The organism is Acidithiobacillus ferridurans, from assembly GCF_003966655.1.
GTDB lineage: Bacteria > Pseudomonadota > Gammaproteobacteria > Acidithiobacillales > Acidithiobacillaceae > Acidithiobacillus > Acidithiobacillus ferridurans.
The window spans coordinates 2,637,948-2,694,876 of record NZ_AP018795.1; the positions used below are offsets into that span (position 1 = coordinate 2,637,948).

General features: G+C 58.1%; 53 protein-coding genes (2 of these 53 only partly in view). 18 read left to right on the forward strand and 35 right to left on the reverse strand.

Features of this window, described 5'->3' with window-relative positions:
• The 9 genes from AFERRID_RS13630 to AFERRID_RS13665 all read right to left on the reverse strand — a co-directional run.
• Positions 1–47: the start of a DDE-type integrase/transposase/recombinase gene (locus tag AFERRID_RS13630; RefSeq protein ID WP_126605493.1), read on the reverse strand. It extends 1,276 nt beyond the left edge of the window; only the first 47 of its 1,323 coding nucleotides appear in the window; its start codon is at positions 45–47; its stop codon lies off the left edge, out of view.
• Positions 48–180: 133 nt separating this feature from the next.
• Positions 181–732, reverse strand: coding sequence for a DUF6431 domain-containing protein (locus AFERRID_RS13635; RefSeq protein ID WP_126605494.1), 552 nt, complete (start codon positions 730–732; stop codon positions 181–183).
• Between the two features lie 1,221 nt (positions 733–1,953).
• Positions 1,954–2,802, reverse strand: coding sequence for an S-formylglutathione hydrolase (fghA, locus tag AFERRID_RS13640; protein ID WP_126605495.1), 849 nt, complete (start codon positions 2,800–2,802; stop codon positions 1,954–1,956).
• An 8-nt stretch (positions 2,803–2,810) separates the two neighbouring features.
• Positions 2,811–3,920 carry an S-(hydroxymethyl)glutathione dehydrogenase/class III alcohol dehydrogenase gene (locus AFERRID_RS13645; protein WP_126605496.1) on the reverse strand — a complete coding sequence of 370 codons (1,110 nt, stop codon included), beginning with the start codon at positions 3,918–3,920 and terminating at the stop codon, positions 2,811–2,813.
• A 33-nt stretch (positions 3,921–3,953) separates the two neighbouring features.
• On the reverse strand, positions 3,954–4,790 hold the full coding sequence (gene fdhD / locus AFERRID_RS13650) for a formate dehydrogenase accessory sulfurtransferase FdhD (RefSeq protein ID WP_126605497.1): 837 nt from the start codon (positions 4,788–4,790) through the stop codon (positions 3,954–3,956).
• Positions 4,760–5,038 (reverse strand): hypothetical protein, encoded by a 279-nt coding sequence (locus AFERRID_RS13655; protein ID WP_232027599.1) that lies wholly within the window; start codon positions 5,036–5,038, stop codon positions 4,760–4,762. Before AFERRID_RS13655 ends, fdhD begins: the two co-directional genes overlap by 31 nt.
• Positions 5,031–7,295 carry an FdhF/YdeP family oxidoreductase gene (locus AFERRID_RS13660; protein ID WP_126605498.1) on the reverse strand — a complete coding sequence of 755 codons (2,265 nt, stop codon included), beginning with the start codon at positions 7,293–7,295 and terminating at the stop codon, positions 5,031–5,033. Before AFERRID_RS13660 ends, AFERRID_RS13655 begins: the two co-directional genes overlap by 8 nt.
• Positions 7,296–7,380: 85 nt before the next feature.
• A complete protein-coding gene (locus AFERRID_RS15790; protein WP_331251194.1) occupies positions 7,381–7,758 on the reverse strand; it encodes an NAD-binding protein in 378 nt (125 codons plus the stop codon).
• The gene (locus tag AFERRID_RS13665; RefSeq protein ID WP_232027601.1) at positions 7,680–8,267 is read right to left on the reverse strand and encodes an NAD(P)-dependent oxidoreductase; all 588 of its coding nucleotides are present in this window, start codon (positions 8,265–8,267) and stop codon (positions 7,680–7,682) included. Before AFERRID_RS13665 ends, AFERRID_RS15790 begins: the two co-directional genes overlap by 79 nt.
• Positions 8,268–8,432: 165 nt before the next feature.
• Here AFERRID_RS13665 and nfsA point away from each other — a divergent pair, with 165 nt between their 5' ends.
• Complete coding sequence (gene nfsA / locus AFERRID_RS13670; protein WP_126605499.1) at positions 8,433–9,170, forward strand: oxygen-insensitive NADPH nitroreductase; 738 nt, start codon at positions 8,433–8,435, stop codon at positions 9,168–9,170.
• 613 nt (positions 9,171–9,783) lie between these two features.
• Here nfsA and AFERRID_RS13675 read toward each other — a convergent pair.
• The 4 genes from AFERRID_RS13675 to AFERRID_RS13690 all read right to left on the reverse strand — a co-directional run bounded on the left by AFERRID_RS13675 (position 9,784) and on the right by AFERRID_RS13690 (position 13,252).
• Complete coding sequence (locus AFERRID_RS13675; RefSeq protein ID WP_126605500.1) at positions 9,784–10,209, reverse strand: universal stress protein; 426 nt, start codon at positions 10,207–10,209, stop codon at positions 9,784–9,786.
• Between the two features lie 14 nt (positions 10,210–10,223).
• Positions 10,224–11,777 (reverse strand): DHA2 family efflux MFS transporter permease subunit, encoded by a 1,554-nt coding sequence (locus AFERRID_RS13680; RefSeq protein WP_126605501.1) that lies wholly within the window; start codon positions 11,775–11,777, stop codon positions 10,224–10,226.
• A complete protein-coding gene (locus AFERRID_RS13685) occupies positions 11,774–12,217 on the reverse strand; it encodes a MarR family winged helix-turn-helix transcriptional regulator (protein WP_126605502.1) in 444 nt (147 codons plus the stop codon). Before AFERRID_RS13685 ends, AFERRID_RS13680 begins: the two co-directional genes overlap by 4 nt.
• Before the next feature lie 219 nt (positions 12,218–12,436).
• Complete coding sequence (locus tag AFERRID_RS13690; protein WP_197722449.1) at positions 12,437–13,252, reverse strand: IS701 family transposase; 816 nt, start codon at positions 13,250–13,252, stop codon at positions 12,437–12,439.
• A gap of 1,029 nt (positions 13,253–14,281) precedes the next feature.
• On the opposite strand from AFERRID_RS13690, the gene AFERRID_RS15210 reads away from it, so the two are divergent.
• The 6 genes from AFERRID_RS15210 (at position 14,282) to proB (ending at position 20,934) form a co-directional block, all read left to right on the forward strand.
• A complete protein-coding gene (locus AFERRID_RS15210; RefSeq protein WP_172959381.1) occupies positions 14,282–14,452 on the forward strand; it encodes a hypothetical protein in 171 nt (56 codons plus the stop codon).
• On the forward strand, positions 14,445–14,969 hold the full coding sequence (locus AFERRID_RS13700; protein ID WP_126605504.1) for a hypothetical protein: 525 nt from the start codon (positions 14,445–14,447) through the stop codon (positions 14,967–14,969). The genes AFERRID_RS15210 and AFERRID_RS13700 overlap by 8 nt, the downstream gene beginning before the upstream one ends.
• A gap of 458 nt (positions 14,970–15,427) precedes the next feature.
• Positions 15,428–16,744 (forward strand): DUF5623 domain-containing protein, encoded by a 1,317-nt coding sequence (locus AFERRID_RS13705; RefSeq protein ID WP_126605505.1) that lies wholly within the window; start codon positions 15,428–15,430, stop codon positions 16,742–16,744.
• 494 nt (positions 16,745–17,238) lie between these two features.
• Positions 17,239–17,562 (forward strand): helix-turn-helix domain-containing protein, encoded by a 324-nt coding sequence (locus tag AFERRID_RS13715; RefSeq protein WP_126605506.1) that lies wholly within the window; start codon positions 17,239–17,241, stop codon positions 17,560–17,562.
• Between the two features lie 469 nt (positions 17,563–18,031).
• Complete coding sequence (locus AFERRID_RS13720; RefSeq protein ID WP_126605507.1) at positions 18,032–19,651, forward strand: APC family permease; 1,620 nt, start codon at positions 18,032–18,034, stop codon at positions 19,649–19,651.
• An 83-nt stretch (positions 19,652–19,734) separates the two neighbouring features.
• Complete coding sequence (proB, locus tag AFERRID_RS13725; RefSeq protein ID WP_113525699.1) at positions 19,735–20,934, forward strand: glutamate 5-kinase; 1,200 nt, start codon at positions 19,735–19,737, stop codon at positions 20,932–20,934.
• Positions 20,935–21,009: 75 nt separating this feature from the next.
• On the opposite strand, the gene AFERRID_RS13730 is transcribed toward proB, so the two are convergent.
• A complete protein-coding gene (locus AFERRID_RS13730) occupies positions 21,010–23,367 on the reverse strand; it encodes a mechanosensitive ion channel family protein (protein ID WP_126605508.1) in 2,358 nt (785 codons plus the stop codon).
• Positions 23,368–23,733: 366 nt separating this feature from the next.
• Between AFERRID_RS13730 and AFERRID_RS13735 the strand changes: the two genes are divergently transcribed.
• Positions 23,734–24,012, forward strand: a complete 279-nt coding sequence (locus tag AFERRID_RS13735; RefSeq protein ID WP_113525696.1) for a hypothetical protein — start codon at positions 23,734–23,736, stop codon at positions 24,010–24,012.
• 27 nt (positions 24,013–24,039) lie between these two features.
• Here the strand turns inward: AFERRID_RS13735 and AFERRID_RS13740 are convergent, their stop codons facing one another.
• A complete protein-coding gene (locus AFERRID_RS13740; protein WP_126605509.1) occupies positions 24,040–24,864 on the reverse strand; it encodes a ferritin-like domain-containing protein in 825 nt (274 codons plus the stop codon).
• Between the two features lie 138 nt (positions 24,865–25,002).
• Between AFERRID_RS13740 and AFERRID_RS13745 the strand changes: the two genes are divergently transcribed.
• The 9 genes from AFERRID_RS13745 (at position 25,003) to AFERRID_RS13785 (ending at position 33,602) form a co-directional block, all read left to right on the forward strand.
• Positions 25,003–25,638, forward strand: a complete 636-nt coding sequence (locus AFERRID_RS13745; protein WP_113525694.1) for an L-threonylcarbamoyladenylate synthase — start codon at positions 25,003–25,005, stop codon at positions 25,636–25,638.
• Between the two features lie 49 nt (positions 25,639–25,687).
• A complete protein-coding gene (locus tag AFERRID_RS13750; protein WP_126605510.1) occupies positions 25,688–26,347 on the forward strand; it encodes a site-2 protease family protein in 660 nt (219 codons plus the stop codon).
• Positions 26,347–27,558 (forward strand): tryptophan--tRNA ligase, encoded by a 1,212-nt coding sequence (locus AFERRID_RS13755; RefSeq protein ID WP_113525692.1) that lies wholly within the window; start codon positions 26,347–26,349, stop codon positions 27,556–27,558. The genes AFERRID_RS13750 and AFERRID_RS13755 overlap by 1 nt, the downstream gene beginning before the upstream one ends.
• The gene (locus AFERRID_RS13760; protein ID WP_126605511.1) at positions 27,539–28,360 is read left to right on the forward strand and encodes a segregation and condensation protein A; all 822 of its coding nucleotides are present in this window, start codon (positions 27,539–27,541) and stop codon (positions 28,358–28,360) included. The genes AFERRID_RS13755 and AFERRID_RS13760 overlap by 20 nt, the downstream gene beginning before the upstream one ends.
• The gene (gene scpB / locus AFERRID_RS13765; protein ID WP_113525690.1) at positions 28,360–28,881 is read left to right on the forward strand and encodes an SMC-Scp complex subunit ScpB; all 522 of its coding nucleotides are present in this window, start codon (positions 28,360–28,362) and stop codon (positions 28,879–28,881) included. The genes AFERRID_RS13760 and scpB overlap by 1 nt, the downstream gene beginning before the upstream one ends.
• 168 nt (positions 28,882–29,049) lie before the next feature.
• Positions 29,050–30,372, forward strand: coding sequence for an IS701 family transposase (locus tag AFERRID_RS13770; RefSeq protein ID WP_070807692.1), 1,323 nt, complete (start codon positions 29,050–29,052; stop codon positions 30,370–30,372).
• Positions 30,373–30,613: 241 nt separating this feature from the next.
• A complete protein-coding gene (locus tag AFERRID_RS13775; protein WP_113525689.1) occupies positions 30,614–31,918 on the forward strand; it encodes a sulfide:quinone oxidoreductase in 1,305 nt (434 codons plus the stop codon).
• Between the two features lie 124 nt (positions 31,919–32,042).
• Complete coding sequence (gene rluB, locus AFERRID_RS13780) at positions 32,043–32,921, forward strand: 23S rRNA pseudouridine(2605) synthase RluB (protein ID WP_113525887.1); 879 nt, start codon at positions 32,043–32,045, stop codon at positions 32,919–32,921.
• A 9-nt stretch (positions 32,922–32,930) separates the two neighbouring features.
• Entirely contained in the window at positions 32,931–33,602 is a 672-nt protein-coding gene (locus AFERRID_RS13785; RefSeq protein ID WP_126605512.1) for an endonuclease III domain-containing protein, read from the forward strand.
• A 36-nt stretch (positions 33,603–33,638) separates the two neighbouring features.
• Here AFERRID_RS13785 and AFERRID_RS13790 read toward each other — a convergent pair whose 3' ends face one another.
• Genes AFERRID_RS13790 through AFERRID_RS13830 form a run of 9 tightly spaced genes read right to left on the reverse strand, consistent with a single transcriptional unit; the run spans position 33,639 to position 42,729 of the window.
• Positions 33,639–33,899: a GlsB/YeaQ/YmgE family stress response membrane protein gene (locus tag AFERRID_RS13790; protein ID WP_126605513.1), complete on the reverse strand. Its 261-nt coding sequence runs from the start codon at positions 33,897–33,899 to the stop codon at positions 33,639–33,641.
• 6 nt (positions 33,900–33,905) lie between these two features.
• Positions 33,906–34,178, reverse strand: coding sequence for a hypothetical protein (locus AFERRID_RS13795; RefSeq protein ID WP_113525686.1), 273 nt, complete (start codon positions 34,176–34,178; stop codon positions 33,906–33,908).
• Between the two features lie 7 nt (positions 34,179–34,185).
• Positions 34,186–35,718: a DHA2 family efflux MFS transporter permease subunit gene (locus AFERRID_RS13800; RefSeq protein WP_126605514.1), complete on the reverse strand. Its 1,533-nt coding sequence runs from the start codon at positions 35,716–35,718 to the stop codon at positions 34,186–34,188.
• A 2-nt stretch (positions 35,719–35,720) separates the two neighbouring features.
• Positions 35,721–36,278: an HdeD family acid-resistance protein gene (locus AFERRID_RS13805; RefSeq protein ID WP_113525684.1), complete on the reverse strand. Its 558-nt coding sequence runs from the start codon at positions 36,276–36,278 to the stop codon at positions 35,721–35,723.
• 12 nt (positions 36,279–36,290) lie between these two features.
• Positions 36,291–38,816, reverse strand: a complete 2,526-nt coding sequence (glgP, locus tag AFERRID_RS13810; RefSeq protein WP_126605515.1) for an alpha-glucan family phosphorylase — start codon at positions 38,814–38,816, stop codon at positions 36,291–36,293.
• A complete protein-coding gene (locus tag AFERRID_RS13815; RefSeq protein WP_192796486.1) occupies positions 38,813–38,983 on the reverse strand; it encodes a hypothetical protein in 171 nt (56 codons plus the stop codon). The genes glgP and AFERRID_RS13815 overlap by 4 nt, the downstream gene beginning before the upstream one ends.
• 11 nt (positions 38,984–38,994) lie before the next feature.
• Positions 38,995–40,422 (reverse strand): pyruvate kinase, encoded by a 1,428-nt coding sequence (gene pyk, locus AFERRID_RS13820; RefSeq protein WP_126605516.1) that lies wholly within the window; start codon positions 40,420–40,422, stop codon positions 38,995–38,997.
• Entirely contained in the window at positions 40,419–41,339 is a 921-nt protein-coding gene (locus AFERRID_RS13825) for a beta/alpha barrel domain-containing protein (RefSeq protein ID WP_126605517.1), read from the reverse strand. The genes pyk and AFERRID_RS13825 overlap by 4 nt, the downstream gene beginning before the upstream one ends.
• Entirely contained in the window at positions 41,332–42,729 is a 1,398-nt protein-coding gene (locus AFERRID_RS13830; RefSeq protein ID WP_126605518.1) for an NAD(P)/FAD-dependent oxidoreductase, read from the reverse strand. Before AFERRID_RS13830 ends, AFERRID_RS13825 begins: the two co-directional genes overlap by 8 nt.
• A gap of 557 nt (positions 42,730–43,286) precedes the next feature.
• Between AFERRID_RS13830 and AFERRID_RS13835 the strand changes: the two genes are divergently transcribed.
• Positions 43,287–43,688 carry an SEL1-like repeat protein gene (locus AFERRID_RS13835; RefSeq protein ID WP_225982000.1) on the forward strand — a complete coding sequence of 134 codons (402 nt, stop codon included), beginning with the start codon at positions 43,287–43,289 and terminating at the stop codon, positions 43,686–43,688.
• 126 nt (positions 43,689–43,814) lie between these two features.
• Here AFERRID_RS13835 and AFERRID_RS13840 read toward each other — a convergent pair whose 3' ends face one another.
• From AFERRID_RS13840 to AFERRID_RS13890, 11 genes are all read right to left on the reverse strand, one after another.
• Positions 43,815–44,774 (reverse strand): 1-phosphofructokinase family hexose kinase, encoded by a 960-nt coding sequence (locus AFERRID_RS13840; RefSeq protein WP_113525677.1) that lies wholly within the window; start codon positions 44,772–44,774, stop codon positions 43,815–43,817.
• Positions 44,771–45,694, reverse strand: coding sequence for a bifunctional enoyl-CoA hydratase/phosphate acetyltransferase (locus AFERRID_RS13845; RefSeq protein WP_126605520.1), 924 nt, complete (start codon positions 45,692–45,694; stop codon positions 44,771–44,773). The genes AFERRID_RS13840 and AFERRID_RS13845 overlap by 4 nt, the downstream gene beginning before the upstream one ends.
• A gap of 24 nt (positions 45,695–45,718) precedes the next feature.
• Entirely contained in the window at positions 45,719–47,218 is a 1,500-nt protein-coding gene (locus AFERRID_RS13850) for an MFS transporter (RefSeq protein WP_126605521.1), read from the reverse strand.
• Positions 47,215–48,405 (reverse strand): acetate/propionate family kinase, encoded by a 1,191-nt coding sequence (locus tag AFERRID_RS13855; protein WP_225982001.1) that lies wholly within the window; start codon positions 48,403–48,405, stop codon positions 47,215–47,217. The genes AFERRID_RS13850 and AFERRID_RS13855 overlap by 4 nt, the downstream gene beginning before the upstream one ends.
• Positions 48,402–49,667: a 2-oxo acid dehydrogenase subunit E2 gene (locus AFERRID_RS13860; RefSeq protein WP_126605522.1), complete on the reverse strand. Its 1,266-nt coding sequence runs from the start codon at positions 49,665–49,667 to the stop codon at positions 48,402–48,404. Before AFERRID_RS13860 ends, AFERRID_RS13855 begins: the two co-directional genes overlap by 4 nt.
• Positions 49,664–50,656, reverse strand: a complete 993-nt coding sequence (locus AFERRID_RS13865; protein ID WP_126605523.1) for an alpha-ketoacid dehydrogenase subunit beta — start codon at positions 50,654–50,656, stop codon at positions 49,664–49,666. The genes AFERRID_RS13860 and AFERRID_RS13865 overlap by 4 nt, the downstream gene beginning before the upstream one ends.
• Positions 50,653–51,717 carry a thiamine pyrophosphate-dependent enzyme gene (locus tag AFERRID_RS13870; protein ID WP_113525672.1) on the reverse strand — a complete coding sequence of 355 codons (1,065 nt, stop codon included), beginning with the start codon at positions 51,715–51,717 and terminating at the stop codon, positions 50,653–50,655. The genes AFERRID_RS13865 and AFERRID_RS13870 overlap by 4 nt, the downstream gene beginning before the upstream one ends.
• Positions 51,710–52,060 carry a carboxymuconolactone decarboxylase family protein gene (locus AFERRID_RS13875; RefSeq protein ID WP_113525671.1) on the reverse strand — a complete coding sequence of 117 codons (351 nt, stop codon included), beginning with the start codon at positions 52,058–52,060 and terminating at the stop codon, positions 51,710–51,712. Before AFERRID_RS13875 ends, AFERRID_RS13870 begins: the two co-directional genes overlap by 8 nt.
• A gap of 37 nt (positions 52,061–52,097) precedes the next feature.
• Complete coding sequence (gene gpmI, locus AFERRID_RS13880; protein ID WP_113525670.1) at positions 52,098–53,621, reverse strand: 2,3-bisphosphoglycerate-independent phosphoglycerate mutase; 1,524 nt, start codon at positions 53,619–53,621, stop codon at positions 52,098–52,100.
• Complete coding sequence (ppsA, locus tag AFERRID_RS13885; protein WP_113525669.1) at positions 53,618–56,029, reverse strand: phosphoenolpyruvate synthase; 2,412 nt, start codon at positions 56,027–56,029, stop codon at positions 53,618–53,620. Before ppsA ends, gpmI begins: the two co-directional genes overlap by 4 nt.
• 95 nt (positions 56,030–56,124) lie before the next feature.
• Positions 56,125–56,929, reverse strand: partial view of a sulfotransferase family protein gene (locus tag AFERRID_RS13890; RefSeq protein WP_126605524.1) — the 3' portion only. Its footprint extends 158 nt past the window's final position; 805 of the gene's 963 nt are visible here — the last part of the coding sequence; its start codon lies beyond the right edge, outside the window — the gene reads right to left on this strand; it ends in the stop codon at positions 56,125–56,127.

Here is a 56,929-nt window from a genome sequence, read left to right on the forward strand (position 1 = left end):
CCCAGTACGGACAGGCGGAACAGGGCGATGGGGTCGATCTGGGTCATGATGGGCATTCCTTGCAAAAAAAAGGGACCCCCATGCCACCAGAATGGGCTCTGTAATGGCAGTGACTAAAGTGTGTGGGGTCGGTTTTTTATGGGGAAGGCGCTCGTTTCGCGGAGATCCGCTGCATCCATATCATGGGACGCTGACGGCATGATGGTCGAGCCAGGTCATGATGGCGGAAAGGGACCGTTGCCGGAGCGCTGACACCCAGAAATCGGGCCAGCCCACCGCCCGGCCCCAATCGGGAAAAGCACTGCGCAGGCGAAATTCAAATTCTGCACCGCCACCCTGCAACCATCGCCACCAGCGGCGGCAGGTGCTGCGGCATGGCGGCGAGGTATCCAACAGGGCCGGGAGACTGCTGATCGCATAGAGGGAAAGGCCCGTCCACAACAGCATCAAGACCGTCTGCTGCAATGCCCAACCGTACCAGCGCCGCGGCGCGATGCAGGAAGGCAAGCGGGAACAGGTGTGCCCACAGTTGCGGCAAAAGAAACGGGAGATCGGAACGGGATTCTCCTGCCCGGAAGTCGTCCGATCGGCCTTGCGGGTGTAATGGCCATGCAGCCAGGGATGGCCAAGGCCACAGTGCGGGCATTGGGTGGGGCGATAGCGTTCAGAATCTCGGGCCAGGGTGTCGCAGTGATGCTTAAGGGTGGGGATACCTGCTACGATACGATGCAAGGGCGGACCTCCTATGGGTTTGGTTGTCGTGAAAGTCTGGTTCACTTCCCACGATAACAAAGGAGATTCCGCCCTTTCTACATCCTCTGCATCCCACCCTCTACAAGAAGCCGTTCTCCAAATCCCTCCGAATGACCGTGGGATAAAGCGGCACACTCCTACTCAAATAACGAAAGACGTAACAACATGGCGCACTCCTTCTGTTGAAATCTCCATACTATGCCTGAAATGCAAATGGGATAAGATAGGATAATCGATATATGGTGATGAGATAAATTCAACGATGACCAGTCTGAACGATCTCTTGGCTTTCGTCGTTGTTGGGTAAGGGCCAATTTGTAGGATCCGGCATCGATCATGGTCGACCTCGTCATTGATCTGAGGGTCAAGATGCAGGACACCCAGAGAGGGGTAGGCGCCACCTAATCATGAGTGCCAGCGCTGACAAGCCAGGGTGTGAGCAAGACCCTCCGGCGTCGATATCGTACACGCAATTCGGCACGTAGCGCATCGCGTTCCTGCTACAGAACTGAAGGATCGAGCCGTTCACCAGGGTGCGTCCTTTCGCTTGTTGGGGATCTCTGGGAGCGGTTTGATCCATGTCCAAGCGGTGAACCGTGGAGCACGCCAGATGTGCTTACTGGACGAAATGCTCGATCTGGGGTGAAAATATACCAAAGGAATCGGTAGTCATGCAGCGTTTACCGCCATCTGATCCACCATTACTTCCAGAATCTCCACCATGGCTTGCTGATATTTTTAGTGCCTTCAGAAAACGGGTTTTTAACCACATAACTGCGCATAGGTGTCCTAAAGAGGCGCGTTATGGCTTTTGAACCGCACTCAGGACAGGCTAAAAACGTATCCGTATCATCACCATCGAGTAGAAGAGTTTTCTTCCACGTGCATGCAAGACCTAACTCAACATAGCTTTGAAGGATGGGATTTTTGATATGGGTTCCTTATGATTAAATGCGACAATTTGTATCATTTTGTCTGGTAAGTTTCTACTCGCCCAATAGAAATGGAATTATGCGCGGGATCGTTCTGCAGATAACGAATCGTCTCTACCGCGTCCATCTGCGCAAATGTGTGCTTGATCTGATTTAGAACTTCCGTGTTCCAAACATAGAACGCGCGGAATAAAAAGTCCAGCTGCTTATAACGGCAAAGGGCAGGCCTAGCTTATGCCTTAGTGCCCCGCCGCATCAAGCACAGGCGCTAACTCCGCAATATTTGCGCATGAAAAGCCAGATGGTCGCTGATAAAACTGGCAATGAAAAAATAGCTGTGGTCATAGCCTTCGTGCCAGCGTAGCCTCAGGCGATCATCTCTGAGCGCACCTAACCATTCGGTTTTGAGTTCCTTTTCGAGAAAAGGATCGTCCCGCCCCTGATCAATCAGGATAGGGGTATGGTTGGTCCCGGCACTGTCCTGAAGAAGTTCCAGTCCATCATACCAGCGCCACTGATTTTGGTTTGGCCCGAGGTAATGGCTGAAGGCTTTTTGACCCCATGGTGTCTGGCTGGGGGCAGAAACTGGAGCAAAAGCCGAGATGGATTGATACTGTTCGGGATGGTGCAAACCGCAGACCAGGGCCCCATGCCCGCCCATGGAATGCCCGCAGATGCCCTGACGCTGGCTGCTCATGGGAAAGTGTTGGGAGATGAGAGCCGACAACTCTGACGTCACATAATGGTGCATTTGATAATGCTTGGCCCAGGGCGCCTCGGTGGCGTCCAGGTAAAAACCGGCGCCGCTTCCAAAATCCCAGTCTTTATCCTCTCCAGGAATACGGGTGTTGCGAGGGCTGGTGTCCGGTGCAACCAAGATCAACCCAAGTTCTGCTGCGTAGCGCTGGGCGCCAGCCTTGGTCATGAAGGTTTCGTCGGTACAGGTCAGGCCTGCCAGAAAGGTGACAACCGGTAGTTTATCGCCGCTCTGGTGCGGTGGGATAAACACTGAAAAACGCATGGGAGCCTGACAACTGGCCGAGACATGCTGATAACGTTGCGCAACACCGCCGAAGCAGGCGTGCGACTCCAGAAGTTCTAATTCAGTATCGATCATGGGCGCGCTCAGAATGTCAGCACACTACGAATGGATTTGCCTTCGTGCATCAAATCAAAGGCGGTATTGATTTCCTCCAGGGGCAGCGTGTGGGTAATCATTTCATCAATATGGATTTTACCTTCCATATACCAGTCGACAATTTTTGGGACATCGGTGCGGCCCCGCGCGCCGCCAAAGGCCGAACCACGCCAGTTGCGGCCGGTGACGAGCTGGAAGGGCCGGGTGCTGATTTCTTGGCCAGCGCCCGCCACGCCGATGATGATGCTGGTGCCCCAGCCTTTATGACAGCATTCCAGAGCCTGACGCATCAGCGTGGTATTGCCGATGCATTCGAAACTATAATCGGCCCCGCCCTTGGTCAGACTTACCAGATAGGGCACCAGGTCGCCCTCCAGTTCTTTGGGATTCACAAAATGGGTCATCCCGAATTGTTCGGCGAGTGCCCGCTTGCCGGGGTTGATATCAACACCAATGATCATATCCGCGCCCGCCATTCGGGCGCCCTGGACCACATTCAGCCCGATACCGCCAAGACCAAAAACGACGACCTTGTCGCCGGGCCGGACTTTGGCCGTGTAAATAACGGCACCGATGCCGGTGGTCACACCACAGCCGATATAGCAGACTTTGTCGAAGGGCGCGTCTTCACGGATTTTGGCGAGGGCGATTTCCGGGAGTACGGTATACTGAGCGAAGGTGCTGGTGCCCATGTAGTGGTAGAGAGGCTTGCCCTGGGCCGAGAACCGGCTGGTCCCATCGGGCATGAGGCCACGCCCTTGAGTTTCGCGGATAGCCTGGCAGAGATTGGTTTTGCCGTTGAGACAATATTCACATTCCCGGCATTCCGGCGTGTAGAGTGGAATGACGTGGTCACCGGGCTTGAGTGAGCGGACGCCCGGTCCGACTTCTACCACCACACCGGCACCTTCGTGACCCAGCACCGTGGGAAACAGGCCCTCGGGATCCATGCCGGAGAGTGTATAGGCATCAGTGTGGCAAACGCCGGTAGCCTTGATTTCAACCAGCACCTCGCCCGCGCGGGGTCCGTCGAGCTGAACGGTTTCGATAACGAGGGGCTGGTTGGCACCATAAGCAACAGCAGCACGAACATCCATGGACACTTCTCCGGTCGTAGTGAAAAAGGGAAATCAGAAATGAACAGGCACCGGCTCGACGCAGTCGCGGACCCGCTCAGCATGTGCATACACGGTCATGCGCCCGTCCCGGGCGTAACCGATCAACGTGAGGCCGTGACTTTCTGCGAGCTGAATGGCGAAGCTGCTCACTCCCGAAATAGCAGCTACCACCGGGATGCCAAAGCCTAAAGCCTTGAGCGCGATTTCGAAGCTGAGCCGCGAGGAAACCCCGAGTACAGTTGCGTCACCCAGGGTTAATCCCTGTTGGATGGCCGCGCCGATACTTTTATCGACAGCATTATGGCGTCCGATGTCCTCGCGGACCAAAACACCCCGATGTGTCTCAAGAATGGCAGCATGGGCGGTGCCCGTACTGCGGTTCAAAGCTTGTTGTTGCTGCATCCGAGCTAGCAGGTCATGGATGGACTCTGCATCGGTCAACGCTGCGCGTTGCAGTGGTGCGAAGGGCACCAGCCCCGCAAAGCAGGGGGTTCCGCAAAGTCCGCAGGCACTACCGCCTATCACACAGCGGCGTTTCGATTCGACGCGCTGTGCCGCGGGCGGACTGAGTTGCAGGTAAATCGCCCAGCCTTCGCTGACACGTACCGATTCCCAAGCGATGATCTCGTCGAGTGACTGTAAAAGCCCTTCACTCCACAAAAAGCCTCGAAAGAAATCGTCGAGATGATCGGGAGTGACCATCATCACGGCATAAGGCTGGCCGTTGATTACGATGGAGACAGCAGCCTCTTCGAGCACAGCTTCCTCATGCGCAACCGGCGCACAGTGATGGGTGAGTACAGTCGCCGGGGACCAGCCTAAACCATCGCGTCCAGCATCTGTGCGCATAATGCTTGTCCTTTTTCGGTAAGAGTAATGACCGGACGACCGCGTTGTTCCTCTTGTGCGACGTAACCCATACCGCCCCAGCATTCGTCATGACCCAGCAAAAGGAGTAAACGCTCCAGCTGGCTTCGTCGCAGATCGAGTTGTTTGCCGATCCTGGCGAGGGAGAGTGCTTTCTCGGAACAGAGCGCCTGCATCAGGGCGATGACCAGATCCTCGGTACCGCGCTCCGTGGATATTTCTTCAGCCACTCTGAGCTACCGCCGCAAAAGTGACCCGGATGGACTTGGAAGTTGGGGTGTTGGCGCGGTCTGCATGGCTGGACAGGGGTACCAGCACGTTCAGTTCTGGGTAGTAACCTGCCACACAACCTTTGGGGATGTCATAGGGTATTAGCACAAAATTTCTGGCGATTCGCTCACCATCAATCCAGTGAGAGGTGATATCCACAAGACTATCTGCCTGCAGGCCCAGTTCAGCAATGTCATCGGAGTGCATAAAGCAGACATTACGCGCTCCAGACACTCCGCGATAACGATCCTCGAAACCATAAATGGTCGTATTGTACTGATCATGGCTGCGGATCGTCATCAAGTTGAAAATCCGGGCGGAGGTCTCGGGTTTAAAACGATCCTGGGTGATGGCACTGAGTTTCTGGGCGATAAAGTTGGCTTTGCCCGATGCGGTGATCCAGCGCCGTGAACGGGGCGGCAAATCTAGGTGGAACCCACGCGGTTTATGGACTCGGACATTGAAATCCTCGAAACCGGCTACCACACGGGAAATACGGTCGCGAATACGGTCATAGTCTTCTACCAATTCCCGCCAGGGCGTTTTGCTCTCAGGCAGGGTTGCCTCGGCGAGTTCGGCGATGATCGCACATTCGGATTTTAGCGCCGACGAGGCCGGGGCGCGCATCCCTTGAGAAATATGCACCATGCTCATGGAATCCTCGACGGTAACGCCCTGAGGATGACCATTCTGGACATCTAATTCGGTGCGACCCAGGCAGGGCAGGATCAGCGCATCTTTACCGTGCACAATATGGGAGCGATTGAGCTTGGTGGTAACGTGGACGGTCAGCGCGCATTGACTCAGTGCCGCGTGGACCCGGGTCGTATCGGGTGTGGCATTGGCAAAATTGCCCCCCATGCCGAAAAACACCTTAGCTTGTCCTGCTTCCAGAGCCGCGATACTTCCGATTACATCATAACCATGGGCACGAGGTGGCTCAAAATCGAACTCCTGCGCCAGTCGATCCAGAAAATCTGTTGCCGGTTGCTCCCAGATGCCCATAGTGCGGTCACCCTGTACGTTACTATGGCCCCGAATCGGACAGGCGCCTGCGCCATCCTTGCCAATGTTGCCTTTGAGTAACAGCACGTTGACCAGCATCTGAATGGTCGCTACGGCATGTTTGTGCTGGGTAATACCCATTCCCCAGGTGATGATGCTGGCCTTGCCGGTATCGTAGATTTTGCCGATTTCCATAAACTGCGCATGACTGAGACCACTTTCTGTCTCGATTTCTGCCCAGGGCGTTGCTAGCGCGATAGTCTTGAGTGTTTCAAAGCCCTGCGTATGGGTGTCGATAAAGTCCTGATCCAGCGTCCCCTGCTCTAGTACATAGCGGGCGATACCCAACGCAATGGCGTAATCACCCCCGATACGCGGCTGGTAGTACTGGGTCGCAATTTCTGTGCCGTGATTGGTCAGCATCTCTCCGGCATCCTGTGGATTCACAAAGCGTTGCAGGCCCCGTTCGCGCAGGGGGTTGAACACCAAAATCCGACAGCCGCGTTTTGCTGCATCGCGGAGGGTACCGAGCATGCGTGGATGATTCGTGCCGGGATTATGCCCAAAGAGCAGGAGCGTATCGGTGTAATCAAAGTCCTCCAGGGTTACCGTACCTTTACCGATGCCGATGGATTCCGGCATGCCTAAGCTAGTTGGCTCGTGGCACATGTTGGAGCAATCCGGCATGTTGTTGGTGCCGAACTCGCGGGCGAAAAGCTGGTATAGAAAGGCGGCTTCGTTGGAAGTGCGTCCGGAAGTATAAAATATGGCCTCATCTGGAGATTTCAGGGCCTGCAGATGGGCAGCGATCTTTGTGAAGGCTGAAGCCCAGGAAATAGGGACGTAATGATCGCCGGTCGCATCATAAATCATGGGTTCGGTGAGGCGGCCAAGCTCCTCCAGATAATAATCACTCTGACCAGCCAGCCAGCTTACCGTGTGTTGGGCAAAAAACTCAGCCGTGACGCGCTTTCTGGTCGCCTCGGCGGCGACGGCTTTTACCCCGTTTTCGCAAAACTCAAAGGTCGAGTGGGCATCCGGATCGGGCCAGGCACAGCCTGGGCAGTCGAAACCTTCTGCCTGGTTGGATTTGAGTAATAATGCCGTACCTTCGGTCAAGATGCCTTGATGTTGCAGGCTTTGCATGGAGGCGCGAAGCGCTCCCCAACCTCCTGCTGGTTGTTTGTAAGGATGGAATTTCAGTTCGGACATGCGCCGCACCTCATTGTACATACCAGACAGTCGGTTCTTCGTAGGATAGCAGTGGCTCGGTAATGGCTCAAGACAAGGTTGCCCGTTACGACTTGGGCAACAGGCCCGCATCCTCGGCAGCAAGTCCGCCGACTGCAGACCAGTCCCGGATTTCGCCTCCCCGAGCTGCCAACCTAATGAAGCGATCGCGCAAGATACTTGCGAAAGGTAGGGACACCTCCAACGCCTCGGCAGCAGCCAATACCAGGCGGATATCTTTCTGACCCAAGGGTGCTGCAAACCCCGGCGGCGTGAATTTGCGGTCAGCGATTAGGGCACCATAATTCTTGTAGAGCGGGATGTTAAAGAGGCTGGAAGTTAATAATTCCAGATAGGCGTGGCGATTTATGCCCCCTTTTCCACCAGTGCCATGGCTTCGCCGAGTGATTCGATTACCGAAGCGATGAGAAAATTGCCGCTCAATTTCACAAGATTAGCCTTTTCCGGCTCGGCTGCCACAATAAACGTTCGCTGTCCTACCGCGTCCAGCAATATTTGGAGGCGATCAATGAGTTCCTTTCTCCCAGCCACGGCCAGAAATAGTTTGCCTGCGGCGGCGGCGTCCGGTCGCCCGAAGACCGGTGCAGAGATATATTCCTGTCCGGCTGCCGCATGCGCCTCCGCCAATTGCGCAGACAAAGCCACGCTGATCGTGCTGCTGGATATATGCACCGCACCCGGCCGTAAACATTGGAGTAACCTGCCCTCACCCCAAACTACCGATTCTACCGCTTGATCTTCTGCCAGCATGGTGAATACCACATCGCTATCGGCAAAATCCGCAAGAGACCGCGCGGCCTGTGCACCTTGAGCGACCAGGGGCTGCATTCTTTCGGGGGAACGATTGAAGACGGTGAGTTCCTGTCCGGTGGCTAACAGCCTCGCTGCCATACCTGAACCCATTTGTCCCAATCCTACAAATCCGACTTTCATTTTGATCTCCAGGCGGCTAGAATTACATACCGATCAGTTGGTATTAAGCTTAGTCAGGATCCGAGGCTCCGTCAAGAAAGAGGGCCTACATGGCCGACTCTATGCTTGGGGTGCCGGCCGATCAAGATCAAGGTGCTGTATGCATCCCTTTTTCTGGAGTTCATAATGAACGAAACCTTTGCACTATTAAAAAACCATCGATCGATCCGACAGTTCACCGATCAACCCATCGAAGTAGCACTGGTACAAGACATCGTGCGTTGCGGCCAACACGCGGCCAGTTCCAGCAATGTCCAGGCTTGTACCGTACTTCAGATCACGGATGCTGATTTGCGCAGCCAAATTGCCCATTGGGCTGGAGATCAGGACTATGTACGTAGCGCAGGAGCTTTTCTGGTTTTTTGTGCGGACCTACATCGCTCCTCCGGCATTTGTCATCGAGCCGGAACAGAATTTGTCGCTGGCATGACAGAGCACTTCATTATAGCCACTGTCGATGTCGCACTGTTTGCACAAAACTGTGTCATTGCGGCAGAGTCCCTGGGACTCGGGACCTGTTACATCGGTGCGGTACGCAACCATCCTCAGGAAATTAGCACGTTGCTGGAACTGCCTGATCAAGTTTATCCGGTATTCGGGTTGTGCTTGGGTTATCCAAAGCAACACCCCAACTTAAAACCACGCCTTCCTCTCTCGGTCGTTCTCAAGGAAAATCGATATAATGAAACTGCCGACCCAGGGGATATTGCACACTACGATGCGCGGATGAATGAGTACTATCTACACCGGAGTTTTACGCGCAAAGACAGTCATTGGACGCAGGAAGTGGCAGGGTTGTTGGGTCGAGAAGCTCGACCCCATATGCGGGCTTTCCTACAACAGCGCGGCATGAATAGTCGCTGATTCAGATCCAGATATTACCTTAGCTCAAAGCTTCTAGCCATACAAATGCAGTATCTGGGTTATTTTCACTAGCATCTCCAGTTATCTGCCAATTTTCTGGCACTGCTGCGTTACATTCTATCAGAAGATGGCCATTGCCGTTTTTGTAATGGTTTTAGTGAGTCCTTGTTACTCAACGCAGGAATGAGCCGAGAGAACCTTTAGGCCCCATTGCAAGACCCGCGCAATGGGCCGCTCGAAAGTCGCGAAAACATTTTCCTGAACTATGTAATTCGTGCCGTTCGTCATCCCCATGCCGTTGCTGACCCCGAAATAAGTACACTCCGGCAACCTGGATGGACAGAACAGGACATCTTTGATGCGGTGGCCCCCACGGAGCTTTGCACACAGATGTGGATATACTCTTCGAAATATTCCGGATTACACTGTTGGTCGCGGTAAAGACAGTAGTTACCCACCGGCCCCGCACAGATCCGTACGTGCGGAATTAGCTCATACGGCTCATCCCTCAAACAAACGGCCCCACGGACTTTTACCTTGGAAAGGAAAAATCTGCATTAGCCTGAACAGCACCAACCCGCAAGGGTGGGTTGCTTAGAGGCTGACATTCCAACTATTTCGCCACGAGAATACTACAAGGTAACTCCCGCAAAAGCGCTTTAGCGACGGATCCCTGCAGCCAGTGCCCCAGCGAAAACTGTGGAATATGTCCGATCACCAGCAGGTCCGTTTTTATCTGTCGCGCGTAATAGGCGATCGCTTCGGCAGGTTGGCCCTCTACGGCTTCGGTCATGACCTTCAGCCCCTCTGCCCGAAGAGACTCTGAGACTGCCGCCAGCTGCGCACGGATCGCTTCACCCTCCCTGCTCAGCATGTCTTCCGCGCCCGCAGCCTGACCAATAGCCATCCCCCCAGAGTTGACAATCACGCCGAACAGGTGCAGTTCTGACTGCATCAGGCGGGCAAGATCTGTTGCTTGTTGTAATGCGATATTGCTGGAAGCGCTACCATCAAAAGCCACCATAATTTTCTGGAACATGGGTATCTCCTTTGCTATTCCATTGTCAGTTCTGGCATTGATCTTGTCACATCCCGCTTGGGTGAACGAATAATCAGCAAAAGCGGAAAAATGGCGAGGGTCATCACCAGCATTAACCAAAAATCGTCAATATAGGCGATCATGCTAGCTTGACGGGTGATTTCAGTATTCAGCAAAAGTTGTCCCAGAGCGGAATGCGGATCATAGGTGCTCGCCACGGCCGGATTTTGATAAGCGGGATTTCTGCCATCAATGTGGGCGGTCAGAGCTACATGGGCGATTTGGGTATTCCGCGTCAACAGCGTTTCTACCAGAGAAATGCCGAGACTACTCCCGACATTGCGCACCAGGCTGTAAATGGCGGTACCATTGGCTCGCATTTCCGGACTAAGGGTAGCGAAGGTCGCTGTACTCAAGGGCACAAATACCAGCCCGAGGCCCAAACCCTGCCAGACACCCGGCCAGATCACGTTACTTTCACTAATCACCAGACTGTAATTCTGCATCTGCCATAATGAAATGGCCGTGATTCCAAAACCGATAGCTAGCAACGCGCGTAAATCCACTTTTCCGACCAATCTGCCGACAATAAGCATGGCCAACATGGTGCCGAGCCCGCTCGGGGCGGTTACCCAGCCGGCTGCTTCGGCGGTATAGCCCATCAAATCCTGTAACATAGTTGGAATCAAGGCGCGGGATGCAAAGAGGACCAGCCCAACAATAAAGATAAACAGCAATCCTGTGACATAATTCCGATTGAGAATCAGTCGGTAGTCGAAAAAGGACTGCTCCGATGGCGTCCGCCAGGTATGCCAAATAAAATACAGGGCGGCAAAGCCGGCGAGATAAGCCTCTACCCAAATCTCTACCGAACTAAACCAGTTCAGATGCTGGCCACGGTCAAGCATCAACTGCAGCGCGCCGATGGCCAAGCTCAAACTGACAAAACCCGCCATATCAAAGCGCATGCGCCGCCCTGGTTTATCAGCTGGGAAAGATTTCCAGATACCCCAAAGGGCTAGCATGCCCACCGGCACATTAATAAAAAACACCCAGCGCCAGCCTATGCTGTCGGTCAGCCAGCCACCCAGAGTGGGGCCGACGATGGGGCCGACCATCACTCCCATGCCCCAGAGCGCCATGGCAGAGCCTTGCTTTTCGCGGGGATTGATGTCAAGCAGTGTGGTTTGCGACAAGGGCACCAGTGCCGCACCAAATGCCCCTTGAAACACCCGGGCAATGACAGTCTCCGCCAGGGAGGTCGAAATGCCGCACCACATGGAGGCCAGCGTAAAACCGGCTACCGAGGCCAGGAAAATATTGCGCCGTCCGAAGCGGTCCACCAGCCAGCCGGTCAAGGGCGTCGCAATGGCGGTGGCCACAATGTAAGAAGTCAGCACCCAACCAATCTGATTGAGCGAAACCGACAGGCTGCCCTGCATGTGCGGCAGAGCCACGTTAGCAATGGTGCTGTCCAGCGTTTGCATGATGGTCGCCAGCATAATGGCGAGAGTGATGAGCGGGCGGTTCAGACCCGGAGAATCAACTCCGGCTGTTGCAATACTCATCGTGGTGATTCTTCCAGAACCTGCTGCAGATGCTGAAGGAGCGTGGTTGCTTGGCGTAATGCTTCCTCATCCAGGTTTTGGAGTTTTTCGTGACGAAAATCAATGGCGATGCGTCGCACTTCGGCGTAAACACCATGACCCTGCTCCGTAAGAACCACCCGGCGGATTCGGCGATCTGCCGAGTCCATCTCACGGCGCACTAATCCTGCACGCTGCAGACGATCGAGCATCGCGACAACGGTGGGTTGTTCGACAGAGAGGCAATGGGCGAGCTCGGTCTGTGTCAGAGGCTCTTTAGCACGGGCCAGAAAAGCGATGCTCATCCAACTCGCCTGACTCAAGCCGAGACTTTTGAGCCGTCGGTCCAGGGCGTGTCGCCAGGACCGAGCAGTATCGTGCAGCGCCAGAGCAAATTTTTCCTGCAATGCATCGTTCCGCATCAGCGTTCCTTGCCAAATAGAATTTAGTTAGCCTTATTATACTTAGCCGTCTATGTACATGCAAGAAAAAACGCACTCAGCCAATTGTCGCGATCTTTTAGCGAGTTAGGCAGCTGATTTTTCCCGGCATGGGGTAAAAACTGAAGTTTCACCGCATTTCATATTTCCCTGAGCGCCGACCCTCAAGCCACCATACGCATGAGCGCTTGTGTGAATGATTTATGGAGGGGTTGGCAATAATCTGGCCAAAACCCCAGAATAAGGATCGGAGAGTGCTTCGTCCGCGATGAGCCTGCGGACATCGGAGAAGGCGAAACTGGTGCGGCCTTTGACTTTATGGCGGCGCTCTGGGTCTGGGGTCATACGGTCCGCATAAATCCAGGTCAGGGTGGTGGCCATCAGGCAGAACTGGAGATGATTGGTGACCGCATCGGCGGTACGGGTCTGGCTGCGAGCGCTGCCGATATCTTGTTTGATTTCCTTGAAACCGGCTTCGATTTTCCAGCGGGCACCATAGTATTCGATGATCTCAGTCACCGAGAGGGTCAGGTCCGTAGTGAAGAAGGCCACCCACTGGGTTTTGCGAAAAACCCAGACGACTCGTACGGGGCACCGCAGATTTTTAAGCATGAAAATCTGATCGTAGGCGCGTACCTCACGCTGCTTGCCATAGAGTAGCACAGTATAGGTCCGCGCCTGATCGCAGAACGGTGCGGCCAGATCACCTACCGAATCGCAGCGGTGTCCGTATTTGCGGGGCCGCCCCTGGGTCGTTTGGCTCGGAGCCTCCGGCCGCGCGTACAGGGCTGTATTGCTGCGCAAACGGGAGAGCAGATGCACGGGTTGTCCGCTGTGCTGCAGTGGCCCCCACAGGCCATTATTGCCGAACCAGGAATCACAGGAACTCATGGATGAGGTAAAGGGCACGATGACCGCCAGCAAGGTAAAGATGAACCAGTGCGCCCTCTCCCGACCGAGCCTGGCTTTTGAAAAAGCGGATTGAAAAGGGATAAGCAAATCGCGTAGCATGGACATTGAACAGGGCCTCTTCCGTTTTATAATCAGCGAGTTGATAGGCCTGATTATATCACAAAAAGCGCTTCTGTTCACTTCTAACAGATTGTTTGTTATCGAATAATTATAAAAAATCTGGTTTTCAAATGGCGCGTTAATTGACTTAGTTAATCTATATATAACACAATTATATGTCGGCAATTTTGGTTAAAAAGAAAAATAATGCGCTGAAAAAGCGTGAAACTTCAGGTAAAAAAACTTGATGCTGATTTGTAGCTAATGGATTCGGCAGGATTGCGAATGACCGCTTCCAGTCTTGAACTGCCGTTCAAGCTGGCCCCGACTCCCCGCGATTTTACCACCGATCATGCGGCATGGAGTAGTCCGATTCAACGATGGCACCAAGTCTTCGGTGTGTGCATCCTTCTTCAAGGCATTGCGGTCGTCAGGCATCCTCCTTCCCTCTGGGCTCCACATAAATCAGATTCTGGATCAACGACCCTTCATAGCCAAAATACCACAACTTTCCTTGGCTTCTCACCTCTTCTGCGGATGCGTTGCTCGATGTGCCCCGAGATCTCTCCCCCAGCGTCAAGCTTTTGCAGCACGGCATCACGGTTGCCGTCTTTGCGATAGAGCCAACCGATGGGCGTTTTCGGGTGCCCCCCAAGCCAGATCCCCACCGCATCCCGATCATAGGGATTGCCGGTATCCCGAGCAATCCGAACCTGGTTATCCGAAGGGATACCGGACAGACCAGAGGCTTCAGGGAACTCCTGATTAAACGCAAGATTTGATAGTCGTCGCATGGTTACAAGCTGTAGTGGTTTGCTGTACTGGTCACCGTAGTGTTCGCCCTGGTCCCGTTGCAGTCCAATATTGCTTGTCGGCGTACTGCCATTTGTAGAGCGGTGATGAAAGTACCTTGGAACATTGAGTAGTCCTCTATATCAGAAACCGTTTGGGTATAGATCGAAGGATTGGGAGATAAATACGGGGGATCACCCGCGCCTGATCTATACCGGACAAGAACCCAGAAAGGGAGTGGTGATGAACTACAAAGAAATCGAAGCGCCCGACGAACTGCTTTGCGGGGCGGCGTTTATCGAGGACGGGGCACCGGACCTGCTTATCGCTGCAGCCTGGGCTATAAATGGCTATCGCCACCCGGTTGACCATTTGCAGAATGCAGAGCCAGAGGAAGATATTGAAGATGAGTGATGCAACTCTCAACACAATCCCGCAAGACTTGGGGAAAGAGCTTGAAATGTTGGCCGACCTGCTTCCAGTGCAAGCTCCATTGCCCTACGAAAAGGCGAGGCTCTTGGTGTTATCTTGGACGCGCCTCGGCGAGGACGCTCTAGGCTGGGCTGGGGCGAATCTGGTTATCAAGATAGATCCCGACCCATACGAATCCCGAGGCCGGGCATACGATTCCACGCCTGCGCAACCGGTGAACAGATCGGTTGCGCTTTGGCAGCCATTCACACCGAAGCGCTGGCGTGCGCATGGAACAGAGGTGAGCCTGTTCGACCTGGCTGTCTATTTGAAGCTGAAGCTGGGGACGTGGGGCACCACTCCAATAGCCCGTCGGCGGCATGTTACTAAAGATCGGCTGAATGGCCTTGGACTTGGATGTCAGATTCATCCCGCGCACTCAACTGCCTCGATATTCCTGTGCGGTGATCGATCGCTGCTGGAGATCGTCGAAACGGATCTGGCGGACCAGATCAAATAAGACTTCTGGCAGGGCATAGAGCGAAGCCTGGCCGAAAGGCTGGGATTAGGCTTGCCGTCCGACGCATTGCCCCTCACCAAGGTTTCGGTGCGGCTGACGCGCGGCCAATACTTGGCACGGCTGTCTGTGGACGTCCGCAATGCTGAGGACCTGAACAACTTGGATGACAATCGGTTGCGCCAATGTGTCGGTCCCACTCCGCAGCCTGTTGCGGCCCACCGGCGACATGATTGAAATACCAAAGTAATGGGGGTATGCCATTCCGATCGTTCGATCTTGCCAATCGTGCTGGGCTTGTGAAATACTATCAGAAAGGCTTCGGGCAGGAGCCTGCCACCCGTCATAGCAAAGCTGTTGACAGCACTGTCGGAAAACTCCCTCTCTTCCTATGCATGCCATGTTCAGGTTCGAGAAGCGGCAGACGGGTGACGTTTCGCCATGAACCGGGAGAACTTGTCATGTCGAGTGAATCCATTCGGCCGTCCACAATGGACGGCATCAAACGCCTCGCGAAATCGCTCAAGATCGAGCGAGGAATCCAGCATACGCAGGCCTTGGACGCCGCCGCGCAGGCAGCGGGATTCCAGAACTTCCGTCATGCCGGCAATGTGCTGCGTGCTGCCCCCCAAACGCAGCGTTCCCGCCCCGGCCACAGTGTCTTCCTAACTTCCTACTGGAAGGATCGCGATGGTGGCGAGACCGGACGCGAGACGCTGACCACTTGGCTGTCCGTGCCGTGGGGTGATCTCATCACTCCGCTCCAGTTGCAGAACCATCGCGCACTGGCGGACTTCCATACCGAGGGGCCCGACCATCTGGCGCGAGAGCACCTGCAGAGTTCGCAGTCGGCAGCTCGGCGCGCGGTCTGCGCGGCCGCACGCGCCCTGCATTTCATGGATGCAACGAAGCTGCGTCCGTCCAAGAGTTACAGCCGCGCTTTCCCCAGCGGTCGGTCAAGCAACGCAGTTCCTGGCCGAGACCACTACAGCATCTGGTATGACCGCCAGACGAAGCGTTACCTCTTCGCGGACGAGCCCTATGAGAGCGCTGTTGAGGGCAAGGAGAAGGAGCGCGACACCTGGGCGAAGGAACATGGCTTCACTATCGTCAAGCCTGAGTGGGCGGGCATGTACGCTCCCGATGTCGGTTCCCGCCTCTACCTAATCGCGGATGAGTCGAAAGGCATTTCGCTGCAACCCATCGCGGCTGCTCTGGACAAGCTGCCTTCACCCATTGTCGAAGCCGCATGGGACGGGGAGTCCGCGCCAATGATGCCGTTCTTCGTGAGTCCTGGTGCCATCGTCAAGGCAGCCGCCACGAAGGACAAGCCAGAAATGCCACGTAAGTCAGGCGGACAACGCAATTCAGTTGGCTATGTGCAAACCTTCGTTGGTCCGCAGCGCCGTCCGAAGGGCCGGATGCCGATTGAAACGCATGCGCAAGTCGGTCGGCTGCTGAAGTCGGTGCTGGAGGACACTTACTACCGCAAGGGTGTCTACAACCGCGTCGATGCGATTCGCAGCGAACTCGATGAATGGACGCAACGTGAGTACAACCACGCCGAACTTCCAAACGAGCAGTTCTTCGATTTGTACTACAACGAGTCCGGCTCGATGTTTTCGCGGGCGCTGGCTGAAGCCGAACGCGAGCGCCATGTGCAGAGTCTGGCGCAAGCGAAGATACTCTTGGGCGAGCACTATCCCGACTGCCCGCCGCTGCGGTCACTGCTGAAGAAGGTGGATGCCGCGATCAAGTCGTTGCAGGACTGGAACTGAGGACCATGGTCGTTGCTCTTGTATACCAGCCCGCCGCGCGCGTGCTGCGGCAGGTGACTATAACGTAAGCGGGTAAGGTCCGAGCGAGCGCTAGGCTTCGATCTGCTGCCGAATCGCGCAATTCTGGGACGGCGGCGGTCCGGCTGACCGTCTGTCCTTAAATAATTTGTGACAAGACTTGATAGGGTGCGGAAATCGCGCACTGTGATCGAAACCCCGACATTCCAGAAGCAGGCGGAAAAGCTGTGGTCGGAAGACGAGCGGCTGGTCTTCATCGACTGGATTGCGGCGAATCTGCTAGTCGGGGACGTGATCCCCGGTGCGGATGGAGCACGCAGGGTTCGCTGGAGCCGTGCCGGGTCTGGCAAATCTAGCGGTGCGCGGGTGATCTACTTCAACCTGACAGAGCAGGAAGTGGTGCTGCTGGTAGCGGCGTATGCCAAAGCCGAACGCGCCAATATGCTTCCCGCTGAAATCAAGAAGGTGGTGTTGACATGGGCATCAGGAAATTCGACGTTGAGAAGGTGGCAACGGCTATCGAGGCAGATGCCGGTGACGTTCTGCCCGACCTGCGTCAGGCGCTCCCAGAGGCGAAGGCAGGGATTGGGCGCGTCACCACGCCCGAGCGACTGCTTGTGCGTCAAGCGAGGGAGAAGCCTGGCCTGACGCAAGCCGCATTCGCCGATTGCATCGAAACCCCCGTGGCGACGCTGCGCGACTGGGAGCAGGGGAGATTTGCGCCGCCGGGTGGAGTGCTGTGCCTGCTTCGGCTTATCATCAAACATCCCGAATTGTCTCAGGAGTTGAACGTGGCATAAAATCGCTGGGCATGGTATTTTTCATGGCATCGTCAGTAAATATTCTTACAGCTCATTGTATTGCAAAGAATAGTCACACTAGATGATAATCGAGTGGGAATGACCAGACGGTAAGTAAGTATATATGGCGGCAATTGGGTGTTTCTCTGCGGCCTGAGTTGCCGTTATGTTTTATGAAAAATCCGCCGTTGCCGACTTTCGACCATGTGCGTCTTCCCTAGCGCTTTTCCGCATCATTTATCGCTTTACGCCATACCGTCTTATGGTTTTCTCGCATTAATTGTTATGCTGACATACGCTAATTATTTTGTACATTAAATAGACAGCGTTGACATTTTTTGTAAGAAATGTAATAATAAAAAATATAAATATTCATCAGTAATACATATTAAAAATATTCGGTGTGGCTGTAACGCGCAATTCCTTGGTCATTCTGCACCGTGATATTCACCACATGTCGGGAGAAATCATGGCATCCATAACGCTCCAGAATATAAAAAACAGGCTGCGGCGAGAGGGTTCTCTGCAAGGCCTTATACTCGCCTGTGTGGGCGCTTCAATTGGCTCTGGATGGTTGTTTGGACCACTGTATACGGCTCAGCAAGCAGGCCCATACGCGGTCGGTTCATGGATGATCGGCGCCTTCGCCATTCTTTTGCTGGCATTGGTTTTTGCGGAACTTGGTCCGCTGGTTCCCCGGGCTGGAGCAGTGGTTCATCTGGCCCACGTGGGCAACGGCCCGATCATTGGCCATATGTGGAGCTGGATTCTCTTTCTCTCTTACGCCACCATCGCGCCTATTGAAGTTACGGCCATACTGACCTACGCCAATAATTACCTGCCGGGATTGCTGCAGCAGCATTCTGACCTGCTCAGCGTCACAGGTTTCGCCGTCGCGCTGGTGTTGCTGGCCTTCTTTGTTGCCATCAATTTTCTGGTGGTGCACTGGGTGTTGAAGATCAACAATGGCGCCACCTGGTGGAAAATTTCGATTCCTGTGCTGACGGTTGGCGTGTTGCTCGCCACATCGTGGCACCCCGGTAATTTCGTGGTGCATACCCAGAATGCCACGGCCGATTTTCACGGGATGTTCGTTGCCGTAGCCACCAGCGGTGTGATTTTCAGCCTGCTGGGCTTTCGTCATGCTGTCGACCTGGCTGGGGAAAGTAAAAACCCGAAACGGGATATACCGATCGCCGTTATCGCATCTGTCTTGATTGCATCGGGAATTTATGTCGCCTTACAGATAGCTTTTATCGGTGGGATACATCCTGCCGATTTGGCGGCAGGAGGCTGGCGACATCTACGTTTTTCTGGAATCAACGGTCCTTTTGCCGCCCTTGCTGCCGCGGTGGGAGCTGGCTGGCTGGCCGTGCTGCTGTACGTCGATGCGTTTGTATCACCGGGCGGGACCGCATTGATTTATACCACCACCGCAGCCCGGGTTACCCTCGCGACCGCCGATACCGGAGCAGCACCCAAGTGGGTGGCACACATCAATCGGCATGGGGTTCCCTGGGCCAGCCTGATTTTGCTGTACGCTGTCGGTGGGCTGTTCTTTTTTCCGTTTCCCTCCTGGCAGAAAATGGTGGGTTACATCGCTTCTATGACGGTACTGTCCTATGTCATCGGTCCTGTTGCGCTGATTCAGCTGCGTCGTGCAATGCCTGATCTGGAGCGCCCTTTTCGCTTGTGGGCAGCACCGGTCATCGCCCCGCTCACCTTCGTCGTAGCCAGCTGGATCGTATTCTGGTCGGGTCTGGATACCCTGAATTTTATTTTCGGCACCTTGTTTGCCCTGCTCATCTTTTATGCCATTACCGGCATCTGGCGGAAAGGCAGATGGTCCGCAATGGGGTGGCAGTATATGTGGTGGATTATTCCGTATTTTTTGGGTTTGTGGGGAATCAGTTGGCTGAGCCCGGCGGTTCTGGGCGGAACGGGGGTGCTTGGATTTTTTCCCGGCATGGCGGCAGTGGCCGTTTTGAGCCTGCTGATATTTTATGTGGCCATTCATCAGGCGGTGGCGGACAGTACCATGAGAGCGTACATGCAGCATTTTAGAAAGCGGGAGGCGGATGCGCCGTGAGCAGCATGTAAGTGAGTGACGGTACTACCGGCATGGACTTACCTTTTTCAATAACGAATCTATTTGGTAAACAGGAGAGATGCATGACGGACCGCATCGGGAAAAAACGGGCAAAAGAACCTAACCGATGGTCAAATCGTTCAAATCTGCAAACGGATGCGAAGCGTTGGGTGATTAAAATTGGCAGCAGTCTGCTGACGAATGACGGCCAGCATCTGGACACCACCGCGATACGCGCCTGGGTGCAGCAAATTCTGCAGTTGCATCAGCGTGGTGTAGAAGTGGTACTGGTGTCCTCCGGATCAGTAAGCGCTGGAATGCAACGTCTGGGCTGGACAGATCGGCCGGTTTCACTCAAAACCCGACAAGCCGCGGCCAGCGTCGGTCAATCCGCTTTGATACATACCTATGAGAAGATGCTGCAGGAATGCGCGCAGCCCGAAAATGACCGTTTATACTGCGGTCAGGTGTTGTTGACCCACGATGATCTTCGTACCCGTCGGCGCTACCTGAATGCACGCTCCACGTTACGTACGCTGCTGGACATGAACGTGCTGCCCATCATCAACGAAAATGACGTGGTTTCTTACAGTGCGATCAATCTGGGCGACAACGATACCTTGGCGGCATTGGTGAGCAATCTGCTGGATGCCGATATCCTGGTCATTCTTACCGATCAGGCGGGACTGTATGACGCTGATCCGCGCAGTCATCCCGAAGCAACGCTCCTGACGGAGGTCGGTGCGGGTGATCCGATGCTGGAGCGCATTGCCGGGGGAGGAGGTTCCCGGGTGGGAACGGGCGGTATGCTGGCAAAGGTGCGTGCTGCTGCACGTGCCGCGCGTTCTGGTACGTCGACGATCATTGCAGATGGACGCGGTCCGGAAGTCTTGCCACGCTTGCAGCAGGGGGAAGCGATCGGCACCTTCATTCATGCCCGCTTACCTAAACTGGCTGCGCGCAAGCGCTGGCTGGCCGGGCATCTGCGCAGCCACGGAGTGCTGCATCTGGATCAGGGAGCGGCCCAGGCGATTCTGGAGGAGGGAAGCAGCTTACTGCCGGTGGGCGTTATCGCGGTAGAAGGCACATTCCGGCGGGGCGATTTGGTCCTTTGCAAAGATCCGTTGGGGCGGGACATCGCCCGCGGTTTGATCAATCTCGACGCGCCGGTCGCTGCCCGCTGCTGCCGGAAGCAGAGTCATGAACTGGCGGATGATCCTGAGGTGCTGGAAGATGTGTTGATTCATCGTGACAACTTGGTAATCAACGACTTGTTACTCTAAAAAGCGGTGAGTCGGCGGACAATCCCGAAACGATAGGGCATATACCGATGCGGACCCATCGCGATAACCCGATGGCTAATGCGCCCTTGTTGGCTGAGCCACGTTCTCATCCGCAGGTAAAGTCTGGTCGGGGATAATGTGGACGTCCTGCTGCTGGTGTGCCAGTGTTACGTTATGGCGGAGCAGACTTTCCACCACGGAAGCACGCAGGTCGGTCTGCACGTTATAACTCTTGTTACAGTCGTCCAGATACACCCGCAGATAGAATTGCAGTGCATTTTCGCTGACATCCAGCAACAGCGCGGTGGGCGGAATGCCGCGCGGATCATCTTGCAGGACGTCGGGATGATTTTGACCTTCCGCTACCAGCAACTGCTTTACCAGCGGAATATCGGCATCATGGGCAATGCTGAAGGGGATCATGAGGCGCAACACGCTATTTGTGTACATCCAATTGGTCACCTGGCCAGAGATCAGTTCAGAATTAGGAACGAAGACTTCAGTGCGGTCAAAAGTAAGGATCAGGGTATAACGGATGCTCATCTTCTGCACATATCCCTGAGTGGTACCCACCTGAATCCAGTCACCAACACGAATGGGACGCTCCAATAGCAGAATCAGACCAGACACAAAATTATTGACGATATTTTGCAGGCCAAAGCCAATGCCTACCGATAGGGCGCCGGCGACGATGGCAAGGTTACCGAGTGCGACGCCGGCCGTGGAGAGCGCAATCAACACCGCGATAATGAATCCAGTATAACGGAGGATGGATAATACGGAGTGGCGAGCTCCGCTTTCCATGTGGCTGATAATCCGCGAGTTATCAGACAGGTATTTCTGGACCAGGGCGTTGATGTTGAACAGGATGGCGAGCAGTATCGCGGCGATCACCCAGCGGAAGGGCTGGATGTGAAAACCGGCAATGGTGAATCCGGTAATAAAATATTTCCAGATCAATGTAAATCCTGTATGGGTCAGGCCCCAGGCATGCAGGACGAAGGCGGCAACCCCCAACCATACGGCGGTGTAACTGATTGTGCTGAACCAGGTTATCCACGGCAGCTGCTGATCTTCCTTCAGGCGTAGGCGGCGGCGCAGGAAATGTTGCCAGAGACCGGATTTTTGTGCCGCCCGCATCCAGAATTCGGCAAGCCCCCAGGACAACAGGAACCCCAGGCTGAGGGCCAGCAGGGACGTCAGCAGGCCGAAGAACAGATAATCGGAAAGGTTGCGATAACCGGACAGCGTACATATGGCGGTACCGATCAAGGCCAGAAGTAGGGCCATCCTGGGCAGCGGATAAGCTCGGAAAGGTTTTTGCACGCCAGTTCGCCAGACCAGCCATAACACCGCGCCGAGGAGGACTAGATGGTATGCGGACACGAAAAAGGCTCGGTCTGCTGCTGACAGGGGATCCTGAGGGGAAATGCCTATCCACACGAGCCCGAACAGGGAGAAGAGGGCAATGAACCGCAGGGTTCGCAGTGCGGAGCGCAGCGTTTGCTGCTCCCAGGAAAAATGGCGACCGACGATGCCGGACGACCGCAGGGCCCATGCCAGCAGCATGGAGATAGCGGCATAGGTGCCCCAGGTGCCGAATATGAGGGCAATGAGGGGCGAAAAAGTGTCTGTAATATAGCTTGAGGCGGCAACTGCGGCGACGCCTCCCAGCAAGGGCGCATAGTGGTAGAAAATACGCTGCGCATCGGACAAATCCAGCGTGCGGTGTATGGCCTTGGCCAAAGGCACCCGCAGAAACGACAGCAGGGCGAACAGGAAGATGCCGATCCCTGCGGAGAGTTGCAGGCCCTTCTGGGCAAAAATGGGATGTTCATTCCAGGTAAGCCAGAAATGCTGCTCGTCCACCCAGGTGGTGGCAGAAATAGACAGAAGGGCCATGGCCTGCTGCCAGATATTGTGATCATGGCGCAACAGCATTTGGGCCAGTAGCGCATCCCGTTTTTTGCGGATCTGTTGGCTCAGATCCGCGCTCGCAATGGCGAAAATCTTACAGGTGGCGAGTTCTCCGCTGAGTGTTTTCTGCTCGTTCTGCAGCTTCTGGCGCAAAACCGTCAGATTTTCCGGTTCGCCGGCGACGGCGGGTCCAAGAATGCCCAGGGCCTTGTCTGTCTGGCTTAGATTGCTGTTTTTTTCGGTCATGCAGGCGTCTGCATCATGGCCAATAGCGGTTACGCTTTTCTGCCAGTTCTGAAGCTGTCGCGTATCGGCATGCTGTGACAGCCCGCGGTGGATGGCCTGCAGCGTTGCGTTGGCCGTCGAAAGCTGCAGGCTGGATGCCTGGGCCAGCAGCGGAACCGTCCAGATTGCAAGAAGCATCCCCAGCAGAAAATAGCCTGAACATGAACATCGCCCGTTGTCAGGCGTGCCATTGTCGATCGGCCCAATGCTTATCCGGTAGATCACGCGCATCTCCTTCCTTGAACTCTTCCCCACCTGCCAGTAGCTGGGCTTGGGTAAAAAATCGTTTGTTACGTTATCACAAGGTACGGTGATGTGCTCCCACCGCATGTAGTTCTGTGGAAACGCTCCAACTATTTATTTATTCACTAAAAATAAATCGGAGAGGATTTTGTGTCGGGGGCTGACGACAGGATTGCAGGTATTTGGCGCATATGGCAGAAGTTTTGCGTTGCGCGCTGTTTGGTCCGTTGTCCGCAAAAATGCGCATGACCTTGTATATGCATGCGATCTTCGCCGCTGGCTGCTGTACATTCTGCGCGATGGCACGGTACTTGCTTAATTCACTACGCATCCGACGATCCAAAAGGAACAGCCATGAAAAAGTCCATCTATAATACCCTGTTAACGATGCTGATCGCCGCACCTTTTGTGGCCTTGGGGAGTTTTGTGAATACGGTGACCCCCGTTGCCAGCCCCACGCATAGCGCATCTGCCCAACCGGTGTTGCAATCCGGTTTGCAGGCAATCAGTGCCGCGGGCCAGGTGGTGGGCCATGTGGAACAGGCTCAGTGGCTGAAGCTGACGCCCGCGTCACCGGAGGAAGGGACGCCGGTAGGCGAAACTGCCGGCGTGGTGCGGACCTGGTCCGTATGAGTCATACCCGACCGGCGTGTGCCATGCTCAGCCGAGTATGGCGCGGCGTGCGCCGTGGCTGAGCAGGGGGAGTGCCGCCCTTTGCAGCAGGGGGGGCAAGGCGACGGGTTTGAGCAGCATCTTGATGGCCATATCGAAAGGGTAATAGCGATCTATCCAGCCGCCTATGCGTTTCCGGAACGCGGCAAAGTCCTCTACGAAAAACTTCTCTCCCGGATTTTTCACTTCAAATGCATTTTTGATCGCCAGATAACTGTCTTCCTGGTCTGCTTCCACTACTCGTTTCCATAGTTCGCGGCCGATACGCCAGCGCGAATTTTTTTCGGCGGCCTGATATTGCCTGAAAATTCTATAAAAATATTTGTAGTGGCGAACTTCGTCAGCGCGGATATGTGCGGCGATCTGGCGCAGTACCGGCTCCGGGCTCGCCGCCTGAATCATCGTGTAGAAGCTGGCTGTACCCGTCTCGACGACACAACGCGAAGCCATCTCCAGCGCGTGAGTGGGTCCGAGCAACTCCGTGCGGCAGTAGGGCGCATACGCTTCCACGAAGCCCTGATACGCACGTTCCCAGTCGAAATCCGGCCAGACAAAGAGCACGTACTGGCGCAGCGCGCGCCCATGCTGTACCTCTTCCATCTCCCACTCCTGGTGCAACCAAATGGTGGCACCGACATTTTCCTGGTAATACTCCACCAGGTTGCGGGTATAGAGATCGGAGAGCGTTTCTACAAAAGAGGCGCCGGCTAACAGGTAAAACCAGTCGGCGTTGCCGATGATCTTTTCTTTTTCAACGGTGGCATAGGGAATGTCGGTCAGGGACCAGGTCGGACGAACGCTATCTGCGGGCATTGTGTTGGCCGCCTCCTTGATCTGCGGTTGATAAGACCTGTAACTATAGCGCAGATCTGGCGGGACCGCGCGTGGCTGACGTATTATTCCCCCGATACCTGCCCAGGGCAGGTAATGTCGCATTTTCAGGAGGTCGTCATGGCGTTGTGTGTGGAGTTGCATCCCGTGAACCCGCAACCGCGATTGCTGGCGCAAGCGGCTGAAGTGTTGCGCGGCGGGGGCTTGCTGGTTTATCCAACAGATACTTGCTATGCCTTGGGCTGTACGGTGGCGGCACGGGAATCCCAGGACCGGCTGCGGCGCATCCGGCAACTGGATTTGCAGCATGACCTTTCGCTACTGTTTTCCAGTATTTCTCAGTTGACCGACTATGCCCAACTGGACGATCGCGCCTACGCACTGCTGCGGAGAATCCTGCCCGGACCTTATACCTTCATCCTGCCGGCGACCCGGGATGTGCCGCGTCGCCTCGCCGACCCGAAAAAGCGCAGTATCGGTGTACGCATACCCGCCAGCCCCCTCTGTGAGGGGCTGATTGCGGAGTTGGGAGAACCCTTGATGAGCTCCACCCTGCAGCTCCCCGGTGCATCTGCACCGCTGACGGATCCCGATGAAATCTGTAAAACGATGGGCAATCAGGTGGATATGGTGCTGCTGTCCGGCCTTGGCGGGGTGCGCTGTTCAACGGTGGTGGATTTGCTGCAGTGGCCACCCCGGTTACTTCGCGAAGGTGCCGGTGATCCGGCCGCGCTGGGTCTGGGTGCTGTCGTTTGAGATGTCGGTGTATTAGGCGGGTGGGTCATTACACTGATATACTCCGGCCATGTCTGATGCCGCGCAATTTATCAAAACCTTGGCCATTTGGGCCATTCCTGTACTGTTCGCCATTACCGTGCATGAGGTGGCCCATGGCTGGATCGCCTGGAAGCGGGGCGACCCGACGGCCATGCTCATGGGGCGGCTAACCCTGAACCCCATTAAACACATCGATCCCTTCGGAACGATCCTTCTGCCGGGCATACTGCTCCTGTTTCATTCGCCCTTTCTCTTCGGCTATGCCAAACCGGTGCCGGTCAATTTTGGCGGTCTGAAAGACCCCAAGCGCGATATGGTGCTCGTCGCTATCGCCGGGCCGGCCGCCAACCTGCTGATGGCCTTCCTCTGGACGTTGGTGCTGTGGCTCGGCGGGCATCTTCCCGGTGCCCTGGCCTATCTGGATGAACCCATGCAGTTGATGGGCAAAGCGGGCATCCTGATCAACGTGATCCTGATCATTTTCAATCTGATTCCTATCCCGCCGCTGGACGGCGGTCGGGTGGCTGTGGGGCTTTTGCCGCCGTCCGCCAGCATTGCCCTGAGCCGGATTGAACCTTACGGATTCATCATCCTGATCGTGCTGCTGTTCACCGGCGTGCTCTGGTCTGTGCTGGGTCCCCTTTTTCTGATGATGAGCAACTTTTTTCTGACGATGGGTGGTTGGTGATGAGAGAAATCATCGTTTCCGGCATGCGTCCGACGGGCCGCCTGCATCTGGGCCATTATCATGGCGTACTGAAAAACTGGCTGCGTCTGCAGGATGAAGCGGAGTGCTATTTCTTCGTCGCCGACTGGCATGCGCTGACCACCCATTACGAGACGACCCACGGGATCAGTGATGCGGTTTGGGATCTGCTCATTGAATGGCTGGCCGTGGGTGTGGACCCGGACAAAGCCGTGCTCTTTATCCAGTCCCATGTGCCAGAGCATGCCGAACTTGCGCTACTGCTGGGAATGCTGACGCCGCTGTCGTGGCTGGAGCGTGTCCCGACCTTCAAAGATCAGCAGGAAAAATTGCGCGAACGTGATCTTGCCACCTTCGGTTTTCTGGGCTACCCGCTGTTGATGACGGCAGACATTCTGGTTTATGACGCTCACAAGGTACCTGTGGGCGCCGATCAGGTCGCGCATCTGGAGATCAGCCGGGAGTTGGCGCGGCGTTTCAACAGTTTTTACGGGCGCAGTGCGGACGCTGCGGCTCAGGTGGAAAAGAGTCTGCAGATCATGGGCAAGCGTGCTGCGAAGACTTTCTTGTCCTTACAGCAGCGCTTCCAGCAGGATGGCGATGCGCTGGCAGTGAGCGAGGCAGTGGTATTCCTGGGGGCGCAGGCGGGACTGAGCACTGAGATGCGCGAGCAACTCCTGGCCCATCTGGAAGGCAAAGGCCGCGAAATCCTACGCGAACCACAGGCGCTTTTGACGGCGGCCTCCAAAATGCCGGGGCTTGACGGGCAGAAGATGAGCAAGTCCTATGGGAATACCATCCTGTTACGCGAAGCGCCTGAGGTGGTTCAGAAAAAAATCCGTACCATGCCCACCGATCCGGCGCGGGTGGCACGCACGGATCCTGGCACGCCGGAAAAGTGCCCGGTCTGGGCCTTGCATCAGGTATATTCCGGGCCTGAGACGCAGGCATGGGTCCGCAACGGCTGTACGACGGCGGGTATCGGCTGCCTGGATTGTAAACAGCCGGTAATCGAAGCCGTGCTCGCCGAACAGGCCCCGATCCGTGAACGCGCGGAGTACTGGGCCGCACGTCCAGAACAACTCACGGAAATCGCTCATGCGGGCGCTCAGCGTGCCCGCCAGCGTGCCGCACAGACGCTGGAGCGGGTCCGTGCAGCCATGGGACTGGCCCATGAGCGGCACGACTGCTGAATCCGGCGCTTCGGCTGCGCCTGTAGGGGTTCACGGGCAATCACGGGCAGACCTGCCGGACGGCCTCTTCGTTCCGCCGGATGCCCTGGAACTGTTGCTGGAAAGCTTCTCCGGCCCGCTGGAGCTGCTGCTCTGGCTGATCCGCCGCAACCGCATGGATATCCGCGATATTCCCGTAGCCGAAGTGACCCGCCAGTACCTGCATTATCTGCACGAGGCGCGTCGCCGCAATCTGGAACTCGCAGCGGAATATCTGGTGATGGCCGCCTGGCTGGCGGAGATCAAGGCGCGCATGCTGTTGCCGGTGCGTCCGCTTGGGGACGATGCGGATTTTGATCCCCGGCAGGATCTGGCGCGCCGCCTGGAAGCCCTGGCTATGGTGCAGGCCCAGGCTGCGGCGCTCCGCGCCCTGCCCCAGGCCGGTCGGGATTTCTGGCCGGTCTGCCCTGCGGTACATCCCGATCCGTTTCCCGCACCTCCTCCAGTGTCCCTCACCGATCTGATGAATGCCTGGCGGGCGTTGCTGCTGCGCCCGCTCCGCAGACTATCCCCCGCCCATACCCTGGTGCACCCGCATATGGGACTACGGCAGCGGATGGTGGAGGTACTGTTGCTTTGTCGGCGGGAGTCGCGTCCCTGGTATCTCAATGAGCTTCTGCCGTTTCGGGCGGATCGCCTGGCTCTGGCAGTGTCCCTGTTGGCGGTGCTGGAATTGCTCCGGCAACGGGCATTGGCCCTGGTTGAAAATGAAGATGGGGGCTGGCAGATCGTTGTGCCGGCGGCGCAGGTCTGCGGTGGCTGATGCGTGAAGCGCTCCTGGCATTGTTTTTATCCAGCGCCGAGCCGCTTACTCGTACGCGCCTGGCCGGTATTTTCGACGGCGACCCCGACTGCGTGGGATGGGAGGCGGCGCTGAACACGCTGTTGGCTACCGGCGAGGGACCTTTGCAACTCGTCTGTGTAGCGGATGGCTATCGTCTGCAGATTCATCCGCGTCACAACGCCCTCGTGACGCGCCTCCATGTGGAGCCACCTCGGCCTTTGTCCCGGGCCACGTTGGAAACGCTGGCGGTGATTGCCTATCAGCAGCCGGTGACCCGCCCGGAAATAGAGCACTGGCGTGGGGTTGCGGTCAGCGTGCAGATTCTGCAGCAGCTTCAGGAGCGGGGCTGGATTACCATCAGCGGGCACCGGGATACACCGGGTCGCCCTGCGCTTTGGGTGACAACACCCGGTTTTCTGGAACATTTTTCATTGCCGTCGCTGGCCGCATTGCCGGAGATCGTGACGGTAGACGAGGGACAAATGGATATGCAGGCATAACCGACGGAAACCTTATTAAACTGAAGTTTAGACATACAGCCCGGCTCCGCCGGGTTTTTTCTATTTTTGCTACGAAAGTGCTTGACACAGTGATAGTGCCGTGCGGCCGACCCTTGTAAAAAAGGGTCGGCCAATGAGAAGCGTTTTAGGCTTCTCGGAATCACTGTCATGCCCTTTCATCGTCTCGTTGCCCTCCGCCTCTCGGAGTGGATTTCCTACTTTCTGACGGTCGTGCCGCCCCGCTCGCGGCGCAGTTTTGTGGAGCTGCTTTGCGGTTGCCTGATCTCGCCCGAAGGCTGGGTCACCCGCGCCCTCAGCAGCATCTCCCTCCGCTGCCACTGGACCACCTATTACAAACTCCTGGAGCGTGCGTCCTTGCGTACACAGGCGTTGGCCATAACCCAGGTACGCTGGCTCCTGCAGTCCTTGCCCAAGCCCCTGATCGTCGAGTTAGTCGTCGACGACACGATGGTCCTGCGGCACTCTACCAAGGCCCCAGGCGCGGCCATCCGCTTCGACCACAGTCATAAGCACAACCGCCCCAGTTATGTCCTCGCCCAGAATTGGGTGGGTCTGGCGTTGACCCTGCGTACCCGTTCCGGCAAAGCCATTTCCTTTCCCATCCGCTTGCGCCTGGTGCCCAGTACCGGCAACACCCACAAGCTGAAAATCGCCGGAGCATTGCTGCGCGCCTTTATACCCCACATCCCCGTACCCGTCCGGTTGCTCACCGATGCTTGGTTCATGCGGCGGCGCCTGCTCTTGCCCCTGTTGCGTCAGCACGGCCTGCAGCCGGCAGGCCAGTTCATCGGCCAGGTGCGCAAAGATACTGTACTGCTCCGCGACCCACCGCCGAGGACATCCCAACGCGGGCGTCCTCGGATATATGGAAACAAGTACACCGTGGAAGACATGGCTGCGCTGCCCACCGAGATCGTCTCTCTGGATCTCTATGGGAAACGGCAGAAGGTCCGTCTTCAATCCATCATCGCCAATGCACGATTCCTGAACGGCCATCCGGTCCGTGCCGTATGGAGTGCGATCTACGATGAAAAGCATCATCGGTGGTCTCCCACCCGCCTCTATCTCGCTTCCGAGACGGATCTCACCGCCAGCGAAATCGTCGTCCTCTACAGCAACCGCTGGCAGATCGAACCGATCTTCCACAATCTCAAACGCTGGTGGGGCATCCATAACCTCTGGCAGCAAAAACGCACCGTCTTGGAACGCTGGATGCAAATCCGCTGCATCGCTTGGTCCATGGTGCAACTCCTCGCCGAAACCCTATCCGAAGATTTCCCCATGACTGCAGTAGCGCCCTGGCGTATCGCTACTCCTGTCACCGCAGGACTCATGGCCCAATGGCTTCATCTGCAATTTCTGCGGGTTCCATTCTGGAAGGGCTACGACCCGAAGTCCGGGAAATTCCAGTGCCCCGCCCCCGCCTTTTGGGCCGATACCGATGACCCACCCCGCAAAAAGGTCGCCTGACTCAATCCTGCTCCACATTTACTACGCCATATCGCCACACATAGAAGCTGGCGAGGAGGCTGCATGTCTAAACTTCAGCTTATTAAAAATATATTTGGAAAGTAACAACAATCTAATTTGACGAATTGGGAATGTACCATAATACTCCGGCTAGAATATTCAATTGGACTTGGTAAGCGAGATCTGGTGTTGCGGCTTACCTTGAATCTGGCGCGGTAAGGTACGAGAGGAGCAGGCAATAATGGCACATGTGGTAATTTTGGGTGCGGGCACAGGCGGAATGCCGGCGGCTTACGAAATGAAGGAAGCTCTGGGTACCGGGCATGAGGTGACGCTGATCAGCGCCACTGATTATTTCCAGTTCGTTCCATCCAACCCGTGGGTGGGCGTGGGCTGGAAGGAGCGCGATGATATCGCTTTTCCAATCCGGCCCTATGTGGAACGCAAAGGAATACATTTCATCGCACAGTCCGCCGAACAGATCGATGCCGAAGCGCAGAATATCACCCTTGCCGACGGCAGCACGGTACATTACGACTACCTGATGATCGCCACAGGTCCGAAGCTTGCTTTCGAGAATGTACCGGGTTCCGATCCCCATGAAGGCCCGGTGCAGTCCATTTGTACGGTGGACCATGCGGAACGGGCCTTTGCCGAATATCAGGCGTTGTTGCGCGAGCCCGGCCCCATCGTCATCGGCGCCATGGCCGGCGCAAGTTGCTTCGGACCGGCTTACGAATATGCCATGATCGTCGCTTCCGACCTCAAAAAGCGGGGCATGCGCGACAAGATTCCGTCCTTCACCTTTATCACCAGTGAGCCTTACATCGGTCATCTGGGCATTCAGGGCGTGGGCGATTCCACGGGCATTCTGACGAAGGGCCTCAAGGAAGAAGGTATCGAAGCGTATACCAACTGCAAGGTCACCAAGGTCGAAGACAACAAGATGTATGTAACCCAGGTGGACGAGAAGGGTGAAACCATCAAGGAGATGGTCCTGCCAGTCAAGTTCGGTATGATGATCCCGGCTTTCAAGGGCGTGCCAGCGGTGGCGGGTGTCGAAGGATTGTGCAACCCCGGTGGTTTCGTGCTGGTGGATGAGCACCAGCGCAGCAAGAAATACGCAAATATCTTTGCGGCGGGTATCGCCATCGCCATTCCGCCGGTAGAGACGACCCCGGTGCCGACCGGCGCGCCCAAGACCGGTTATATGATCGAATCCATGGTGTCGGCGGCGGTGCACAACATCAAGGCGGATCTGGAAGGCCGCAAGGGCGAGCAGACCATGGGCACCTGGAATGCGGTGTGTTTTGCCGATATGGGTGATCGCGGCGCGGCATTCATCGCCTTGCCCCAGTTGAAGCCCCGTAAAGTGGATGTCTTTGCCTACGGTCGCTGGGTGCATCTGGCGAAGGTGGCCTTTGAAAAATACTTTATCCGCAAGATGAAGATGGGTGTCTCCGAGCCCTTCTATGAGAAGGTGCTGTTCAAGATGATGGGTATTACCCGTCTGAAGGAAGAAGATAGCCATCGTAAGGCCTCCTGATCGTTCCGTTGGTCAGTGAAAATACCCCCGCCTGGTGCGGGGGTTGTTTTTTTATAGGTGCCGGGGCGCGGACAGGATATGATCCCGGAAGTATTTGCCGCAGATGGACAGGTTCCGGGGAAACATGGACGAAAAATTGCAGAAAGTGCTCGCCCGCTTTGGGCTGGGGTCGCGCCGCCTCATGGAGGAATGGATCGCGGCGGGGCGTGTGGTGGTAAATGGCCAGCCCGCCAAACTGGGTGATCGGGTGACAGCACAGGACAAAATTGCCGTGGACGGGGAGGTGTTGCGGGTTCCTTCCTGGGTACGCCCGCGCCTGCGCGTGCTGCGCTACCACAAGCCCGCGGGGGAACTCACCACCCGCAACGACCCGGCAGGGCGTCCCACGGTTTTTGACCGGCTACCGCGATTGCGCGGTAGCCGGTGGATTGCGGTAGGTCGCCTCGACTACAACACCGAAGGCCTGCTGCTACTCACCAATGACGGTGATCTGGCCAACGCGCTGATGCATCCCCGTGCTGGCATCGAACGGGAATACGCTGTCCGGGTGCTGGGGGAGGTAAGTCCGGAGCGGCAGGCCCGCCTGTTACAGGGCGTAGTGCTGGAGGACGGCGAAGCGCATTTTGTGACCTTGCAGGAAGCCGGTGGTGAAGGCGCTAATCGCTGGTATCATGTCACTTTGGCGGAAGGGCGCAATCGTGAGGTAAGGCGACTTTTTGAGGCGGTGGGCCTGACCGTGAGCCGCCTGATTCGGGTGCGTTACGGAGTGGTGGAGATGCCGCGCCTGCTCAAGACCGGTTACTTTGACGAATTGTCCGATGAAGAACGTGACGCCCTGCTCGCCAGTGTACAGTGGGTCAATCCCGCTACACCACCTTCCGACAGCGTGGAACGCGTCACCGCGCCGCTGCCGGAAGCGCGAAAAAATAACCGTCGCAGGGAAGCTCTGCAAACGCCATCGCGTGGCTGGACGGGACAGGGACGGCGAAAGGTCCGGGATTAGAGGTCGCCAATGCGGAAACATGGGGGCTGGTCAGCCGTATTCGGAATTCTGGAGGAGGCCTTCGGCCCCCAGGACTGGTGGCCCGCGCAGTCCCCCTTTGAGGTCATGGTGGGTGCGGTCCTGACTCAGAATACCGCCTGGCGCAATGTCGAAAAGGCGATTGCCAATCTACGGGCGGTCGACGCGCTGAGCGTGCGGGCCCTTCTCGCTCTGCCCGAAGGGGATCTGGAGGAGCTGCTCCGGCCGTCCGGATTTTACCGGATAAAGACCAGACGCCTGCTGGCCTTGTGCCGGTTTCTGGAGGCTCGGGGTGTGGGCGCTGCGCCGGAACAGCTTGCGCGGCAGGGGACCGTTCCGACGCTGCGGAAAGACTTGCTGGCGGTCCACGGTATCGGCGCAGAGACGGCGGATTCCATCCTGCTCTATGCCCTGGGTCTGCCGGTCATGGTGGTAGACGCCTATACCCGCAGGATCGGCGGTCGCCTGGGTCTGCTGGAAGGTGATCTTTCCTACGGCGCAGTGCAGTCCGGGATGGAGGCTGAACTGAAGTGCGACGATGTGCAGACACGCAATGCGCTGCATGCGTTGCTGGTCTCGCTCGGCAAGGATTACTGTCGGCCCCGCCCGCGCTGTGGCATCTGTCCTCTCCATGGGTGCTGCGCCTATGCCGCAGGATCATGAGGGGCGCGCCGCGCCCCAGAGAGACTCCTCCCGGAGTCAGATTTTTTTGATGAGTTTGATGACGCTGAGAAGGATGACCGCGCCGATGAACGCCACGATGACGGCGCCGATGATGCCCGCCCCGAAAAGGCCGGCCAGACCGAAAAAGAGGAGGACGAAGCCGCCGATGAACGCGCCGATGATACCCACGATGATATCCCCGACAATTCCGAAGCCGCGTCCCGTGATCAGCAGTCCGGCCAGCCAGCCGGAGATGCCGCCGACGAGGAGGAAGATGATGATGCTCAAGAGCGTCATCAGCGGTTACTCAACGATGACTTCCAGCGCGCCGACATCCAGCAACGCGGCTTCCGCCATCGCAGATTCCTTTTCATCAAAGCCATAGAATTCACAGGAGACGACGTCTTTTTCTGCAAAAACTGCATGCTTCAGATGGGTCTGCTGCTGCAGAATCTTGCGCAATACGTCATAGTAATCCGCGCGATCCGGATGGTTTTCCAGCAACGCCTTGCGAATGCTGGAAAATCCCTCCCTGACCGCAATTTCATCATTGAATAGCGCTTTTATAGCAAACATAAGGCTCCTAGGATTTATTCTTCATCAGTAGCGCGATGAGCATCACGACCAAAAAGCTCCAGAACAGGAACATGAACGCGTCCAGTATACCACGCATTGCCGCATGCTGCGCCAGAATCTGGCCCAGCACCTGCCAGTTCAGATTTCCCTGACGTAAACCGGCGCCATCCAGATAACGCGGCAATGCCGCATTGAAGGGACTGATATGCCCTCCCATCTGGTTCCATGCCTCCTGAGCCTCTTCGGTCATGATGGTGGAGATGATGGCAATGCCCACAGAACCGCCCAGATTGCGCATGAGATTGAATATCCCCGATCCCTCCGGCGTCTGCTCCTTGCTGAGGGTCGCAAAAGCCAGCGTAAATAGGGGGATGGATACCAGACCGAGACCGAGGCCCCGGATCACTCCGGGCCAGATGATCCAGGCAGGGCTTACCTGCAGGTTGTAAGAGAGGCTGATCCAGGTGCCCGTGGCACCCAAAAAAACCCCGGCCATGATCATCCAGCGGGGGTTGACCCCGCGATTGAGCAGGCGTCCCGCCATCCACATGGAAATCCAGGAGCCCAGGCCCTGGGGAGCCATGGCAAGGCCTGCGGTTTGCGGTTCGTACCCCATATAATCCTGCAGATAGATGGGCAGAATCACCATGGTCCCATAGAGCGCCAGGCCGAATAATCCTATACCCGCACTGCCTAGCGTCAGGGAGCGATCCTTGAGCAGGCGCAAGTCGACCAGCGGATGGGCGACGCTGAGCGAACGCAGTACAAAGAGAAAAATACCCGTGCCAGCCAACAACATCAGGATGATGATGAAGTCGGAGCTCCACCAGCCGTCCTGATCGCCGAGGCTGAGCATCATCTGCAACGCACCCAGCCCGATGGCCATCCATACGAATCCAAGCCAATCAATCGGTCGGGGATGTTCGCTTTTGCCAAAGCGGGGGATGTAAAAAAGCAGCATGGTAAAGGCGATGATGCCAATGGGTATATTGACGTAGAAACACCAGCGCCAGGAGAGGTCTTCGGTGAGATAGCCGCCGAGCACCGGACCGACAATGGGACCGAGCATGGTGCCCATGCCCAGGGTCGCCATGGCTACCCCGCGTTTCTCCCGGGGATACGCCTGAACCAGAACGGCCTGCCCGACAGGTACCAGAGAAGCGCCCAGTGCTCCCTGCATGAAACGCCAAAAAACGATTTCCGTGAGGCTGTGGGATTGTCCGCTCATGACCGAGCAGACCAGGAAGCCAGCCACGCTCCACAGGATGAGCCGCCGTTGTCCGTAACGCTCGACCAGCAAGCCGGTCAAGGGAGTGACGATGACCATGGCCAGCATGTAGGTGGTGAGTGCCCAGGTGATCTGATCGCTGTTGGCGTGAAGCGATCCCTCCATGTGTGGCAACGCCACGTTGACTATCGTGATGTCCAGAACATTCATGATGATGCAGGCCATTACAGCGACAGTAATGGCGAGAAGATGCGGGCTACCCGTTTGATCGAAATTCCCGCTTGCGAGCGTTGGCGCGTGAACGCCATCCATCGCTATTTATGGTCTCCGGAGACGGCATTACGGAGTATCAGCAGAATGACGCCATCAAAAATCAGATTTACGCCGACAAAGATACCGACCAGGATGAGCGAGCCCTGTGGCCAGGTGACAAAAAACAGAATGGCTATGACGACATCGATTACCCCGCTGAAAATAAACCAACCCCGTCCGTGGCCAGCGTGGACATTGGACTGGGTGAAGTTGCGGTAGGCATCCATGACGAAATACAGGATGAACATCAGGCCGATGGCGGCGATGCCGGCGTTGGGCAGTGCAATCATCACTCCGCCGGTGGCCAACAGCAGGACCGGCTTGAGCCAGTCCGCCAAATGATGCTGATGCATCTGATAGCTGTGGATGAACCAAGTGAACCCGGCAATGATCAACAGCGCCGCCAACACGCCATCGGTTGCGGCAGACAGAATGACCGGGCTCAGCAGTCCGAAAATACCGATGATGATCAGGACGACGGCGATGGGCAGCACATACTTGCCGAACATTTTCCGTTCGGCCTCGACGACCGTGGAAAGATCGGGTATCTGGTTGTTCATGGAACTCTCCTTTCAGCGATACCAGAGTATCTCTGTACTTTCCAGGGGGACCAGGCATCCCTCGCGATATGGGATGATCCTGGGCGTAAAACCCTCCACCGAGTGGCGGGCCGGCACTGCACAGTGGTAATTGTGGCTGTTGATGGCGCCGCTCAGGGCTTCTCCGCGCGTCATGGTATAGAGGGTCGGGCACTGTCCCCCCTCGCCGTTGGCGAAGAGCTGTACCGCAACGGCGTCTGGGTTAAGGTCATCCAGATATACGGGTACCTGAAAATGGTGGGTATCGGTGTCGCTTTGCACATTCAGTTCGCCAAAATGCACGCTTTGCCAGTGCTGGTGAATTTCATGCTGCCATCTGCAGATGCCTTCAACGGTGTCGCGGTCGCTGCGCGCGGCCAGAAGTCGTGCGGCCGGCACGTAGAGGGTGGATACATATTCCTGCAACATGCGATTGGTGCTGAATTGCGGGGTCAGGCGGCCCATGCTTTCGCGGATTTTGTCGACCCAGCCGCACGGACAGCCGTTGGCATCGCGTTGGTGGTAAAAGAGCGGCACGACTTCGTCTTCCAGCAGGCGATAGAGCTGCTGTGCTTCCTGTTGGTCCCATGCCAGATCGGTATCATGTTCCTGCCCATCGCCCAGCGCCCACCCGACCTCCGGGCAATAGGCCTCGGCCCACCAGCCGTCCAGTTCCGAGAGATTGAGGCCACCATTGACCAATACCTTCATGCCGCTGGTACCGCTCGCTTCCCAGGGGCGGCGCGGCGTATTGATCCACAGATCGACACCCTGCACCAGATGTTCGGCGACCAGCATGTCATAGTCGGTGATGAAGACGACGCGCCCGGCCAGGTCGGGATACTGGTGGATGAACTGGGTCCACTGCTGGATCATGGCCTTACCGGCGCCGTCCTGGGGATGCGCCTTGCCCGCGATCAGCAGTTGTACGGGATAGTGCGGATTGTTCAGCAGACGGTACAGACGATCCGGGTCGCTCAGGAGCATGTTGGGGCGCTTGTAGGCAGCAAATCGGCGTGCGAAACCGATGGTGAGGGTGTTGGGGTCGAGCGCCGTTTTCGCTTGTTCACATTCCCTTTCGGGCGCATAGGTCGCTGCCAGTTGCTGTTGCAGGCGCTGGCGGGCGAATTGGATCACCTCCTGCCGCGCGACGCTGCGCAGGTGCCAGATATCGGCATCAGCGGCCTGGCGAAAGTCCGTTTCGATATCCTTCAGGTCCCCAAGCCAGCGGGATTTGCCGCAGTATGTGGTCCACAGGGCGTCGGCTTCGGCGGAATCCCAGGAGGGCATGTGCACGCCGTTGGTGACGTGGGTGACGGGAACTTCGTCTTCGGGCCAGCGTGGGAACAGAGGCTGGAATAAGCGACGGCTGACGGCTCCATGCAGACGGCTGACGCCATTGACGGTCAGGCTGCCGTGAATGGCGAGCCACGCCATGTTGAAGGGTTCACGGCGGTCTTCGGGATGCTCACGGCCCAAGGCAAGGACGGTCTCTATGTCAATCCCGAAAGCCTCGGAGGCACCGGCAACGTAGCGCGTCATCAGTTCCGGCGGAAAGCGGTCGAAACCGGCGGAGACCGGGGTGTGAGTAGTGAAGATATTGCCTGCGCGGGTGGCGGTGAGGGCGCAGGGGAAGTCGGTACCGTGATCCCGCATATGGCTGTAGGCCCGGGCGAGAATGGCGAAGGCTGCATGCCCTTCGTTGAGATGACAGATGTCCGGCTGGATACCCAGGCGGCGCAGCAGCATCCAGCCGCCGACGCCCAAGCAGATTTCCTGCTGCAGGCGGGTCTCCGGGCCGCCGCCATAGAGCTCGGCGGTAATGCCACGATCGGCGGGGGCGTTGAGGGGATCGTTGCTGTCGAGCAGATACAGGGTCACCCGGCCGACCTGTGCCTGCCAGGCACGGAGGATGACGGTGCGACCGGGGAATGGCATTTCCAAACGCAGCCATTCGCCCGCCGCGTCCCGCACCGGGGTGACGGGTATCTGGGTGGGGTCGTTGTACGGATAGAGTTCGATCTGACGACCACACTCATCCAGACTCTGACGAAAATAGCCCTGCTGCCAGAGCAGGCCGACACCGAGCAGTGGAACACCAAGATCGCTGGCGGTTTTCAGGCAGTCGCCAGCCAAGATGCCAAGGCCGCCCGAGTAGATGGGCAGGGACTCGGACAGACCGAACTCCATGCTGAAATAGGCCACCTGACGGAAGGGAGGGTGAGGATAGGTTTTGCCGAACCAGCACGTTTGCGCGAGGCGGTTGCGGTGCTCGGCGACGAAGGCGTCCAGCTTAGCGATGAAATCTTTATCCTGGGCCAATTGCTGGAGCGTCTCACTGCCGGCGTTCTGCAGAATCAGCCATGGATTGTGGGTCTGCTCCCAGAGTTTGGGGGCAATATGCTGCCAGAGGGTGTCGGAGACGTGGCTCCAGGACCAGCGCAGGTCGAGGGCAAGTTCAGCCAGGCCGGCCAGTGATTCGGGTAGTTGCGGGAGCAGGTAGCAAGGGGCGATGGTCACGAAGTCCTCCGGTTCGATGGGGTGCGTGATAGGCAGGGTCGGGTAAAGCCCCCCCAGCCGTGATACGGCGCCCGCCGCGTCGCGGTGATGGTTTCGGTGACCGTATCAATCTGATCGAGTTTGATGAGGGTGGCATTGGCGATGAGTTCTTGGCTACGGCTGTCCATAAATGCTCCTGTCATTGGATGGCGGGTTGTTCCAGGCGGATGATTTCCAGTCGGTTGGTACCACCGGGGTGGCCCCTGCTTGGACCCTGGGTAAGGAGAATGAGGCCCTTCTCGACGCCGTGGGTCACCAGCCAGCGGCGGACGGCCTGTTCCCAGCCCTGGTCGGGGCTGGGCATGGCTACCGCATGCACGCCGTAATGAAAGCACAGGCGCTGGCAAGTGCGGTCCTGCGGGCTGATCGCCAGTATCCAGGGGACCAGCCGGAAGCGTGCGATGCGGGCCGCGGTGGTGCCCGTTTCGGTGGGGGTGACGATAAACAATGGATTCAAATGCTCGGCGGCGGTGCGTACATCCCAGGCGATGACCGATTCCACACTGGGCGCGTCGTGCAGGGTATCTGCACTGAGCGGGCTCAGCTCGGATCGGGATTTTTCGGTGATGCGGGCGATTTCGGCCAGCATTTTGACCGCTTCGACGGGGAAATCGCCCATGGCGGATTCTTCGGAGAGCATGACACAGTCGGTACCGTCGAGGATGGCGTTGGCGACGTCAGTGACCTCCGCGCGGGTGGGGCGACGATTGTGCACCATGGATTCCAGCATCTGGGTGGCGGTGATGACCGGCTTGCCTGCCGCACGGGCCTTGCGGATGAGGCGTTTCTGAATCAGCGCGATCTGCCCGATGGGCACTTCCACACCAAGGTCACCGCGCGCTACCATGATGCCATCGGCGGCGGCGATGATGGCATCCATGTGTTTCCAGGCCCGGGCCCTTTCGATTTTGGCGATTAGAAAGGGCTCATAACCCAAGGCCTGCGCCTCCCGGCGGGCGGCATGCAAATCCTCCGGCGTTTCCACGAAAGAGACACTTAGCGCGTCGACGCCGGCCTCCAGCGCGAAGGCCAGCAACTCGCGGTCGGCGGGGGTGAGGGCACCGCCTTCCAGTGTCACCCCGGGCAGATTCACGCCCTTATGGGAGAGGAGCACGCCGCCCACCACCACCCGGCAATGGATACCGGCATGATCATGCTGCTCCACCCGCAACTCGATGAAGCCGTCATTCAGAAATATCGTGTCCCCCTTGACCAGAGGATGAGGAAGGCGGGGCAGATCCAGGGGAATCTGCTCCGGGGTTCCGGGTGCATCGGGGGCGAGGAGTACCCGGCTGCCGCGCTTGAGGGTGACCGGAGCAGGCAAGGTGCCAATGCGGATTTTCGGGCCGGGCAGATCGGCGAGGATGGCTACCCGCTGTCCCGCCCTTTCCGCCGCTGCCCGGATACGGACAATGCGGGCGCGGTGTTCATCCGGCGTGCCATGAGCGAGGTTCAGGCGCGCCACGTTCATACCGGCGCGGACCATCTGCTCCAGTGTTTTCGGTGCATCGGACGCTGGGCCGATGGTACAGACGATTTTGCTGCGCTGCGCCGGTAGTTTCATCATGCGTTGGGATTCAGCAGCTTGACAGCCTCATCGACGCCCTGATTGCGGACGACAATGGCGTGGATGGCCTTGCAGAAGTTGACCGCGTCGGGCTGACTGCGCTGATGGACATTCCGGCCGGTGGCGCAGCCTTGCGTGCCACCCACATGAATCTGTTCGTAGAGGCGTTGCAGAAACTCCGGCGCATCGGTTTCGGCCCCCCCCGCGCAGACGACCTGGGTGCGCCCGGCAGCGGCGACGGCTTCACCCAAGAGCGTGCCGTCCATGGCACCCGCCGCGTCGAGTGGTGGGTTGATCTTGACGAAATCCGCCCCGAGACAGGCCGCCAGACCCGTGGCACCGGCAATGAGATGCGGGTCCTGCTCGCGTTCACCTACTGCCTTGCCGCGCGGATAGGCCCAGATGACGGCCAGCAATCCCATGGCATGGGCATCCTGAATGATGCGTGCGGCTTCGCTGAGCATGGTCGGCTCGAACTCGGAGCCAGGGTAAATGGTGTAACCCACCCCAACCACCCGAAGACCGGAATGGCGCACAAAATCATGAATCTGCGCCATGCTCTGCCACTGCAGGCTGATCGGATCGCGTTGCGCCGTTTTGATCAGGTGGGTCTTGCTGTTGAGCTTGAGCAAGTAGGGCGTGTCGCGGTAATCCATGCCATAGCGGGCAATGAGGCCCATCTGTGCGGCAAAGCAGCCTACGGGCGCTTCACTGGCGATGCGGAACAGATGTTCCGGGTCGGAATCGTCCGTCGCCACGTGACCCCCGATAAAATCATCGTTGAGATGTTCGACCTTCTGATCGCCCGCCATCAGAAACAGGCGTCCGCTGTCCTGGGTGGCGAGACGATAGTTTTCCGTCCAGCGGTGAGTGCTTTCGGCGGACATGCCGAGTGGTGCTTGGGCGATTTTAGGCATGAGGATCTCCTGTAACGCAGGGATGAAGTGGTTCGTAATGGCGCCGCAGGGCGTCGCCCGCAGCAGCTACCAAGGGGTGCAGGGAGGGTGTCAGGCGGGGCTGGCTGCCGAATTGCATACTGGCGAGATCGGGTGCGGAGGCATGCATCTGAATGGCCAGGCCGATGGTGTTGACCAGTTCGCCGGTGGTGGCGCCGCCGAGAATTTGGCCGCCAAGAATCTGCAGGGAGTCGGCGGCGAAGATGATCCGGCAGTAAATCTCCGTGGTGTTGGGCATCGAGGCGGGGTGATGATCAGGCAGACGGGTTTCGCCGACCAGAATGGGGAAGCCTTCCAGTTCGGCCTGACGCTGGGTAAGCCCCGCGACGCCGAAGGCCAGACCATCGATTTCGCTGGCGTAGATGCTCACCGATCCGGCGTTGTAACGGAGTTGACGCAAGCCATAGAGGTTCATACCGGCAATCCGCCCCTCGGCCGCAGCCTGGGAGGCGATCATGGCGTGATTGGCCTTGCGGGTGAAAAAATCCTGCTTATGGGCGCAATCCCCAACGGCAAATATATTGGGATCTTCGCGGGAACGCTGGAAGGCGTCGACCCAGATCCCGCCGGAACGACTGAGGGTCAGGCCCATATCCCTGGCCAGGGCGACCTGGGGGCGGGTACCGATGGCGATGAGCACCGCGTCCACCGTCAGCGCCTCCTGTCCGGCGATCTGTATTTGTCCGACGCGCTTGCCGCCGGAATCGGGCAGCAGCGCCTCTACCCTGGCTCCAGTATGGATATGAACCCCATGGGCCCGCAACTGCTTCTCCACCGCCGCGCAGGCATCCGGGTCAAAGGCCGCCTGCATCAGGTGCGGCAGCATTTCGACGATGTGCACTTCGATGCCGCGTTTACGGATTTCGTCGGCAAACTCCACTCCGATGAAGCCACCACCGATAATGGCCAGTTTTTTTATCTGCGGGATGAGAGTACTGAAGAGCGTGTCCAGATAGTCGTAATCTTTACGGATACTGAAGACCCCTTCCAGACCGGTGCCGGGAATAGGTGGGATGAAGTTCTCGGCGCCAGTGGCCAGCACCAGACGTTCCCAGCGAATGACATCGCCATTGGCCAGGGTGGCCGTGTGTGCGACGCGATCTATCTGTTGGGCCGCCCCGATCTGAAGCCGTCCGCCGGCCGCCAGCAGAGGCGCGCGCCCGGCCATATCCTCGTCGGTGCCGCCCAGAGTGCCAAAAATGTAGGGGATACCGCAGGGAATCACCGCATCCGTCTCCGGGCGGATCACCAGCACTTTCTTGTGCGGCGAGAACTGGGCGGCGGTGATACCCGTCATCATGCCGGCGGGGCCGCCGCCAACAATCAGGATATCCGTTACTATCTCAGCCATCTGTTACTCCTCGTCGGTTGCGGTTGGAAAGGGGTACTGCGGCCGGCACAGGTTCGCCATCCGGACCTCCCTGGTCGCCTTCGTCCATCAGTATAGAACAGTCGGGGATTTTGAGTGCTCCTGGGAACGTGGTGAGTCGTCTTCCGGGCATGCTGCGGCGGATAATCTTGTAGCGCCCAAGGAGGGCTGAGCGGTTTCAGCAGAACTGATGTCATGCTAGGTAGATTAGTGTAGACAATTGGCCACAATAATAACCTATTGTTTGCTATAATATATTGTTATGTTTCCTTAGGATGGTTGTCGTGCTATAGCGACAAACTTTCGGGGGATCTCCTTGATCATCCCGGCCAAGCCCAGCATAAAACCGGAAAATCCAAATTCTTATCAGCGCTTATTGATTATGGCACGAATACTGCTTACATATTATCGGTGGGAAAATTTCCCACTTACTAGAGCGACAAGGGAGGGTTCCCCTCGCTCGTTACTGAACTCCCGGCCGGGACGCGAACATGCTGGCGAAAACCTTTTTGGAACCTTTTTTGGAAAAGGAGCACGTTATGTACAAAGGCAAGTTTACAGCATCGATCCTGTTGGCACTCGGTCTCACGGTTCCGGTCCTGTCCTGGGCCGGAGGGACCCTGCTGAACCTCAGAAACCAGGCAGAAGATTCTCCTGCGGCCTTGCGGCAACTACAGCACCAGGCCGACAGCGGAAACAGGACTGCCGGATATTATCTGGGGACGCTCTATGACCCCGGCTTGAAATTGGGGCATATCGAAAAGCCCGACTGGGTCCGTGCGACCTACTGGTACCAAAGGTCTGCACTGGCCAAAAGGGACCCGGTGACCTGCTATCCCAACAAGGCGGTGGCCAAGACGGCGTCCGGAATCGGGGCCTGGTGGCGCGTCGAAGCGGAAGAGAATATGAACGGTGGCGATAACGACAACGGGCATTGCTAAAGGCCCGTTCTCCTGATGCGCCGGGAGGGTGCGCGCCAATCACCCCTACTTGATTCGCAGGATGAATGATTTATCTCCCATACCTCCCTTTGGCCCTCCTCGCGAGGGCTTTTTTTTGGGGTACCCTCAGATGTCGAGCACACGCGCTTCCGTTGTCTGTAGCAGTTCGTCCAGATCATTATGGGAGAATATCTCGGTGCCCGGCCGGGCAGCCGTGCCGCTGCCGCAGGCGACGGCGAGGCGCAGGGCCTCTGCCGGACTTTGGCCGTGGGCCAGCGCGGCGACAAGGCCAGCGACCATGGAGTCGCCAGAGCCGACCGTCGACTTCACCTGAATGGGGGGTGCCTTGGCAAAGTAGCTGCCATCGGGTCCGGCCAGCAGTGCTCCGTCGCCCCCCAGGGATACGCAGACATATTGCACCCCTTCCCGCTGTATGGCGCGCGCCTCCTTCGCCACATCCTCCAGCGTGGGGAGCTCGCGCCGACGCAGGAGGGACAGCTCATAGCGGTTGGGCTTGATCAGGAAGGGGTGATGGGGAAGGGCGTGTTGCAGGAGGGCGCCATGGGCATCGACAATGGATTGTCCGCCTCCGGCGCGGACACGATCGACCATGTCTCCATAGAAATCATCATCCACGCCAGGGGGGATGGAGCCGGTGAGTACCGCAAAACCGTCTTTGCACAGGCCCAGAAAGGTTTCCCGGACTTCGGCGAGGATAGGTTCTGAAACCCGCGGCCCGATGCCGGTGATTTCAAACTGGGTGGCGGGGTCACCCTGCAAAATGGTGGCGTTGACGCGGGTTTCCCCCTCCACATGCACGCAATGCGGATCATCCAGTTGATGCCGCAGCAGTTTCTGTAGCAATTCGCCGATATTGCCGGCCACGACACAGCAACTATGGGCGTAGACCAGCAGCTCCTTGAGGGCGCGGGCGACATTGATGCCGTTACCGCCGGGATCGTAACGGGTGGATGTGGCATGGCTTTTCTGGTCCGGGATCAGGTGCGGCACTTCGTAGGCGATGTCTACGGCCGGGTTGAGGGTGAGGGTGGCGATGGAAGGGGAGCGGGTGCTGATTTCGGTCATGACGAGGTCTCCAGCCGGCGATAATGGACGAGGGCGGCCAGGGCGGCGGAAACCAGACGGGCACGGGCAGGGTCGGCACGGGAGGTGAGGATGACCGGTACCTTGGCCCCCATCACGATCCCCGCCAGAGTCGCGCCGGCCAGATATTCCAGGTCCTTGGCGAGGATATTGCCGGACACCAGATCGGGCACCAGCAGAATATCGGCATCTCCGGCCACGGTACTCCGTATCCCCTTGATCTCCGCCGACTCTTTGGAGATGGCGTTGTCGAAGGCGAGGGGGCCGTCCACCAGTGCGCCGGTGATCTGCCCGCGTTCTGCCATTTTCGAGAGACAGGCGGCATCCACTGTTGAGACGATGGCGGGGTTGACCACTTCCACCGCGGAGAGGATGGCGGCTTTGGGTTGGGCGACCTCCAGAATGTGCGCCAGATCGATGGCATTTTGCAGGATAGCTGCCTTGGTGCCGAGGTCGGGCGCGATATTGATGGCGGCATCGGTGATGAGCAGGAGTTTCGGGTACGTCTGGATATCCGCAACAAAGACATGGGAAAGACGGCGATCCGTGCGTAGTTTGGCGAGAATGGGGTGGAGGAAGGCGTCGCTATGCAGGTGTCCTTTCATCAGTGCCTTGGCCTCTCCGGCAAGCACCATTTCGACACCTTTTTTCGCCGCAGCTTCCGCGCTGTCGGCGTGAATGATATGGAAGTTTGGGCAACTGCCGGAATCGTGCCCCATTTTGAGCAGCAGACTGCGAATCTGTTGTGCGTCGCCGATGAGGATGGGTTCGATGATGCTCTGACTCTTGGCTTCGCAGGCGCCGCGCAATACATGCTCCTCGGCGGCATCCACTACCGCTACGGGGATGTCGTCCAGGGGCGCGACATCGGCCAGCAACGCGTCAAAATGGGCATAGGGCATGTCTGATCTCCTTCTCGCGATGCTTCATTGGGGCAGGGCCGGTCCGTGGTGTTCTTCCAGCGTCAGGCCGCGGCCCTGCACCCGGAAGTGGTAAGTGAGCACCAGACCCAACAGGCTGACCGTGCCCATCAGCAGCAGGATCACGGTAACGCCCAGCGCAGACTGAATCACCGGCAGCAGAAAGACGCTGATGGTGGCGCCGATCTTGGCTACGGCGGCAGCGAACCCGGCGCTGAAGGCGCGCACCTGGGTGGGATACATTTCCGTTGGCAGGATGAAGGTCGTCGCGTTGGGACCCGCGGTCATGAACAGATTAAACACCATGAAGCCGCTCAGAATGAGCTGCGGATGCGCAGCGGTGCCTCCTGCCAGCTCCGTCGCAACATAGAGCAGCCCCATCCCCAGCGTCATGCCGCCAAATCCGATCATCTGCATATGAATCCGTCCCAGCCAGGGTACCATCCAGAGGGAGAGTAGCGAACCGAGGAGGAGGAAGATATCCACCTTGCCGCTGTCCAAGGCATTGGCAAGGCCTCTGCCGACACCATTGATGATACCGACGTTTTCGCTATTGCGCATGGTGCCGAGCAGGATGGTGGTGAACAGGCCGACACCATAGGTGGCCACATCCATGAAAAACCAGGGCAAGGTTACCAGAAGGGTGCGGCGCCGATATTCCGGCGAGAACAGGGTCCAAAAGCCCATGTGTCGGCCGGGACGGGTCTTGGCCACATGGTGGATTTTTTTACCCAGACGCTGGGCCATGGCGGCGAGCATCGCTTTCTGTCGGGGCGCGATGCGTTCAAGGATGCGCGCGGCTTCGGCATTATGACCGCGTCCCATACACCAACGCGCGCTTTCGGGCAGGGTGAGGCGGCCCAGTAGGTAAGGGAGCACCAGCAGCGCTTCCGCGGCCAGCAACCAGCGCCAGGTGTTGTCCCCGGGATGAGCGCCTTGCAAAAGAACCAGAGCAAAACCGGCACCCGCCAGCATGCCGATGGATTGCACGGCAATGGAGGCCGCCATCATGCGTCCGCGCCGTCCCTGGGGCATGAACTCCGCCAGATAACTGCTGCCCACCGGGAAATCCATACCGATACCCACACCGACCAGTAATTCGGCACCGATGAGTATCCTGGCGTCCGGGGCGAGAGCGGTCAGCAGGGTGGCGATCATGAGCAGGATCATATCCATGATCATGATCGGCTTGCGCCCCAGGCGATCAGCCAGATGCCCACCGATCAGTGCGCCTACCACCGTGCCACCCATGAGCATGGCGGCCGCGAGGCCGATACTGGTGGCGGGCATGGCAAAAATGGGGATGATGAGTGGTAAGGTCACACCCAGCAGAAACATGGAGACGCCGCTGAGCAGGGTGCCGCCGGTGGATAATGCCCAGATGCGGTAATGAATGGGTAGCAGAGGACTTTCGTCGAGTATCCGGGTCATGCTGGCGTGGTCTGGGTGTACCGGGTGTGGAAGTGCATGCTGCGTCTGGCGGTGGCGCGTTTTGCCGGATTTCAACGATGCTGCTCCTGTGCGGGCAGAAGCCGGTGGCAATGCCGGGCGATCATCAGGTCTTCATTGGTGGGTATGACGAGAATTTCCACTGGACTATGGGCCACTGATATGCGCGGTTCGGGGCCTTCGTTGGCGACCGGATCGATCTCCAGGCCAAGTCCCGTCAGGGGGCGGCAGATGGCCCAGCGGATCGCGGCGGCGTGTTCGCCGATGCCCCCCGTAAAGACGAGGCGGTCCAGTCCGCCCAGCACCGCCATCAGTCCCCCGATGGCCTTGCGCGCACTATAGGCGAAAATCTCGATGGCCTGCGCCGCGTGGGCATCGTCGTTGCGCAGCCCAAGCAGGGTCTGCATGTCGCCGCTGCAGGCCGAGATGCCCAGCAACCCGGACAAATGGTTGAGGAGCCGCTCCAGTTGTGCGGCATTATAGCCTTTTTCTTCAATGAGATAGAGCAGAACGCCGGGGTCGAGATCGCCGCTCCGCGTGCCCATCACCAGCCCCCCCGTGGGGGTGAGACCCATGGTGGTGTCGCGGCACTGGCCGTTATGCACCGCCGCCATGCTGGCGCCGTTGCCCAGGTGAGCGATGATGGTCTTGCCGGTGGCGTGATTGGGGAGTCGGCTGACGATATATTCGTAAGAGAGGCCGTGAAAGCCGTACTTACGGACACCTTCATGCCAGAGATTGCGCGGCAGAGGCAGGCGTGCGGCCACTTCCGGGATGCTCTGGTGAAAGGCCGTATCGAAGCAGGCGGCCTGCGGAATCCCGGGCCACACCGCCTGTACGGCCTCGATGGCGGCGATTTCTGCGGGCAGGTGCAGTGGGGCAAAGCGCAGAGAGGCGCGCAGGTCACCGAGCACCTGGGTATCCACCAGGCAGTGCGCCTGATGATGGGGTCCACCGGAGACGATGCGATGGCCAACACCGTCCGGCGTTGCGTATTGCGCCTCGGTCAGGGCTGCGAAAACCGCTTCCAGGGCATCCTGGTGATGGGAAAGGACCAGTTGCCGGTCGATGATCGGATCTTGTCCCCGTTGCAGCCACAAGCGTCCGATGCTCTGCCCGATGCGTTCCGCGGCGCCCTCCGCGAGCTTCTCTTCTCCTGCAGCGCCCAGCGCAAAAACGGCGAATTTGATGGAGGACGAACCGCTGTTGACGCAGAGAATATGGCGTATTGCCGCCACGCTCACGGTTGTCCCTCGCCACCGGCCAGCCAGGACGGATCCTCCATCCGCTTGCCCAGGCGTTGCAGGAAGCGCGCGGCATCCGCGCCGAAAATCACCCGGTGATCGCAACTCAGAGTGAAGTCGGTCAGTCCGTCACTACCCGCCGCCGCAACGGCAAGGATGGCGGAGGCGCCCACCGGCACGATGGCATTGAATCGTTCTATTTGCGGGAAAACCCCAAGATTGGAGAGATAAAAACTCGCACCCTGGTAGTCTTCCGGATAAATCCTGCCTTTTTTGACTTTGCCCAGCAGAATACGCCAGTCCTCTGCGAGTTCCTTGAGCGGCCGTTTGGCCGCGTCGCGCAGCACGGGGGTAATCAGCCCGTTCCCGGTGTCTACGGCGACACCCATATCCACCCGACTACGCTTGGCCAGCCCCTCCTGGGTCCAGGCGTGGTTAAACCAGGGATCTTCCGCGACGGTCAGGGCGCAGGCACGGCTCAGAGCAAGGGTCAGGCTCAGTCCGGCCGCCTTGGCGGCGGCATGCAGGGGCGCCAAGGCGAAGCGACTGCTGATGAGGAAAGCGGGCGTATTCAGCGTGGCTGACATGTTGCGAGCGACGGCGGCGCGCAGGATGTTGGGACGTTCGATGGTATAAGGCGGTCCCATACGCAGATCGGCATCCTGAGGTGCGAGGGCTGCGGCCAGCACCTGGGCAGCGTGAATGGTGCCATCGGGGCCCGCTTTGACCTGGAGGATGTCGAGTTCTAGGTCCCGGGCCAGGGCGCGGGCATAGGGAGAAGCCGGTAAACCATGGACACTGGGGGTTTGCGCTGCAACGACGTGCGGCTGGGGGAGCGGAGCGGGCTTCTCCAGGAAACCGGAATCTGCTGGTGTTGCAGCGGCCGTAGAGATGGCTGGTGGCAGTTTATCCGGTGGTGTGGTCTTTTTCTCTGCAACCGCTCCGGGTGGAACCGAAGGCGGGGCGGGCGGTGTACCTGGAGTGGCGGTTTCGGCCGAGCCCGTATCCGTCTGTGCCGCTTCCGGCGCGTCGGCGATGTAACCGATCACCTGCCGCACCGGGATATCCGTATCCACTGCGGCCAGAGGGCCGGTGAGATAGCCATCGGAAAAGGCTTCCACGTCCAGAATCGCCTTGTCGGTCTCGACCTCGGCAACGGCCTCGCCTTTTTTTACCGCGTCACCCACCGACTTGTTCCAGCGCGTCAGGCGACCGGTCTGCATGGTGTCGGACAATACCGGCATGGTGATTTCGGTTTTCATCGTACTGCTCCATTTCGTGCCATCATCTGCCGGGCCGCCTGTACTATGTCATCTGCCTGCGGGATACTAGCGGCCTCCAGTGTGCCATTGAAGGGGGTGGGGATGTCCATCCCCGCCACCCGCCGGATGGGGGCATCCAGCAGATAAAAACAGTGCTCCTGCAGGGTGGCGGCGAGCTCCGCCCCGGCTCCGGCAAAGCGGCAGTCCTCCTCGACGATCAGGCAGCGGTGGGTTTGCTCCACTGCCGCGATGCAGGTATCCCAATCGATGGGTGAAAGGCTGCGCAGGTCGATCACTGTGAGTTCAATGCCTTCCGCGGCGAGCGCCTCCGCCGCCTGCAGGGCGAGGGGCAGCATCCGCGAGTAGGCGACACAGGTGATATCCCGCCCCTGTCGCCGTACCAGCGCCTGATGGATGGGCGGTGCCGATATCATTTCGTCTACTCCTCCCTTGCTGAAATAGAGCAACTCATGCTCCAGAACAATCACGGGATCATCGCTGCGGATGGCTTGGCGCAACTGCCAGTAGGCATCCTGTGGAGTGGCGGGAACCGCCATGCGTAGGCCGGGCACGTTCATCAGCATATGCTCCAGCCTTTGCGAATGCTGGGCACCTAACTGTTTGGCGACGCCGCCGGGCATGCGGATGGTCAGCGGCATGGGAAACTGGCCGCCGGACATGAAAGGAATCTTTGCCGCCATGTTGACGATGGCGTCCATGGCGAAGAGGGCGAAGTTGATGGTCATGATCTCCACCACCGGGCGCAAGCCCAGCATCGCCGCGCCCACCCCGAGGCCGGTAAAGCTGTTCTCGGAAATGGGGGTGTCACGCACCCGCCATTCGCCGTATTTGGCCATGAGGCCCTCGGTCACCCGGTAGGTGCCCCCATAGAGGCCCACATCCTCGCCCAGGGTCAGCACGGTCTCATCGGCAGCCATCTCGGCATCCATGGCGCGGTTCAACGCCTGCCAGTAAAACATCTCGCTCATCGCGCGACCTCCATGAGGGTTTCGAAACGGCGGTTGGAACGGAAGGCCTTCCAGGCATCCTCCATATCCGGTGCGGCGCTCTGTTCGGCAAAAGTCACCGCATCTGCCACCTCCTCCTGAACCTCTCGGCGCATACGCTCGACCGTCGCATCGTCGAGGTGCCCCTCCTGGCAGCAATGGTCGGCAAAGCGGGTTACGCTATTTGCACTGGCTGCGGCAACGGCCTCGATACCGGGATACGGATACTCCGCCTCATGGACTGCCGCCGCGATGGGATCGTTGGCCTGATAGGCATTGAGCTCGACATTCGGGCGATAACTGCCGGAGTCCGCCATGGAGTGCCCCCGGTAACGGTAGGTTTCCAGTTCCAGGAACTGCGGCCCCTCTCCGGCGCGGATACGCACCAGCGCCCTCGCTGCGGCTTCATGTACGGCGATGACGTCCATGCCATCCGCCTTTTCCGCGGGGATACCATAGGCGCAGGCGCGCTTGTAGACCTCGGTGATGGCGGAGTGCCGGTGAATCTCGGTGCCGATCTGATAATGGTTGTTCTCGCAGATGAAGAAAATGGGCAGCTTCCACAGGGCGGCCATGTTCAGGGACTCATGAAAAGTGCCCTGGTTCACCGCGCCATCCCCGAAGAAGCAGAGCACTGCCTCGGGCAGTTTGCGGTAGGCCACGGCGTAGCCCGCGCCCAAGGCGATGGGAAAGGTTTCGCCGACGATGGCGTAACCACCCAGAAAGCGCCGGTCCTGATCGAAAAGATGCATGGACCCGCCCATACCGCCGCTGATCCCGGTTTTTTTGCCGTGCAGTTCGGCCATGATCTGCCGTGCCGGAATCCCGCGCACCAGGGCATGGACATGCTCGCGATAGGTGCTGACCACGTAATCGCCCGGCTCGGCCGCATGCAGCACACCCACGGCCACCGCCTCTTCACCCGGATACAGGTGCAGGAAACCAGCGATATGACCCTGCGCATAGGCCTGGGCCGCCGCCTCTTCAAAGGCCCTCGCGCGCAACATGTCGCGGAGCATGGCCGCCATTTGTGTCTTATCCATGGCTTTCTTCCGGCAAAAACGCATCGACGGCCTCGGTCAGGCGCACCAGATACATGAGCGCCGGGCCACCATGCATGAGCACTGCCAAAAAACCTGCACTCATGATTTCATCGCGGGTGGCTCCGGCGGTTACGGCGCCTTTGACATGGAGCGCGATACACCATTCACATTGGGCGGCAACGGACAGTGCGACGTTGATCAGTTCCTTCTGCGCCTTGCCCAGGGCCGGATTACCCTCGGTCTTCCCCATAAAACCGAGGAACGCATCGATTTCGGCGGGATACTTGTCTTTGAGGCGTTCGGTGAGCTGAGCGATTTCGTTGACGCGATCGTTGGCACTCATGACGTGTTCTTCTCCTTTTCCTGATAGGAAGGTGTTTTCAGACGGGCCGGTTTTTGAGGAGGATGCTATGTCCCGTCATTTCCTTGGGCTGCGGCAGGCCCATGAGCTCCAGGATGGTGGGGGCGATGTCGGCAGTGCCGCGGCCTATACCCAGATGTACGCCCGGTTCGCCAATCAGCAGCATGGGCACCGGATACACCGTATGCTGGGTGTGTGGCTCGCCCGTCACCGGGTCCACCATTTCGTCGCAGTTACCATGATCGGCGGTGAGAATGACCTTGAAGCCTTGCCGCTGCGCCGTCTGCAGCACCCGGTGAAACTGCAGGTCGAGGGTTTCCACCGCGCGCAGGATGGCGGGAATTTTGGCGGTATGTCCGACCATGTCGCCATTGGCGAAGTTTACCAGTACAAAGGCATACCTACCGCTCTCCAGTGCCGCAATGATGCGGTCCGCCACCTGAGGGGCGCTCATTTCTGGCTTCAGGTCGTAGGTGGCCACCTGCGGCGAGGGGATGATCTCGCGATCCTCGCCGGGAAAGGGGTCTTCGCGTCCGCCGTTGAAAAAATAGGTCACATGGGCGTATTTCTCGGTCTCGGCACAGTGGAACTGTTGCTGTCCCGCGTCGCTAATCACTTCGGCCAGGACATTGACGGGGATTTCCGGGGGAAACAATACCGGAAACGGGTACTCGTCGTCGTAGGAAGCCATGCACAGGGCACGGCGGGCAGACTCGCCGCAGCGGTCGAAGTGGGTGAAGGCCGGCATGGCGATGGCGGCGCTGAGCTGGCGCATGCGATCCGAACGGAAGTTAAAGAAGAAGACCGGCTCATCGGCGGCTATGCGGTTCTGCTGCGGATTGCCGATGACGGTGGGCGAAATGAACTCGTCTCCCTCACCGCGTTTCCAGGCGCCGTGAATGGCCGCCTCAGCACTGTCCGCAGTGAGTCCTTCGCCGCGCAGCAGGGCGGCCCAGGCCTTTTCCGTCCGATCCCAGTAGCCGGCACGGTCCATGGCCGTATAACGCCCGCAGACGGTGGCAATGCGGCCCTTGCCCAGCTTATGCAGGGTTTCTTCCACCTGACGGGCGTAGAGATCGGCGCACTGCGGCGCCGTATCTCGGCCGTCCGTAATCATGTGGATCACCGGTTCCACACCCGCAGCCACGGTCAGCGGCAAAATGCCCAGCAGATGGTCGATATGGGAGTGCACGCCGCCATCGGAGACCATGCCCACCAGATGTAGGCGTTTGGCGTCCCTGAGCATATCCTGCCAAGCCGGAATCCGTGCAAAACTGCCGTCCTCCAGACTATCGGAAATGCGCACCAGATCCTGCAGAAGAACCCGTCCCGAACCCAGGGTGAGGTGACCCACCTCCGAATTGCCGAATTGTCCGTCCGGCAGGCCCACCGCCCGCCCCGAAGCCTGCAGGGCGGTATGGGGAAAGCTGGCAAAGTAGTGATCGAGATGCGGCGTGTGCGCCAGTGCCCAGCCACTGAAAGCGCGATTAGGGTTGAGGCCGAAGCCGTCAAAAATCACCAGTAATACCGGGTTGACCTTCATTCCCCTCCGCTCCGCTTTTTTTCCACGTCGAGCACATGCAAGGTCGTCGCCAGCACCGTATCCGGATTCAGGCTCATGGACTGAATGCCGATTTGCACCAGAAACTCAGCCATTTCCGGATAGTCCGAAGGGGCTTGTCCGCAAAGCCCGGAGTGGATGCCGTTACGGGCACAGCCCTCCACCGCGAGGCGGATCATCTCCTTGACGCCGTCGTCCCGTTCATCATAGTCGTAAGCAACGATGGCCGAGTCGCGGTCGACGCCCAGGGTGAGCTGGGTCAGGTCATTGCTGCCAATGGAAAAACCGTCAAAGCGTTGGGCGAACTGATCGATCAGAATGATATTATTGGGAATTTCGCACATGGCATAGACCTGCAAGCCATTTTCGCCGCGGCGCAGGCCGAACTCCGCCATCTTCGCCAGCACGTCGTCCGCTTCCTTCACCCGGCGCACAAAGGGCAGCATGAGGATGACATTATCCAGCCCCATCTCTTCACGGACCCGCTTCATGGCCAGGCATTCCAGATGAAATCCCTCGGTATAGGCCGGATGCGCGTAGCGCGAGGCGCCGCGGAAGCCGAGCATCGGATTATCCTCCTCCGGCTCAAACCAGCGTCCTCCCAACAGTGCGGCATATTCGTTGGTTTTGAAGTCGGACATACGCACGACCACCGGCTTTGGATAAAACGCGGCCGCGATGGTGCCGATGCCTTCCGACAAGCGTTCCACAAAGAAATCGGCGGGTTGGGCGTAGCCCTGGGTCAGCGTGGCCAAGGCAGTGCGTTCATGGGCATCCTCGACCTTCTCCGGATGCAGCAGCGCCATGGGATGCGCCTTGATGGCGCTGTTGATGATGAACTCCATGCGTGCCAGGCCGATACCGTCATTGGGCAGCATGCACGTCTGAAAAGCGATTTCCGGATTGCCGAGATTGATCATGATCTGCGTCTGCGGGCGGGGCAGGGTGGCGAGATCGGTATGGCGGACCGTGAAGGGCAGGGCGCCGGCATAGACGCTGCCTACATCGCCACCGGCACAGGATACGGTCACGCTGTCACCATCCTTGAGCGTGGTGGTCGCAAGATCGGTGCCGACGACAGCGGGAATGCCCAGTTCCCGGGCGATGATGGCGGCATGGCAGGTGCGTCCGCCGCGATTGGTGATGATGGCCGCCGCCTCTTTCATGATGGGCTCCCAGTCCGGGGTGGTGATGTCCGCCACCAGAATCTCACCGGGTCTGAAGTCCGCCAGATGTTTCACATCCCGGATGATGCGCACCGGGCCGGATGCGATTTTGCCGCCGATGGCGCGCCCCTGTACCAGGGCAGGGCCCTGACCATCCAGGATGTACTCTTCCAGTACCTGCCCCTTTTTCTGCGACGCGACGGTCTCCGGCCGCGCCTGGACCATGTAAAGCTGCCCGTCGATGCCATCTTTTGCCCACTCCATGTCCATGGGCCGGCTTTCCTGCATCTTGCGGCTGTAATGCTGTTCGACCTTGATGGCGTAATCGGCGAGGGTCAGCACATCCGCGTCGCTGAGGCAGAATGTGTCCTGCTCACTGCGATGGGTGGCGATATTGCGGGTGCTGTGACGGGTATCTCCTTCCGTATAGATCATCTTGATTTTCTTGCTGCCCAATACCCGCCGCAGCACCGCCTTTTTACCGCGCAGAAACGCTGGCTTGAAGACGTAGAATTCGTCCGGGTCCACGGCGCCCTGCACCACGTTTTCACCCAGTCCCCAGGATGCGGTGATGAAGACCACATCACGGAAGCCCGTTTCGGTGTCCAGAGAAAACATCACCCCGCTGGTCGCTTTATCTGAACGCACCATTTTCATGATGCCGATGGACAGGGCGACCTTGAAGTGATCGAAGCCCTGATCGATCCGATAGTGAATGGCACGATCGGTAAACAGGCTCGCAAAGCAGCGGCGGCAGGCGTCCAGCAGGGCGGCTTCGCCGGAAATATTGAGGTAGGTATCCTGCTGACCAGCGAAACTGGCGGTGGGCAAGTCTTCGGCGGTGGCAGAAGAACGAACGGCTACGGACAGCGCTTCGCCATATTCCCTGCGCAGTTCGGCGTAGCCCGCGAGCACCTCCGCCTGCAGATCTGCCGGCAGCGGCGCGCCGTAGACAATTTCGCGTGCCCGCGCGCCGCGCCGCGCCAGGTCGGTGACGTTGGCCGGGTCCAAGCCGTCCAGCGCATCATGGAGCGCCGGCCAGGCGCCAGCCTGATCCAGCAGGTAACGATAGGCTTCGCTGGTGATGGCGAAACCATTGGGAACCTTCACCCCCTGGGGACTCAGTTCCCGGTACATTTCCCCCAAAGAGGCATTTTTACCGCCTACCAGAGGCACGTCTTCTATGCGGATATCGTTGAAAAACCGAATATAACGATCAGACATGACGCTCTCCTCCGCAGTAAAAACCGATCTCCGACTCCAGACTAAAGATAGTAGAGGGGGGTGGTTCAGCAAGCGGGCGCGCTAGCGGACGGGTGTCAGCGGTTGGCGGAGGGCTTTGGAGACCGGGCGGTGGAGGGCGACTGACCCGCTGGCTCCGAAAATTTCCAGGATATCCGCAATTCCGGCAGCGGGCGGCCCAACAACTGCTCCAGGCGCTCTATTTCCGGGGTGTATATGGCCTGAAGAAAGCTGCGCGCTTCAGCATCCATGGGCGGCTTGCGCCCTTCGCGCAGGAAAACGTTGCGCCAGACGAATTCACCCCAGGTGCGCGGAAAAAGATGCTCGCCAATATACCGGCTGATGTGTCCGCTGGCCAGTTGCCGGGCCCAGTTTCCCCGCGGCAGGCGATGGACGTTATGGACGGTTTCCAGATCCATGTCGCGCAATGGTCCGCGGTCGATCTCCAGAAAATCGGCGATGTCCTCCAGCACGGCCAACGGGTTTTTCTTGAGGTCCTCGAGGAGACAGACATGCACCTGGCCGGCACCGAATTGCTGCTGGTAACGCATGATCTGTGCGGTATAGTGCCCCAACTCCACATAAAGCTGGGAGATCCCCCAGCCCTTGTCGGGGCGCGTCCAGTCGCGTTGTAACGCCTCCACGAAGGGTAAGTCGAGTACTCCTTCGTTGAAGTCCATGAGGTACTGGGCATGGGCCCGCTGCACTGGATCACGCAGGATGACGATGATCCGTGCAGCCGGTTGCACGGCGTGGATACGCGCCGGCGCTTCTTCGCACCAGAGATAGGAGGGACTGGCGTCGCCTATCCGCGGGAATCGCTCCGCGCCGCGATAAAGCTGCTGATACTGTTCGATATTGCCCACATATTGAATCCAATGC

Excerpts from the sequence above, each read along its gene's own strand:
- AFERRID_RS13865 (WP_126605523.1), bottom strand. The coding sequence starts at position 50,656 with ATGAGCGAGATGTTTTACTGGCAGGCGTTGAACCGCGCCATGGATGCC.
- AFERRID_RS13705 (WP_126605505.1), top strand. The coding sequence starts at position 15,428 with ATGTCGAGTGAATCCATTCGGCCGTCCACAATGGACGGCATCAAACGC.
- AFERRID_RS13685 (WP_126605502.1), bottom strand. The coding sequence starts at position 12,217 with ATGCGGAACGATGCATTGCAGGAAAAATTTGCTCTGGCGCTGCACGAT.
- AFERRID_RS13870 (WP_113525672.1), bottom strand. The coding sequence starts at position 51,717 with ATGGATAAGACACAAATGGCGGCCATGCTCCGCGACATGTTGCGCGCG.
- AFERRID_RS13755 (WP_113525692.1), top strand. The coding sequence starts at position 26,347 with ATGAGAGAAATCATCGTTTCCGGCATGCGTCCGACGGGCCGCCTGCAT.
- AFERRID_RS13745 (WP_113525694.1), top strand. The coding sequence starts at position 25,003 with ATGGCGTTGTGTGTGGAGTTGCATCCCGTGAACCCGCAACCGCGATTG.
- AFERRID_RS13830 (WP_126605518.1), bottom strand. The coding sequence starts at position 42,729 with ATGGCTGAGATAGTAACGGATATCCTGATTGTTGGCGGCGGCCCCGCC.
- AFERRID_RS13680 (WP_126605501.1), bottom strand. The coding sequence starts at position 11,777 with ATGAGTATTGCAACAGCCGGAGTTGATTCTCCGGGTCTGAACCGCCCG.
- AFERRID_RS13760 (WP_126605511.1), top strand. The coding sequence starts at position 27,539 with ATGAGCGGCACGACTGCTGAATCCGGCGCTTCGGCTGCGCCTGTAGGG.
- AFERRID_RS13835 (WP_225982000.1), top strand. The coding sequence starts at position 43,287 with ATGTACAAAGGCAAGTTTACAGCATCGATCCTGTTGGCACTCGGTCTC.
- AFERRID_RS13770 (WP_070807692.1), top strand. The coding sequence starts at position 29,050 with ATGCCCTTTCATCGTCTCGTTGCCCTCCGCCTCTCGGAGTGGATTTCC.
- AFERRID_RS13735 (WP_113525696.1), top strand. The coding sequence starts at position 23,734 with ATGAAAAAGTCCATCTATAATACCCTGTTAACGATGCTGATCGCCGCA.
- AFERRID_RS13800 (WP_126605514.1), bottom strand. The coding sequence starts at position 35,718 with ATGGATGGCGTTCACGCGCCAACGCTCGCAAGCGGGAATTTCGATCAA.
- fghA (WP_126605495.1), bottom strand. The coding sequence starts at position 2,802 with ATGATCGATACTGAATTAGAACTTCTGGAGTCGCACGCCTGCTTCGGC.
- proB (WP_113525699.1), top strand. The coding sequence starts at position 19,735 with ATGACGGACCGCATCGGGAAAAAACGGGCAAAAGAACCTAACCGATGG.
- AFERRID_RS13815 (WP_192796486.1), bottom strand. The coding sequence starts at position 38,983 with ATGGACAGCCGTAGCCAAGAACTCATCGCCAATGCCACCCTCATCAAA.
- nfsA (WP_126605499.1), top strand. The coding sequence starts at position 8,433 with ATGAACGAAACCTTTGCACTATTAAAAAACCATCGATCGATCCGACAG.
- AFERRID_RS13675 (WP_126605500.1), bottom strand. The coding sequence starts at position 10,209 with ATGTTCCAGAAAATTATGGTGGCTTTTGATGGTAGCGCTTCCAGCAAT.
- AFERRID_RS13665 (WP_232027601.1), bottom strand. The coding sequence starts at position 8,267 with ATGAAAGTCGGATTTGTAGGATTGGGACAAATGGGTTCAGGTATGGCA.
- AFERRID_RS13860 (WP_126605522.1), bottom strand. The coding sequence starts at position 49,667 with ATGAAAACCGAAATCACCATGCCGGTATTGTCCGACACCATGCAGACC.
- AFERRID_RS13825 (WP_126605517.1), bottom strand. The coding sequence starts at position 41,339 with ATGCCTAAAATCGCCCAAGCACCACTCGGCATGTCCGCCGAAAGCACT.
- AFERRID_RS15210 (WP_172959381.1), top strand. The coding sequence starts at position 14,282 with ATGAACTACAAAGAAATCGAAGCGCCCGACGAACTGCTTTGCGGGGCG.
- pyk (WP_126605516.1), bottom strand. The coding sequence starts at position 40,422 with ATGATGAAACTACCGGCGCAGCGCAGCAAAATCGTCTGTACCATCGGC.
- AFERRID_RS13845 (WP_126605520.1), bottom strand. The coding sequence starts at position 45,694 with ATGCCCTATGCCCATTTTGACGCGTTGCTGGCCGATGTCGCGCCCCTG.
- ppsA (WP_113525669.1), bottom strand. The coding sequence starts at position 56,029 with ATGTCTGATCGTTATATTCGGTTTTTCAACGATATCCGCATAGAAGAC.
- AFERRID_RS13805 (WP_113525684.1), bottom strand. The coding sequence starts at position 36,278 with ATGAACAACCAGATACCCGATCTTTCCACGGTCGTCGAGGCCGAACGG.
- AFERRID_RS13785 (WP_126605512.1), top strand. The coding sequence starts at position 32,931 with ATGCGGAAACATGGGGGCTGGTCAGCCGTATTCGGAATTCTGGAGGAG.
- AFERRID_RS13750 (WP_126605510.1), top strand. The coding sequence starts at position 25,688 with ATGTCTGATGCCGCGCAATTTATCAAAACCTTGGCCATTTGGGCCATT.
- AFERRID_RS13775 (WP_113525689.1), top strand. The coding sequence starts at position 30,614 with ATGGCACATGTGGTAATTTTGGGTGCGGGCACAGGCGGAATGCCGGCG.
- AFERRID_RS13690 (WP_197722449.1), bottom strand. The coding sequence starts at position 13,252 with ATGTCCATGCTACGCGATTTGCTTATCCCTTTTCAATCCGCTTTTTCA.
- AFERRID_RS13840 (WP_113525677.1), bottom strand. The coding sequence starts at position 44,774 with ATGACCGAAATCAGCACCCGCTCCCCTTCCATCGCCACCCTCACCCTC.
- AFERRID_RS13700 (WP_126605504.1), top strand. The coding sequence starts at position 14,445 with ATGAGTGATGCAACTCTCAACACAATCCCGCAAGACTTGGGGAAAGAG.
- scpB (WP_113525690.1), top strand. The coding sequence starts at position 28,360 with ATGCGTGAAGCGCTCCTGGCATTGTTTTTATCCAGCGCCGAGCCGCTT.
- AFERRID_RS13875 (WP_113525671.1), bottom strand. The coding sequence starts at position 52,060 with ATGAGTGCCAACGATCGCGTCAACGAAATCGCTCAGCTCACCGAACGC.
- AFERRID_RS13645 (WP_126605496.1), bottom strand. The coding sequence starts at position 3,920 with ATGGATGTTCGTGCTGCTGTTGCTTATGGTGCCAACCAGCCCCTCGTT.
- gpmI (WP_113525670.1), bottom strand. The coding sequence starts at position 53,621 with ATGAAGGTCAACCCGGTATTACTGGTGATTTTTGACGGCTTCGGCCTC.
- AFERRID_RS13730 (WP_126605508.1), bottom strand. The coding sequence starts at position 23,367 with ATGCGCGTGATCTACCGGATAAGCATTGGGCCGATCGACAATGGCACG.
- AFERRID_RS13660 (WP_126605498.1), bottom strand. The coding sequence starts at position 7,295 with ATGTCCGAACTGAAATTCCATCCTTACAAACAACCAGCAGGAGGTTGG.
- fdhD (WP_126605497.1), bottom strand. The coding sequence starts at position 4,790 with ATGCGCACAGATGCTGGACGCGATGGTTTAGGCTGGTCCCCGGCGACT.
- AFERRID_RS13720 (WP_126605507.1), top strand. The coding sequence starts at position 18,032 with ATGGCATCCATAACGCTCCAGAATATAAAAAACAGGCTGCGGCGAGAG.
- AFERRID_RS13795 (WP_113525686.1), bottom strand. The coding sequence starts at position 34,178 with ATGTTTGCTATAAAAGCGCTATTCAATGATGAAATTGCGGTCAGGGAG.
- AFERRID_RS13715 (WP_126605506.1), top strand. The coding sequence starts at position 17,239 with ATGGGCATCAGGAAATTCGACGTTGAGAAGGTGGCAACGGCTATCGAG.
- AFERRID_RS13790 (WP_126605513.1), bottom strand. The coding sequence starts at position 33,899 with ATGACGCTCTTGAGCATCATCATCTTCCTCCTCGTCGGCGGCATCTCC.
- AFERRID_RS13740 (WP_126605509.1), bottom strand. The coding sequence starts at position 24,864 with ATGCCCGCAGATAGCGTTCGTCCGACCTGGTCCCTGACCGACATTCCC.
- rluB (WP_113525887.1), top strand. The coding sequence starts at position 32,043 with ATGGACGAAAAATTGCAGAAAGTGCTCGCCCGCTTTGGGCTGGGGTCG.